This is a genomic window from Leptospira sp. GIMC2001 (genome assembly GCF_028462125.1).
GTDB lineage: Bacteria > Spirochaetota > Leptospiria > Leptospirales > Leptospiraceae.
In genome coordinates this window covers 1,589,125-1,646,795 of record NZ_CP115468.1, presented here as the reverse complement: position 1 = coordinate 1,646,795, position 57,671 = coordinate 1,589,125, and the positions used below count along the sequence as shown (strand labels likewise).

The window sequence follows — 57,671 nt, the reverse complement described above, 5'->3', positions numbered from 1 at the left end:
AAACTGCTAATGCATGGTCTACAAGTCTTATCGAATCTTTACAGTCCGGTATAAAATCTGCCGTTGGTGTTGGAGCTGTAATGCAGCAAGCAACCCATGCGCAAGAAAACGAAGCAAACGGGAATTATGTGGCAAGCAATTTTGCAAACGGAAATGGAAACCAAAATGGGAATGGCAACAATGGTATTTCTCAACAATCGATTCCTCAAGCAAATGCTCCCAAAAATAAGAATTTTTATTTAGGTAAAATCAGCCAATCCATCAACTTAACTGATGCAAAAAGCGGAAAAGAAATTCGCCATATTGAAATCCAATCTGAGACTGATATTGATTATCTTCCAGGAGATAGCGTTGGCATCATACCAAAGAATGATCTAGCCACTGTTAGCTCGATTTTAAAACTTTTAAAATTTTCTCCTGATCAAACAATCCAATGGAAAGGCAATAGTATCCAAGCATTGGATGCTTTTGAGAATAAAATCTCGATTCGATTTCTACCGAAACGTGTTCTCACTGCCTATGAAAATCTCACTCTAAGAAAACTGCCAGATGAGAGACTGGATCTAATTGATTTACTAGAGGAGTATCTTCCGCATGAGTCCATTGATAGACAGGCTGTAGTTGATTTACTGGAACCAATCACACCAAGATACTATTCAATTTCTTCTTCACCGGAAGCACATGGCAAGAACGAAGTTCATATAACCGTTGCGGATGTAGATATTAACGCATCCAAAAGAAATTATAAGGGACTCTGTACTGGATTTTTATTTCAATTTGTTGAAGGAAGCTCAGTTGAATTCAAAATTCAGAAAAATAATAATTTCCGAATTCCAGAATCCAATGCTGATATTATTATGATTGGTCCAGGAACGGGAATTGCTCCATTTCGATCCTTTCTTTTTGAAAGAGAAGCTTTGGGTCATACTGGCAAAAACTGGCTATTCTTCGGGAATCGTCATTTCTCTTTGGACTTTTTGTACCAAACTGAACTATTGGAATTTTTTGATAGTGGAGTGTTATCCAAATTCAATACTGCCTTTTCCAGAGACAGTGATAAGAAAGTTTATGTTCAAGATAAGATTAGAGAAAATGGTAAAGAATTATTTGAATGGATCGAATCTGGAGCAATTCTCTATATCTGTGGATCTAAAGATCCAATGAGTAAGGATGTCGATGATACTCTAATTGAGATTATTCATAGAGCGAGACAGCTAGGCAAAATTGATGCAAAAAAATATTTAGACAATTTGATTGAAACTGGAAGATACAAAAAGGACGTTTATTAGAATTCATGGCAGACGCTACCCCGAAAGAAACAGTCGCAGAAAAAGCAAAAAGACTTAGCAATGGTTTACGTGGAAGTCTAAGTGATAGCCTAAAAGATGAACATACAGGTTCGCTTCGTGATCTAGATCAATTGCTTATCAAATTTCACGGAATCTATCAACAAGATGATCGTGATAAACGTCTAGAACGAGAAGAAAAGAAGCTAGATAAACATTATACTTTTATGATTCGCATGAGGATTCCTGGTGGAATGATTGGTCCAACTCATTGGGAGAAAGCCCAATCGATCGCTGGTAAATATTCAACAGGTACAATCAAGATAACAACCAGACAAACGATTCAATTACATGGTATAATCAAATCTAACTTAAAACCGACGATCAAGGCTTTCAATGAAGTCTTTCTTGATTCCATTGCGGCTTGCGGTGATGTCAATCGAAACGTTACAACAACCGCTCATCCAGCAAGTTCAAAACATCATACAGAAATTAATAAGTTAGCAAATGAAATCAGTCGTCTACTGCTTCCTAAAACTCGTGCCTATTATGAGATCTGGCTTGACGAGAATAAATTAGCAGAAAAAACCGAAGACGACCCACTCTATCGAGATGTTTATCTTCCTCGAAAATTCAAAATTGGAATCGCGATTCCACCTTGGAACGATGTAGATATATATACCAATGATATTGGACTTGTAGCTATTGAAGAAAACGGAGCAATCATCGGATACAATGTGAACGCAGGTGGTGGACTTGGAACCACTCATGGCAATGTAAGTACCTATCCACGACTTGCATCTATCTTTGGTTATGTGCCAAAAGACAAAGTGCTCAAGGCAGTTTACGAAATTGTAACAACACAGAGAGATTTCGGTAATCGAGAAGACCGAAAATTATCAAGATTAAAATATACAATCGATCGAATGGGAATCGACAATTTCAAAAAAGAAGTTGAAAGTAGAACTGGTTTCAATTTTGAACCAGAAAGAAAATTTGAATTCAAAACTAGATCAGACTCATACGGTTGGGCGCAAGATCACCAAGGTCTCTGGCATTATACACTATTTGTAGAGAATGGATTGGTAGTTGATAAGAAGGATTTCCAAATCAAGACTGCCTTAAATGATATAGCTAAAACTAGAAGAGCATCATTTCGATTCACCTGCAATCAGAACGTAATTATTTCTGATGTGAAAGGACGTGACCTGTCACTCATATCTGACATTTTAGCTCAGTACAAACTAGACGGAATCAACGACGCAACTTCCCATATTCGAAAGAATTCTATGGCATGCGTTGCTCTGAGTACATGCCCCCTTGCCTTAGCAGAAGCACAGAGATATCTCCCACTTCTTATGACAAAAGTGGAAGGTCTTCTAACAGAAAACAATTTGATTGATCAACCTATCACAATTCGTATGACAGGTTGCCCGAATGGATGTGCTAGACCTTACAACGCAGAAATCGGTTTGATCGGAACCGCCTATGGAAAATACAATCTTCATTTAGGCGCTGACTTTTTAGGAACAAGGTTAAATAAAAAATTCAAAGAAAATCTTGATGAAGGTTCAATCTTAAAAGAATTGAATAGTATTTTCGCAATGTATGCAAAAGAAAAATTATCTGGTGAATACTTTGGAGATTTTTGCATTCGTAAAAACCTTGTTTCTATCTAATGATTTAGAGTCATTAGTCTGCAGGAATTCATAAGATTTGTCCAATTCTTCATAACAGAATTTTACCTAATCAGAGAATTGGACAAAAATTAAATTGGATTCGATAGACATTTGCGATTTTTAAATCAATTCTCAATATCTATTCCATTCTATTGGAGAACTATAATCTATGAGTAAGAAAATAAATATTCGAACTGAAGAATTTGCAGCAGAGATTGCATGGTTTTGTGATCTTTGCAATGGGGATTATGAATTCCTCGGGGAAATGGACGGCAAATACAGAAGTAGCTTTGAAAATTGTAAAAATATTTTACTCAAAGCTGACGAATTGGGATTTGGAAATATTTTATTACCCTCTTCTTACCAAGTGGGAATGGATGTTCTAAGTTTCGCATCTGCAGTTGCTCCCATGACAAAAAATATTTCGCTTCTTACAGCACTTCGATGCGGAGAAGTTCACCCTCCAATGCTTGCTCGAGCAATTTCCACTTTAGATCATATTCTACAAGGAAGACTTACTATCAATATTATCTCATCTGATCTTCCTGGAACCAAATCAGACAGTGAGACCAGATACAATAAATCTAGAGAAGTAATCGAAATTCTAAAACAAGGCTGGAATCAAGAAGAGATTCGATTCGAAGGCAAATATTATAATATTCATCTCCCATCAGATCCTGTAAAATCCTACCAACAAAATGGTGGACCCCTACTCTATTTCGGAGGAATATCAGAAGATGCAAGGAATCTATGTGCCGAACACTGTGACGTTTTCCTTATGTGGCCAGAAACCCTACAAAATATCGAAGCAACAATGGCTGACCTATCCAACCGAGCCAATCAGTTCAATAGAAATTTAGACTATGGACTTCGGATTCATATGATCGTAAGAGAAACCGAAAAAGAAGCAAGAGAATATGCGAATAGACTCATGTCAAAGTTAGATATGAATAAAGGTCAAGAAATCAAATCACGATCTCTAGATTCCAAATCACTTGGTGTGATCAGACAAGATGAACTAAGAAAGAATTCAGATTCTGATGGCTTCATCGAAGAAAATATTTGGTCAGGTATTGGACTAGTGCGATCAGGATGCGGAAGTGCTATAGTTGGCGATCCAGATCAAGTTCTTGCTAAAATAAAAAAATATATGGATTTAGGAATACGATCTTTTATATTTTCTGGATACCCATTGAACGGTGAAATTGACTATGTGAGTCAATATATTCTTCCCAAGATACAAAAAATAAAATTATCCGAAGTTCAGAAAAGAACTCCAAACCTCAATGAAATTCCTATCACACCCTTGACGAATGGAGTTAGAAAATAATGGAACAAATATTAATTCATCCACAAGGTCCAAAACTTTCGAGGATCGTGTATGGTGTTTGGAGAATCATAGATGCAAAACTAACCAAGCAGGAGATCCTACAAATAGTGGAAACTTGTCTGGAATTAGGTATCGATTGGTTTGATCATGCGGATATTTACGGAAACTATGAATGCGAACAAATATTTGGTGAAGCTATTTCAAATAACACTTCACTGAAGAAAAAAATTTCTATTGTAACTAAATCCGATATTTGTCTTATATCAGATAAATACCCGGAAAGAAAAGTAAAGTATTACGATACATCGGCAAAGCATCTCTCAACATCTGTAGAAAACTCACTAAAAAAAATTGGAGTTGAAAAGATTGATATTTTTCTCATCCATCGTCCAGATCCTCTTATGGATCCAGAAAAAACTGGAAAATGTCTCGATGACCTCATTCATTCCGGAAAAATCCAATTTGCAGGTGTATCCAATTTCACTCCCAGTCAATTTAAACTTTTACAATCCAATATGTCAAACCCACTTGTAACAAATCAAATTGAAATCAATCCAATGAGAATTGAACCATTCATCAACGGAGATTTGGACTTTCTTATGGAGAAGAAAATATCACCCATGGCTTGGTCGCCTATGGCTGGTGGTAATTTAGTTAGAGATTTAACCAATTCATCGAAACAAAACACTGATTCGGTGCAAAATAATTCACTAAATAAAAGTTCAGCCAATATACCTAATTTGAATGATATTCTGCATACCATTGCTCGGGAAACCGAACAAACTGTTCCACAAACGATAATTGCTTGGTTACTCAATCATCCTTCAAAAATTATTCCTGTCATTGGGACAACGAAGAAAGATCGAATATTGGAACTCGCTGAATCAATGAGTATTCAAATGAAACAGGAAAATTGGTTTCGAATATACGAATCGGCTCTCGGAACTGAGGTTCCTTGAAAATAAATTGACTGCATTCTAGTTTATCAATTAATAGTTACCTAAGCTATGTGGTTTAACTCTATTGATTATTTATTATTTTTTGTAGTTGTTTATTCTATCTACTGGTTTGCACCTCAAGCTTCGAAAAAATATATCCTCTTAATTGCATCTTTCTTTTTTTATGCCTATTGGAGCCTTGGATTTTTTGTTCACTTTCTAGCTGTCACAGCTATTAGCTATTTATGTGTAATTGGTATTCGGAAAACGAAGTCGAACCGATTTATGATAATCGGGATCATATTTAATATTTCGAATTTACTGTTTTTTAAATACAGTCAATCGATTATAAATGGATATATATCATATAATCCACAAGCCTTGAGTTTCTTTTCTGAATTTCCCAATATTATACTACCTCTCGCCATAAGCTTCTATTCTTTTCAAATAATTGCTTTTATAGTTGATACTTATAGGAACCAAACTGCTGATATCGGGTTTTTGGATTTTTTACTTTTTATCTTCTTTTTCCCTCAATTGATTGCAGGACCAATCATGCGCCATTCTGATTTTTTTCATCAATTGAAGAATATTAGACAAAATGAATCCGACACGATAGAAGCCTTGTATAGAATTCTATCAGGTGTTTTCAAAAAAGTCTTAATCGCCGATCAAATGGCAAGAATCATAAATCCAATCTGGGCCGATCCGTTAAGCTTTAGTGGAACCACAACTTTACTTGCAATTCTCGGTTTTTCGATTCAAATTTTCTGTGATTTCTCAGGTTATACAGATATCGCTCGCGGTTGTGCCCTACTACTAGGTTATAGAATTCCAGAAAATTTCCGAGCTCCTTACTTCAGTTTAAACTTTGCTGAACTCTGGTCAAGATGGCATATTACTCTATCTACTTGGCTTCGAGACTATTTATATATTCCGCTTGGAGGAAGTCGAGTATCAGCACTACGATTGAATTTTAATACAATCATTGTAATGTCATTGGGTGGGCTCTGGCACGGTAACACCTATGCTTACTTGATCTGGGGTTTTTTGCATGGCTCAATTCTTGTAATAGAAAGAAGACTTGGCAAAGCTACAGTAGAATCTCCAATTCCAAAAAAAATATTAGGATGGGCTATCGTCACCTTTTTCTGGTTAGTTGGAGCTTTCGCATTTAGATCAGGAAATTGGGATGTTCTTTCTAAAATGATTGCATCCTTTTCCAATCCTGGTAAAACAAAAATATTTTTGGAGCAATTCTTTGGGCTTGTAGTTCTTTGCTATTTGATTCAATTTTTTGAATGGAAAGATTTTTTCGCAAACCGAATTAAGTGGAATCACTATATAACAATTCCCGTACTTAGTTTAATTTTGTATTTTGCAATATCCAGAATTCCAGTAATACAAGAGCAGTTTATTTATTTTCAATTTTAATTATGAATATAAGAATTTTTATAATGCCATTTGGACTTTTACTTTTTCTATTTATAATAGACAAAGTATCTTTGATTCCGTCCTGCTACAAAACTGGAAGATTAGATAACACTCCCATTGAAAACATAAGCGACGCAATGCGCGGTATATATTTAGATAAGAAAAAAAACTTAGATTCGAAAAAAGAAATCATTATTCTTGGAACGTCTAGATCTGATATATTAAGTTTTCTAGATAATAAGAGTATAGAATCGAATCCTTTTATCGATACGGAATCGAAGAATATGCTCCTTAATTATGATTTCGAAACTCGCTCGATAGTAAAAGCTTCAGAATTCCTTTATCATCTTTACTTGTTTCAAACTATTGTTGAATCAGGATTTAAACCTGAATTAGTTATCATCGAAGTATCTCCTGAAAGTCTCAATACGAATAACCCATTCCATGCGGATTTTCAATTTAGAACCAATATTTTCCCTTATAGATTTCTATTAGAACTGCTTCCAGTAGCTGATAATACTTGGCGAAAAGACTTGTATCTCTATACTTTATTTCCGTCAGTGTATTATAAATTCATGCCAGAAAAATCACTCCAGAAATTCATAAAGGGCAAAGATTATTTATCAGAAAATAATGTAATTCCAGCTTATTCCTTTTTCCCGACAACAGGAACTTTGCCAGCCAATCATATAGACTTTGAAGAGTTCTCCTTTCCTGAGACTGAATACAAAAAGAGAATTCTTGAATACACAGAATATTTAGTATCACATAATATTCTAAAAGATTTCAAAATCTCCGAATCTGAAGTCGCAATATTAGATCTTCTATTAGCTAAAATTCAAAAGTCCAAAATTCCCGTAGTATTCTGGAGACCACGAGTTCATTCAATATACAAGCAAAAACAAGAAGAATCAGGAGCTATATCAGCAGATAAAATTATCCAAGATAAGATTGAAGCCTATGGTTATCCGTATATTAATCTTCAGAACGTAGATACAAAATGTAATTACTATACTGATTCAAGCCATATTTCTGCCAGGTGTTCCCCAGAGATCATGAAATTGGTAATCGAAGCATCAAAAATTCAATCTGTGTCAAAATTCTAAATTGATTTAGTCAGTGCTATAATGAAGAATTCATGAATTAAATTAATATTGCAAACAGTTAGAAATAAACATAAATAAATTATTTCAATTCTGAATAACGATCAAAAATATAATTCATCTGTTCAGTGAAGCATTGAATCGATTGGTGTGATGCATCATTAAATATATCACATGATGATTCAACATTAAAATCAATCGCTTGAGCTTTGTATTCGTTGGCGAGACTTTTTATTTTACCCCACCAATGCTTATCTAAACCCAATTCTCGATATGATTCGCGATAATCAATATAAACTCTAGGCCATACTAAAAAAACCTTAGTTCCTTTCTTCTCAGCCAAGGCTAGTAGTTTCTCAATAAATAGAAATTGTGTATCATCTACAACAAACCGATTTAAATAGATATTCTTAATTCTTATGGCATCTTTTTTTAACTTTGATTCGTTATTCGCAAATGTTGCATATCCTAAATATTCACCTTTCCCAAGATTGAGAATCATAACTTCCTCATTAAATTCCGGGTTGTAATCTGACATTCTATTGTATTTATAACGATCTAACAACATTTTGAAGTCGAGTTTGAGTCCATAAAAAGCAAATACTTTACCTAGTATATAATCATAACGAGCACTCCAAGGAATCAAATCCCAATAGTCTTTTTTAAATTTTTCATCCATACCGAGTCGCATAAAAGGATCATAGATAGCACCCTTCGAATCATCAAATGATTCCGGGCTTATAGCAACATAGAGGAGATCTGGAACAATCCCATCTTCAATAAGCCTTTCATAACGCATAAGCGAATACATGGGAACAGCTTGCGGACTTGAAAAATTATATATAATCCAATTGTCTTTTTCTTTCTCACTTAGTCCTGGCTCTGAGAAAGGATAGGCTCTGGAATCACCAAGAGCTACAGCGAGTTTTTTATTGCCTTTTTCTAAGCTGGGATCGTTCTTAATTCTCTCTTGCAATTGATTTCTCTGAAAGTAAAACATTGCATTTCCAGGTTGGATAAAATCTTTTCGAAAAAAATCTATCAAAAATATTTTATCAATTATAAATAATACTAGAAGAAAATATACAGGATATAATAAAAATTTCTTATCTTTCATGACTACTTTGCCTTATCGATTATTTTGTTTAAGTCGATCCATTTCCATTTACCTTCAGCAATATTGATTTTTTCTAGAGAAAAATTACCAACACGAACACGATACAAATCGGAAACTCTACCACCTAACTTAAGAAACATTCTTCTCAATTGACGTTTTTTCCCTTCTTCAAGAACTACCCTAAATGAATTTGTATCACCAGTAATTGGTGAAACTGATTTAGCTCGAAGGGTTTCGCCCTGGTCTCGAATTCCAACTCTAAAATCTACATCTACTTTTTGGGCATTGATTTTCTGAAATGTATGAACTATATATTCCTTTTCTGGACCTAGGCTCGGGTGACTCAATCTTTGAATCACATCTCCAGAATCCGACAAGATCAACACACCTCTAGATTCCAAATCCAGTCTCCCCGCAAAACGAAAATTTGCGTATTCTTGCGGAAGAAGATCAAAAATAGTTTTATCATGGAATCGATCCGAATGAGATGTTAGATAGCCTGCAGGTTTATTAAGAATGATAACTTTATCGATTGATACGGGCTTGTGTTCATTGAAAGGAACATTGTCCACAGTCACCAGATCAGACTCAGTATTGATCTGAGTACCAAGATCTACCACAAGGTTTCCATTGACTCGAACCCTTCCTTCGCGAATCCACTCTTCTGCCTTTCTTCGACTCGTGATTCCCGATCCCGCCAGGAAACGATTGATTCTCATAAATTCCATTTTACAAAATACTGCTATCAAGGAAAGTCTAAAGATTAAGGAAATGAATCCACTCAAAAAGAAAGCCAGAACCAAGTCCGTGACGCCGGTGCCTGATAAACCGAATTGGATGAAGGTTAATTTAAAATTTCCTACACCCAATGATGCAGTATCCCTTGTCCGGGAAAATGTTTCAAAAGGAAGTATTCATACCGTATGCGAATCAGCGTCTTGCCCCAATCTCAATCATTGTTGGTCAAGGAAAACTGCAACCTATATGATCGGAGGAGATATTTGTACGAGACGCTGCAAATACTGTGACGTTGCTTTTGGTAAACCACTCAAACTAGATGAGAATGAACCTGTCGATGTTGCCGAATCAGCTCTATCACTTGGATTAAGACATGTTGTTGTGACATCTGTCAATCGCGATGATTTAGGTGATGGAGGAGCTGAACATTTTGCACGCACAGTAGAAGAGATTCGTCTACGATTGCCTAACTGTAGAATTGAAATTTTGGTTCCTGATTTCAAAGCAAAGCGTGAATCCTTGGATAGAATCTATCAATCTAGACCAGATATATTTAACCACAATATCGAAACAGTCGAACGACTCTTTGCAGATATTACCCCAGCTAAGAATTATAATCGCTCAATGGAAGTATTGAAAGATGCTCATGAACATGGATTTCGAACAAAATCAGGAATTATATTAGGATTGGGTGAAGAAGAACATGAGGTTTATGAGGCCTTAAATGATTTAAGAAAAAATGGAGTGAGCATGATAACGATTGGACAATATCTCCAGCCAACAGAAACACACTTCCCGATTCAAAGGTATCTATCTCCCCAAGAGTTTAACAAATATGGAAAATATGCACGAGAAATTGGTTTTCTTTCGGTTGCATCTGGTCCGCTAATAAGAAGTTCCTACCATGCCGACGAACAAATTGAACAGCTCGCAGATTGAGAATTCGCTTCCTCCGCTTCCCAATGCTGAGCTAACACGTCTATTCTATCATGCGATCATGACTGAGCTATCAGCTTTAAAAGAGGAAATTGGTGACTATACTGCAAAAGAGATTGTATTCAATGCATTAGATAGAATTCCAGATGTCAAAGTTGAATGGGGCAATCCTCAAGTATATGGACGCAATCGGATATTGCTTGGATACTTAGATAAAGTTGCCGTTTTAGATATAACACCAATTATGCAGGCAATCAAGCTTGTTTGGAATACCTATTATGTAAGCCAGAATCATTGATTGATATAGAGACTTCAAAAATTCGATTCATTTTCACTTTCCTAACAAGAATCTTAAGCCCATCTATTTCAAATACATCTCCACCCTGAATTTTTTTTTGCAGCTTTGATCTTAACCAATCACTCATATTTAAATTATCTGGATATATAGAATCACTTTGCATTTTTATAGTTTTCAAAACTGTATTGAGGCTGACTCCACCTCCAACTATATAACTCTTCCCCAATTGGGTTAAATGTTTAGGTAGACGATCAAATTCATCTTGAATGTCTCCAACAACCTCTTCCAAAATATCTTCTAAGGTAATGATTCCCAAAATTTTTTGATTTTTATCTTTGACGAGGGATACGTGAACATGTTCTCTCATCATTTTTGCAAATGCATCTCCAATACTTGTATCCTCGTTCATAGAAATCAATGGTCTTAAAATTTCTCGCAAATTAGGATTATTCGGATGTGTTTTGGCAAGAAAAATCACCTCTTTAATATTCACATATCCAATAATAGAACTTGGATTGCCCTTCTCTTCAATTACAGGAAATCTTGTATAAGGATCTAGGTGTATGGTTACAAAATGTCCAGGTAAATCATCATCGACATAAAGAGAGACCACTTCATATACAGGTATAAAAATATCTGCACAGGTTACTTGAGAAAGATTGCTTGCACCGAGGATAATTTGTTCTTGGTGTAAATTTATGATTCGATTCGCTTTTAAGGCATTTGCTTGAGCCTTTAATTCAATGAGTCCTAGATCACCCTCCGAAAAAAAATCTCCAGATTTTGACTCAAACAATCTCACAATATTTTTAGTAGACCATTCAAAGAATAGAATGCTCGGATATACCATATAGCTCACTACTTGCATAAATGGGCTTAGCTTCAAGCAAACTATCTCGTTGTTTTTTATTGCGATCGTCTTTGGCACAAGTTCAGCAAATATTATAGTTACAGATGTTAAAGGGATTACAACAATCGCAATCGCGAGAAAATCCGCTACTGATTCTCGAATATCGATCCAATTTAGAATCGCGGGTGTGATCAATTCTTTAGCACTCACTCCGCTGGTTGCAGCGGCGATTGCTCCTGCAAGAGTAATTCCGATTTGGACTACAGCAAGGCTTGCCTCCATCCGAAGTTTCATATCCAAGGCAGATTTACTTCCCGGAACATTGGCTTCACTGAGAACTTTGAGTCGTCCTAAATTAACAGAAGCTAAGGCGATTTCATAGCCGGCAAATATTCCATTTAGAAGAATCATGAAGAAAATCAAACAAAATGTGATGATTAGATCAGAATGCATCAATTGATCTTTGAGCTCGGGGAGTGTTATGGAAACCAGACAATTGTTCTGGCATAAATTGTTTGTTGGATGTGAAAGCAAAGATATCTATCTGGCTCCACATATGTGAAGCCAGAAATAGATAGGTAGTTTTAGAATTTTGTTTTGGATTGATAATCGTAAATTACTTCTTCAACGTCATCAAGATTGATTTTCTTAATTCCGAGTTCAGTGTGAACGATCATTGTGTTGTTTTCTTGATTGATGATTGCACCAACCTCAAAACTTCCATTTGTAAGAACGATTTTTTCAATTCTTTCGTAATAAGAAACTATATCTTTCTTGTTAGTGAAAGTTTTAGGTTTCTCAGCTAAAGAATTTTCAAATTCTTTCTTAAGAACTTCTTGTTTACCAGCTAACTTCTCTTCGATTTCTTTTCTTTTCTTTTCAATCTCAGCGAGTTTAGTTGCATCTTCAGATGAAGCGCCTTTTTGGTTCAAGTCAACAAGTTCTTTTGCTGTTGCTTCATCTACTTTTACAATCGTTTTGAGTTCTTGTTCTTCCGATTTTGTAAGACTAGACTGAGTCATCTCAGGCTTTTCGTTAGCAACAACTAATGATACAGCTGATACATCTAACTTGTCGATGTCAGAAACCAATTTCTTATTGTCTGACTTAAGTGATGCTTGTTGCCCCTTTTCTAAAACAACTGAAGAAGATTCAATCGATGCTACTAATTTTTTGTAGTCTGCATTTGCTTCAATTTCTTCTGGTTTAAGATTTTCTAAAGCGGGAATTCTAGATGACATAGCAACTGCACCATCTACAACTTTTACTTTAGCTTTATTGGTCTTAGCATCGTTCTCAACAATAAAAGATGTTCCACGAACACCCGCAATCGCGGTCGGTGTAACGATAGAAAAGTTATCATCTTTCTTAGCTTTGTTCACATTGGCAAAAACTTTACCAGACACAAGTGCTAGTTGAGTTTCTGAAGATCCAGAAGCATTCATTGCTAATTTAGCAAAATCAAGAGTGGTTGATGGAGCAATACGAATAGAAGATCCATTGTCAAGTTGCAGATCCACTTTTCCTTTCTCCCCAGTTTTAATGGTATCACCAGTCTTGACTGATGCTCCTAACTGCGCTCTTTCTTCAGTGCCGTCTGCGTGAGATACTTTAGAATCTCCCACACTGAAAACAATCACTGCACTGATCGTGCTACCTTTGGAAGCTGAACTTTCTAGATCTGTATCTGGTTTTTTGCAAACCAAAGTAAGGATCGAAAGTGCAGACACAATGAGAACAACTTTTAATGGTACTTGTTTCATAACTGCTAACCTAACCTTCTATTTTCGCCCAATGGGGCTATTCTTAATAACAAATGAGAATAAACAATTTTCACAAAAAAGAAAAAAGTTCACATCGCTAATTGCTTACTTGCTAAAAATACTCAATACCAATCAGAAAATCAAGAAAAATCTTTTAATTTGTGGGTAAACTGCTTATTTTAAGGTTTTTTTTGCATTTTGAAGCTTGTAAACCTCACCTTTGGAAAAATCTGCCAAATAGAGTTCTCCAAAATTGTCCTCACCAAAAGTACTGATATTCATCTTGGTTTTGAGTAACATTTTGTCCGTCATTTTACCCTTTTGATAACTCAGACTCCAAATTGTTCCAGAAACAAAATCTCCGAACACATAATGACCCTGAAAAGAAGGAATCGTTGTCCCTCGATACACGTATCCGCCCGTAATGGACTGCCCAAGATCATGATTGTAGGTATGAATGGGCTGTATTGCACCTTTCAAATCCTTGCATTTTGAATTGCCTTTAAAGCATTCGTTTCCCTCAAAAATATTCCAACCATAATTCCCAGCTTTCCGAACAACGTTAACTTCCTCGATTCGATTTTGTCCGACATCTGCAAGGAATAGTTCATGAGTCTCTCGATCAAAACTAAATTTCCAAGGATTTCTGAAGCCATATGCATAAATTTCCGGATAGAATTCTTTGCTTTTGTAAAAAGGATTGTCTTTGGGAATTTGGTACTGCATTCCACCCTTACCAAGTTTTGGGTCAATTCTCAATAATTTACCTAGAAAAGTTTTGCTATTTTGTCCGTTACCATGTGGATCATTGCTTGAACCTCCATCACCCAAACCAATATAGAGAAAGCCGTCCTTACCCATCCGAATACATCCACCGTTGTGATTTGCATAAGGCTGAGCTATTTCCTTAAGAATATTATCAACTTCTAGAATAGGTTCTGTGGAACGAAATATATCTTGGTTGATCTCGGCAATGATGGTGCGATCTTCCGAATTTCTTTTCATGATAAAATTCAGATATATTTTACCGGATTTCGAGTAATCATTCGCAAAAGCAATTCCGAGCAGACCTTGCTCAGAGGAAGTGAGGACAATTTTGGAAAGATCAATCACTGTGCGAACAGAACCCGTTTGCAGATTCAGAAGTTTTGCTTTGCCTGTTTTTTCCAAAACGATCAGATCAGTATCATTGCCTGGAATGGAAGAAATTTCTGTGGGCTGATCAAATCCAGATCCCACACGAATAAGCTCTATGGATTGACTGAAAATTCGCTGAGTTGCAAAAATAGATAGAAAAAGAACAGTGATTAAATAGGGTCTCATAGAAAGTTAGACAGTATAGAAAGTCTAAAGTCTAGATAAGCAAAATGGCAACCATTCAAACTAATACAATCAGACAACCTTCCTCCTTAGAGCTTCTCGAAGAAATGGAACGAAAATATAAATCCATTCCGATCGAAGCAATCGTAAAACAAGATATCTTGAGACAAGGAATTCATTTTCTTCCAGAATCTTTTAAAATTGGTAAGGATTATAAATCTAAAGACTATTTTATTTTCTCATTCGATCATACTCCCCTCGCAGATTTAGTTGATGGTGCCGATACACAAGCTCCAGAAGAAATCCGAATCCAAGGTGGACATTTTGCACTGAAACCTACAGTGATATCGACTCGAAACAATGCTAATTCACCGTATAAGATGAAATTGGTAGATGGAATTCCAACTCTCTTTTTGTATGAAACCAATCTAGGTAACGCAGCTTATCCGCCAAAACCTGCATGGTATCGCCATAAAACAAAGTCTGGAAAATTTCCAGGCGAGATTGCACCGGTCATTGAATGGGGTTATCTTATCTATCTTACAGTTTTTCGAAACTGTCAATATTTTGGAAAAGAAGAAGAATGTGCATACTGTGACATCAATCATAACTACCGACAACAAAAGGGAGCTGGACGACCTTACACTGGAGTCAAGGATGTAGAAGACCTCATCGAAGTTTTGTCATGGATAGATGCTGAAGATGAAGTAGCAAAAGTATACACTATAACCGGCGGTTCAGTCCTAACCCAACTTAAGAAAAAAAATGAAGTAGATTTTTATTTGCAATATCCTCAGGCAATAGAAACTAAATTTCCAGGTCGTTGGATGGGTAAGTTGGTTGCTCAAGCTTTTGAGAAAGACGACTGCAAAAAATTCAAAGATTCAGGAATCCAAATCTATCATCCTAACTATGAAGTATGGGATCGTGAACTATTCAAAAAAATATGTCCTGGCAAAGAAGCATGGATTGGATATGATACATGGATCAGAAGAGTTGTTGATTCTGCAGAAGTATTCGGTGCAGAAAATGTAATTCCGAATTTTGTTGGAGGAGTGGAACTATCTCAACCATATGGTTTCAAAACTGTAGCAGAGGCTATACGATCCACTGGTGAAGGTTTGGATTTTTTTATGTCTAAGGGAATTGTTCCTAGATTTACCGCTTGGTGTCCTGAACCTTTTACTACTTTAGGGACGCAGGCAGGTCCCCCATTGGAATATTTTTGTGAACTTCTCACAGTGTGGAAAGAAACATTTGAGAAATACAATCTCCCGACGCCTCCTGGATATGGAGATCCGGGTCCTGGTAAGGCTGTATTTAGCGTCTCCGCTTTTATGGATGTGATTGGCTATGAGGGAAGAAATTAAAATTAGATTATTCTAATGAAGAAAATTGTTGTTATCGGGTCGGGTGCTGTCGGTGGGTTTTATGGTGGATTGCTTGCTTCAACTGGCAATCAAGTAACTTTTCTCTTACGTTCCGACTACGATTACTGTATGAGATATGGTTTAGAGATTCTGTCGCCATGGGGAGATATCAAACTCATCTCTACGGAACAATTTGTATCCGATATAAACAATAGAACAACCTATCCTGTTGATTTTGTTCAAGATCCAAAATTGTTACCCAGGAATATAGATCTAATAATCATTTGTATCAAGTCAACCGACAATTCATCGCTAGGCGATCTATTAATCAATTATTTATCTAAAAAAACCACTCTGGATCCAGAAACTAGTTCAGACAATCAATCCAAAACAAAAAATTCGAATTCCTCTGTGATCGAACCCGCAGTTCTTTTGATTCAAAATGGAATCGGAACAGAAGAACTCATCTATAAGATTTTGCCCAATTCAAGAATTTTCGCAGGTTTAGCATTTCTCTGTAGCGTTCGGAAATCTCAAGCTGTCATCCAACATATTGATTATGGGGATCTCACAATCGCTGAATACAAACCAGCAAATTCAATGGCGACCCATAATTCGATTGATAAAAAAAATATATCCTCTGTTAAAACAAATCAACCTCACAAGAGAAATGTTGATTCTGGAATGGATTTGGATACTTTAGAATCGATGTTGGTAAAAGCAAAAATTCCTGTAACTTGTGAATCCAACTTAACTCTCGCTAGACTTAAGAAATTGATTTGGAATGTTCCATTTAATGGACTCAGTGTAGTTTACAATTCTCAGACCGATGATATGATGAATGACCCGAAAATTTTGGACTTGGTTAAAAAATTGATGTCAGAAGTCCAACTGATCGCAAAAGCTATGAACCTCGAAATCACCGACTCCTTTATTGCGGACAGGCTTGAACGAACAAGAAAAATGAAACCCTATCCAACCAGCATGAAATTGGATTTCGAAAATCGTCGTCCTATGGAGATTGATGCAATCTACGGAAAATTAATAGAATACGGTTTTTTTTATAATTTGGAAATACCAAATATTACAAAGTTATATGAAAACCTTTGTAAATTAGAGTCTAAGTCCGTAAGCAATCAAGCAAACTGATTCAAAGATTTTGATTCAATAAAATTCAATCCAATAAGAGGTTTATCATGGCAGAAGCACCTATACCAGCTCAGAAATCACCCTATGTTCTTTCGATGGAAGAAGGTTCCAAAAAAATGTGGTGTAGTTGTGGCTACTCATCATCTCAACCATTTTGCGATGGGGCACATGCAAAAAATGAAACAGGCATGAAGCCTTTAAAATATGTTTGTGATTCTTCAGGTGAGGTTGCTTTTTGCGGATGCAAGCAAACCAAGAACCCACCCTTTTGCGATGGATCCCATAATTCTTTATAATATAAATTCTTTAACTGATCTAGAGAATTTTTCGTTTAGATATTTGACAAGCAACCCTGTAAGAAAATACTGACTTTGGAAGGGCCCTGTAGCTCAGTCGGTAGAGCAGAGGACTGAAAATCCTCGTGTCGGCAGTTCGACTCTGTCCGGGGCCATCCACTTTCTTGCATACCGCAGCAAGCAATCAAACCTCCCAGCAATCTCCAAAAGTCGCAGAAATAAACTTTCTATTATTTCGCTTTTCTCTCTTCTCCCATTGCCCATAAACCTAAGAACTCGTTTGCTTCTATCACTTTACACAATTCAGGTTTATACATTTTCTTAACAGGAGGCTTAGGGTAGATATGGATCTCATCCATATCAGGAATGGTCGTAAGCATTCGTAAAATTTTATCCTCGCCTTCAACTTCATAAAAAGTATAAGACATGCCTTTGGATGGGATGATCTGAGATGTTTCAAGATAACGCATACAACTAAAATCTAAGACTAAACCCTCAAGTCAACCGATTTAGATCAGAGACACTTCTTGCAAAAGCATCCAGAAAATAACTTAATGAAGTGAATTCTGATTCCAAATTGAGAGAAACTATTTTCTAATTTTATAACCGGTCTTGAATATTGCCCATACAATCACAAAGCAAATCATAAGAAAAATGCTTATCATAAATATACTTTGATCTACGCTAACGTCCGCTATCTCATAAAAACTCCAACGGAATCCACTCACTAGATAGAGAACTGGATTGAAACGGCTTATGGTTTGCCAAACAGGTGGAAGCATATCGATAGAATAGAAGCTACCTCCCAGAAATACCAAAGGAGTAATGATCAACATAGGAATCACTTGAAGCTTCTCAAAACTGTCCGCCCAAATTCCAATAATAAACCCAAATAAACTAAAGGAAACTGCAGTCAAAATAAGAAAAAACACCATCATAAATGGATGCTTGATCTGAAGAGGAACAAAAAGACTTGCTGTAGCGAGCATGATCAGTCCAAGCATTACAGATTTGGTTGCGGCTGCTCCGACATATCCAATCAAAATTTCTATCATAGAAACAGGAGCTGATAGAATCTCGAAAATCGTTCCTGTAAACTTAGGAAAATAGATTCCAAATGAAGCATTAGAAATACTCTCCGTGAGAATAGAGAGCATAATTAAACCCGGAACGATAAAGGCTCCGTATGAAACTTCCCCAACCTCTGGAATTCTCGATCCGATTGCCGATCCGAAAACCACGAAATACAATGACGTAGATATTACTGGAGATGCTATACTTTGAAATAGCGTTCTAAATGTTCGAGCCATTTCAAATATGTAAATTGATTTGATTGCATATAAATTCATTTTGGTTCCTTCACTAGTTCAACAAAAATTTCTTCTAAAGAACTTTGGATTGTATTGATATCTTTGAATGAAATATTTTCTTTACTAAGTCCATCAAGAAGACTCGTGATTCCATTCTGCCTACTTTGTGTATCATAAGTGTATACAAGTTGGCTTCCGTCATTGATAAGCTCTATTGAATATTTCGAAAGTGAATTCGGAATCTCTTTAAGATGAGTGTTAAGATCTAGAATCAATTGTTTGCGGCCAAGCTTACTCATTAGATCTTTCTTGTCTTCGACCAGTATCAACTCACCTTTATTCATAACACCAATTCGATCTGCTACTTCTTCAGCCTCTTCAATATAATGCGTTGTTAAAATGATCGTGACACCGGATGCTTTGAGGTCACGGACAATATTCCACATATCTTTTCTCAATTCCACATCAACGCCTGCAGTTGGCTCATCTAAAAACAAAATTCTCGGTTCGTGAGAAAGAGCCTTTGCAATTAACACTCGCCTTTTCATTCCACCAGATAGAGTAAGAATTTTCTGATCTTTCTTATCCCATAAAGAAAGTGATCGTAATACTTTTTCAAGATAAGCAGAATCAGGTGCCTTACCAAAAAGTCCCCGACTCAACTTGATCGTCGACCAAACAGTCTCAAAAGAATCTGTTGTTAATTCTTGCGGAACCAAACCAATCAATGTTCTTGTAATCCGAAAATCATCTACGATGTCTTTATTAGCTACTTTTATTGAACCTTTCGTCGATTTAACAATACCGCAGATTACAGAAATTAAAGTAGTTTTGCCTGCTCCATTTGGACCAAGGAGAGCAATGATTTCTCCCTCGAAGATGGATAGATTTATATTCTTAAGAGCGCTGAATCCAGATTCATAAGTCTTATATAAATTGCTGATTGTGATGATTTCTTCTGCTTGCTTCATGTTCTCTTGGCAAATTTGCATGCGAGCAAGAATTTACAATCATTTTGCTAAGGACGAATTGTTGAAAATCAGCAAATCACTTCAAATATTCTTTAAATTTTGCTTGGAATTTTCGTAGTCTAGGAATCGAAACACCTTTCACATAAGGATGCGAGGGATTCCTTTTTTCAAAATCCTGATGATATTCTTCAGCCTTCCAGAACTTTTTGTACGGTAAAACTTCAGTAGCAATAGGTAGATCATATTCTTGAGATTTATTTAGCTTGGAGATATAGTCCTCTATCATCTTTTTTTCTTGAGGTGATTGATAGAAAATTATAGAACGATACTGGCTTCCAAAATCAGGATGTTGACCGTTCACAGTGGTCGGATTCTGAGATGCATAGTATGCGCGGATCAAAATTTCAAAACTTACAATCTTCGGATCATAAATTACTTCTACTGCCTCAGCGTGGCTCGTGATTCCCATCGAAACTTGGTTGTATCCTGGATTTTTTTCCTCTCCTCCGGAATAACCTGAGATGACCTCTTCTACACCTCGTATCGATTCATAAATTGCTTCAACGCACCAGAAGCATCCACTTGCGAAGTAAGCAGTTTTGAGGCTTCCAGATTGAAGTCGCTTGCTCAATGATTCTAATTTTTCTTTCTTCATTGAATCGTTAACATCAGCTGAATCATTGCTTGAAGTAAATAAACAAGAAATCAATAGACATATAAACAACGGTGATAGAAGTTTTCTTTTCATTTTATGAATGGTATCCTAATGTATTATATATTAGATTCGTTGCTTAAATCAAAAAGTTACGTATTTTAATATCTAGTGAAGAATATTAAATTAAAAATAGATTTGTAGCTAATTTACAGTTCTACAAAAAGTCTAACAGAAATAAAACATTCTGATCGCTACTTGAGGTAATTATGAAATTCAATTTAATGATCTGCGCATTTATGGGAATATTTGTTTCAAACCTTGTCGCGAATGAAGGCGGATATCTTGGAACACCCGGAAGTGGAACAGGAACTCCCGGTACGAATTATGGAAATGCTAGAGGTGGATTGGGTAAACCTGGAGGTGGCTATGGCAATCCAGGTTCCGGTACGGGAAATCCTGGAACCAATTACGGTAACTCAAGCAGTGGTTACGGAAATCCTGGTGGCGGTTATGGCAATCCTGGTTCTGGCACTGGAAATCCTGGCACCAATTATGGAAACCCAGGCGGTGGATTCGGGAATCCTGGTGGCGGCTATGGCAACCCAGGTTCTGGTGCAGGAAATCCTGGAGGACGAAGAGGTAGATAAATTTTCGAACTAAATTTTGTGTGCGCTCTTATCTTTGTTAGCTGATATATTCAGTTCAAAAGCTCGTTTATTTCGGATTTCTGAATAATCTTTTTTGCATTCTAAGTTCGGATATAACTTCCAAGTTTGTAGCGGCAATTCGTCGTTAGATGCAAGATTTCGCATAAGTAACATTTCATCGTTGTCGGTTCTTGTAAAGTAGAAAGGATTGCGAAAACTATGATCTTCGATTTGACCATACTCTTCGCTATTCTTCTCAATGAGAACTTCCATTTCTTTTCCTCGATTGTTTATATAACTGAGAAATTCGATTCCAAATGGATCTGCTTTAGATGATTCTCGATTTTCTAAATTCATCCATTTAAACCAATCAAATCCATATAAGAAATCATGATAGTATTGAAATCGAATTGAAGACTTACAACCAAACCTCTCATTGATTGAAAGAATCAATTCTAATCTTTGATCGAATTCTGACTTCCAGTCCTCAATCGATTGCTTTTCGCTCATTAAACTTTTACAAAAATAGTCAAAATCCCAAAATATACTTTTTGGAAAATTGATTAGAATAGAATCAATAATCGTAGCAAATTTTTCTGCAAAAATTATAAGCAAGTCGAGATCGGTTTTATCCTGTATCAAATTATCAAAAATACAATAAAATGAATTTGCTGTAATCATATCGGGATTCAAAGAGAATCGATTTTTTACTTTTGAGTCAAAAGTTTCATCAATTGATCCTGCGATCTTTAAAATCTCTGCAGAAGTAGGATTCATAAAATAGCTCGGCTGATCATAATCATGATGGAGAAGACTCCAAACGAAATCCAAATTGATAGATGTAGGTGGTTTTTGAATATATTCAAATTCTTGAATTCGTTTGTATTTGCCAAATTTTCCAAACGAATCGTTTTCCATAAACGATAGATCATATGAACTTGAATTAGGAGCACAATCCACCAAAGATTTTGAAGATAAAAATAGAGAGGGAATAAAAAACCTATTCCAAGTATCTGCAATATCCGAATCAAAATCTTGCTTTTTCTATTTCCGAAATATGTAACGACCGTATTCTTGCCACCAGCTATATCTGATTGTTCATCGCTGAGTCCACTTGCTATAGCACTTGATCCACTAAACATCAAAAAACTTACTATCGCAACAATTGAGATCTCAGAAATTTTATAATAAGATTGAATAGCCATTTGAAAGAGAGGAAGGAAAGCACCTACTCCAAACATTTCTAATAGCTCACCCCCTCCCCTATAATTTAGCTCAATTGGCGGAAAAGAATATATAAAAAAAATACTCAAGCAAAGATATCCGAGAATTGGGATCCAAAAATTATGATTTATGTAGAAGCATATTAGAGATAGACTTAAAACAATTATTCCAGCAACAACTCCAACGTTTAAAACATGACTTGGCTTCAAAATTTTATCTGGAATGGTTTTTAGAGAATTGTATTCTGGAAACATGGATCGCTTAATTCCATCAACACGCATATCTGCATAATCATTCAGAAGAACGATGTAGATAGTTAGAAAGATTGTAATTCCTAGACCTATTATAAAAAATTTCCAATAGTTCTCATTTGATTCGTAAGCTAAAGCTTGTCCGAGTAAGAATGGAATCAATAACTTAGGCCAACTATTTAATTTAAATGCAAAAATCCAGTTTCGATAATCAATCATTTTAATCTTGAATCTTGTTTATTAAAGCAATAAACTTCTTTCATTATTCAATATGGATTTAGATTCTTATTTCATATAGTATAATTTTGGCTCTAAGGTTAAATTTTACCTATAGAAAAAACGAATGAAATCTCCTATCCTAGAAGTTGAATCCCTTTGCAAACAGTATCATTCTACAATTGCACTAAATAATATATCATTTAGTTTAGAAAAAGGAGAGATTTTAAGTCTTATCGGTCCTAATGGTGCGGGAAAAACCAGCCTAATCAAAATAATTGCCGGAATTTCTAAACCCAATTCAGGATCAGTAAGAACATCTGCGAATGATCAGGCAAAATCTATATGGCAAATAATTGGATATTGCCCTCAACAAAATGTCTTTTGGCCAAATCTCAATTGCTTAGAACAAGTAATGATTATGGCTAAAATGTATTCAGTTCAAGTGACAGACATAGAAGCTCATTGTAAATCAATTCTGTCAGATCTGGGTCTTGGAAATAAATTAATGTCAAAAGCCATCACACTTTCCCATGGAATGCAAAAAAGATTGAGCATAGCTCTATCCATAGTTCATTCACCCAGTATATTGATTTTGGACGAGCCTTCGGCTGGACTCGATCCATATAGTCGCAGATTTCTAAGAGATTTTCTGAACAAGTTGCACACCGAAAAAATGGTAACTATCATTGTCTCAACTCATGAATTAACAGAAGCAGACGTTTTCTCAACAAAAGTAGCTATTATGAATCAGGGCAAATTATTAAAATTCGGTAAAGCCAATGAACTAAAAGCAAGTTTAGGTGGACGATTTGTTCTTGAAATTCCAAACTTACCCGAACTAAATCATCTATCGGATGCATTTTCTAAATATAAAAATCAATCAAGCAGTTCATACAATGATAAGCATGTATTTTATTATGAGGATCTAGATTCTCTGATTCATTCTGATATATTCAAATTGGAAAACATTTCAAATGGAGAGATTCCTTACACGGTAAGGCCCGTATCTCTTGAGGATGTTTTTTATTCTTTTGTCAAAGAAGATCAAGCGGATTATTGAGTCGGGATAATAATGAAACAATTCAATTCAATACTTTACCTTTTTTTTAGGCAAGCTAGTTCAGATAAAATGAATCTTGCGCTAACTTTACTCACTACTCCTTTTTTTATTCTATTCTATTGGCTTATCTTTACATCCGAATCAAGCGATGCCAATACTGTAAATAACAGCAGCTTTGAGAATTTCATTCCTGGACTTTTGGTTTTCTCAATGATTATGATCGTTTTCTCTTCCGCAATAGCAATTACTTCCGAAAAAGTTAACGGAACACTTCTGCGAATTCAAATGACAGGAATCTCCGAGTCCCAAATTGCTTTTGGATTTGGTTTAGTTCAATTTTCAATTGCCTGGATTGCTTTTTTACTTAGTTTACTTGTAGCATATATGGTTGGCTTTGATAAAATCTGGCAGGATAATTCTTTTTTAATATTCGCAAGCTTGAATATGATTTGCATGATCGCAATTGGGATCATCCTCGGAGCCATTTCGAACTCAATAAACCGAGCATTTCTTATTGCAAGTATGGTGATGTTTTTGCTATTACTTTTTTCTGGAATCGTTTTTCCAAAACCGAACATCATTTTCAAAGTTTCAATTTTGCCGAATCAAGAATTCTATGCTTTTGATATACTTCCAACATCTCTAACGATATCTTCCTTTAGAAAAATTCTAAATGCAAATAATACTTTCATTGATCTCAAATATGACCTTGGATTTCTATTTTTGCAATCGATTTTCTACTCGACTTGCAGTTACATAGTATTTAGATTCAAATCAAGATCAGAATCTTGACGTTTTAAAATTATATTTAGTGTAAGTTATAAATTATTTATTTCATGAGCAATTTCTTAAAAACTATTTCCATTTGGATCAAAGCATCCAGACTTCCATCCCAATCATATATATTTTTTCCTATTTTTCTGGGACAGTCCTTAGCATATTCACTGTCAGGTAATTGGAATCAAGAAATTTTTATTCTTATGACGATGTATGGGATATTCATTCAATTATTTATTGTGTATGGCAATGATTGTGCAGATTATGAGACCGATAAACTAAATCAAGACTATACGATTTTTTCTGGTGGATCAAGAGTTCTTGTTGATGGCAATTTAACAAGACCAGTCTTAATGAAAGCAACGGCGATAATGGTTGCGCTTTGTTTTGCAATAGGGATTCTATTACATTCTTTTTTTCATTTAAAATATTCGTATATTTTCATTTTTTCATCTGTTTTGCTTTTGTTTCTATATTCTTATCCACCTGGTAAATTTTCTTATAGAGGTGGGGGTGAGTTTTTGCAAACTCTGGGTGTCAGCACAATCCTACCAGTTTTCGGGTTCTATTCTCAATCTCAGAACCTATTCAATTTTCCGTATTTGATTTTGCTCATTTTGGTTCCTACGCATTTGGCTTGTGCGATTGCAACCTCACTTCCCGATAGAAATTCCGATTTCATATCCCATAAAAAAACTATAGCTGTTATTTATGGATTGAAAAATGCAAAGTTTATCATTATTTTATTGAATTTGTTAACCATCAGTTTTTGGATTTTCTGTTACCTTTATTTGCCTAATTGGAATTTGAATCTTCTTTGGATAATCATTCCAATAATTGCGATTCTCACATCTTTATTTTTTATTCAATCAGAACCGGGCAATATTGAGTTGAGCATTTTTGTATTTTTGAATCTGCTTTGCACTATTGGTATCACGGCGGGACTCGCATTCCATTTTCGTTTTATGATATGAGTTACAATTTCCTCACTCTATCTATCATTTTATTAATTCCAGGATTGGTGATTTTCTATTTCCGAAAAGATCTTAGAAAACCAATTTATAGGATGTCCTTCATCTCCACTCCTTTCGCTCTAACAGAAAGATATTTCTATCCAAGTTATTGGGAACCGGAATTTCTTTTCGATCTCATTCATAAGATCGGTTTCGGAATAGAAGATATAATTTTTGTAATTGGACTCGCAGCTTGTACTTCAACTGCTTACCCTTTCGCATTCAATATGACTTATACCAAGAACCATCAGGCTAGCAATAGATCCATTCGTTCATTGGGTCTATTGAGATTTAGTATTTTGGGAACTTCAATTTTGATTGCAGTTTATTTTTCAGTCTTTTTTGAAATTCCGATAATTTACTCGACTCTTGCAATCATGGCAGTAATAAGCATTTGGATCATTACTATTCGAAAAGATCTACTGCTTCCGGCAATTCATGGTTTATGGATAACAACTACAATATATTCATCTATCTGCATACTCATCGATATGATTTATCCAAAGATTTTTGTTTTGGTATGGCATACAGAAAAATTCATGAATATTTTCCTTCTAGGAATCCCATTAGAAGAAATTCTCTATGCTGGTCTTTCTGGATTGACAGCTACGATTTTTTATCCGTTTTTGTTTTCACTAAAATTCAAAAAACTTTAGACATTATTTATTTTTTTCCAAAAAAATCTTGTACTTTATTGGTACTTAAATTATTGTCCTCTTAATGGCTTTAGGAAATCCAAATATACTTTTGCTCGGAATTACGGGTGGAGTCGGAACAGGTAAGACTACTGTATCCAAAGCATTTGAAAAACTCGGAGCCAAACGAATCAGCTCTGACGATATTGCTCGCAAATACACAAGCATCGGTTCACCAGTTCGCGAATCTATCATAGATATATTTGGAGAAGAAAGTTTTCCAGAAGGTAGTGATGCTAACCGTTCATTGATTGCAAAATTGACATTCAATGATCCATCAAGAAAAACCAGATTAGAAAAACTTCTTCACCCACTCATACGACGGGACTTCAATTTGGAACTGAATGCAATGCCAGATCATTCTATCGTTGCGTGGGAAGTTCCTTTACTATTTGAAACCGATGCACACACAATCTGCGACGCAAGCCTTTGTGTTTACCTAAGCAAAGAGGAAGCATGGAAAAGAGTAGAAGGACGCGGCGGAATGCCAATGTCAGATTTTGAATTGAGATGGAAATCTCAGATGGATATCGAGAAAAAAAAGTCTCTATCGGATTTCGTAATAATCAACGATAATACCTATGAGGGAATAGAAAAAGCTGTTCTAGACATATACAAAGGATTAGAAAAGAGAGTACACAAGAAATGAGAGAGAAAATATTTTACGTAATCAACTTAGACAATAAACGAATTAGTATGCTGTCGGTCTTTCTACTAGGCCTACTCTTCTCATTCTTTTTTCTCGGCGTATCCGTTGGAAAAGGAAATGCTATGACTCAATCTAATTCCAACAAAGAATTGAAAGCCGAACAAGTTGTATCTTCTGAAGCGAATTCAATAGAAACAGAAAAAAATCAAGAATCCAAAGAATCTTCTGTATCTCAGGACACAACTCAAGAACCTATCCAATTGGCCAATAGAGGAAATTCACCAGACCCAATGGTTGCGAGTGAGATGAATCCGGAAAAAGCTGAAGTGATTGACCTTCAAAAAAATATTCCAGCTGAAAATGTTGAGCGCCAAGAAATTCTTCACAAAAATTCCAGAACAGTTGTCCCGCATTCCAAGACTTCTAAAATTGTGAGCTCAAAAACTGATACCAAATCTGGGAAGTATACAATTCAACTTGCAGCATTCTCACAAAAATCTATGGCAGATAATTATAAAGTTAAGGTTGCCGCAGACAATAAGAAATTGGGTCAGAAAGCCTTTGTAACTAAAAAGAAAAACCTTTATCTAGTTCGAATTGGACAATCTTCCAACATGGATGAACTGAAAAATTTGATCAGTAAATTAAATGTTTCTTCCGCTATCAAAAAGCAAGCTATCGTAGTTCTGAATATTTAAAATTACCTCTCTTAGATTTTCTTCCAGGCAAGGCACTAAATTGCATTGACGATTTAGGAGCCTTGCTTTTTTTATTTTAGACACAATATGAAAGAAAAATTAATGAAGCTATGGACGAACATTTGGGAGAAAGATCCAAATAATTCCAAAAAATCCTTAGGAAAAAGTATTATTAGACTTTTTTTTTCAGCTACTGATCGTTTCACAAAAGATGAAGATCTCATTCGTGCAGCATCTATAAGCTATGCAATTATTGTAAGTTTTATTCCAACCTTAATCGTTGGACTATTAATCGCTGCAAATTTTATAAATATAAAAGATTATGAAGAGCTAGCCAAAGAATACATAAGAAAGAATGGCATCCCTATGGATGTTAGCACATATTTTAATGTAATATATGAATTATTGAATAATACTGCAGCTCTTACCGGTATTGGTTTTCTTTTTGTTTTATTCTCTACCACATCAGTTCTTAGAAATCTAGAAGATGCCATGAATAAAATCTGGCATGTAAAAAAGAAAAGACCATTTATTCAAAAAGTAGCAGAATTCGTAATGGTTGTAGTTTTTGGACCCTTGCTTTTGGCGATCGGATTGTCTACAGGTCAATCTCTGCTTAGTGAATTTTCTGCGCCTACTCTATTAAATCTAAGAATGGATTCTGAAAAAGAATTTATTGTTGGTGAGAAACATGTTTATCTCAAAAAAGATAAAAACAACAATTGGGTATATTCGAATATTCTGGATAAAATAGATTATGACTTTCAAAAACCACCCATCGTTTTTGATATAGACCAAAATACTGTTTTGAATGAGAACCAACTTCAGAACATTCTTCACAAAATTACGAAAGCATCTAAGCAAGATCTACGTACTAGTTCATTTACCGACATGTCGATCGTTGATAAAAATCTATATATCATCACAGATAACGGAACAATGATCTATTCTCGTGACAATGGAAAATTCTGGATGGCGAGAAAGTTCCAACGAAAGCAATTGAATTTGGTGCTAAAAGCTAGTTTTAAAAGAATCAAAATGTTCAATGATAAAGATGGAGTGATTATTGGGAAAAATGGATTAATTCTTCAGACTAGTGATGCTGGAGAAAATTGGAGTCCTAGACTCATGAAAGATCTCAAAGAAGATTTAAACGATATTGCTGAAATCAAACCAGGTGAATATTTAGTGGTAGGAGAAAACTTCACATCACTTATAACTAAAGACTTCGGCAAAACCTGGAAACTATACGAACCTCTAACAAAAATAAACACATTCGAAAAAGAAAGTTTGAATGATATCGACATCATTGGAGATTCGATTTTTATTTGTGGAGATGCCGGTGCAATTCTCACATCTAAAGATCTGGGACGAACTTGGTTTAAGAAAAATATTGGATTCAAAAAAATTGATTTCTTTGGTATTCATTTCAAGGACGAAAAAAATGGAATCATGGTGGGAGATACAGGTAATATACGTTATACTTTTGATGGTGGAGTTATCTGGAAAAAGGCTGTCTCACCAACCAAACAAGATTTATTCTCTGTTAAATATCTAGAAAAAGAAGATAGATTCTTAGTGTTGGGGGAAAACTATCACCTACTTGCAAATACTCCGACAGATCTTGCAGATTTTTCCATAATGATGAAATCACCCTTTTGGCGAATAGGTGTAACTGCACTCGGGAAATTCATCTTACCATTTTTTGTTTTATGGTTAATTTTCTTTTTTGTTTATAGAATTATGCCTTATACTTTTGTAAAATTCAAAGCTGCAATGGTGGGTGCATTTTGTACATCACTTGCTCTTGTAATATTTATCATTGGATTTCAATTCTATGTTTCATTTTTCTCAGAAGGAAAATTTGCGATTTATGGAACTCTTGCTGCAATTCCTCTAACTCTGCTTTTAATATACGTTTCAACAATTATCATTCTATACGGATGCGAAGTCGCATATCTTGTGCAGCATCCGGATCTAATGTATCTTGCTTATAATAAGCGATCCACAGAAGAACTAGAAAAACGTCAAATCTGGTATGGAATTCAAATCATCCATCTTATCTATCAAAATTTTCATGATGGCAATTCTCCGCTTCAGGACAAAGATATCATGGAAAAATGCAGATTGGAAGAAAATGAATACCAACGCATAATGGAAATTTATCAGAACAATGAAATCATCATACAATCAGAAGACGGATTATGGGCTCCTGCCATTTCAACTGATAACTTAAACCTAGACAAAATAGTAAATCTTCTCTGTCCTGACGGCTATGATATCTTGGACTATGATTCATCCAACAAGTTAGCCAAGAACATGAAAGAAATTTTTGATTTGTATAAAGCGACAAAAAAGGATATTTTTGAAAAAAGAAATCTATCTGAATTTATTACAAAAAAATCTGAATAAATGTTCATGACCCGCTAGATGCACAATTTTGTTTGAGTACCTAGCGAGGATTATCTAAATCAAAATCAATTAAAGATCAATCAAACCGACTTCCTGTAGATCACAAGTTAAGGCAGCTGTCAAAAAATTATCTAGTGTTAAGCTAAAAAGATACAATTGAGTCTTGCAATCTTCAACACTTTCCACTGTGTAGTATTTCGAATCATCGATATTAATCGTAGCATTCAATAATTCACCACTGATCAGTTGGAAGAAGAAAACTGTTCCACCACCTGTTCCGCTTAATGCTCCAGAAGCGCTAAGATAAATCAAATCAGCATTAGCTCCTGCTTCTAAAATTTCTTCACGAGCATCCTCTCCATAAATACCATTTGAATTTAGATCACCAAATCCTGGCAAATTGCAATTTACAGCAAATCCAACTAACAATATCAACATCCAAATCTTTACTTTTACGTTCATTTTTTACCTCAGAATAAAAATTAAATAAATAAACAATCTTGTCAATGTTATTCTACATTTTAACATGCATTTTTCAAAATAAATGCATGTCCATAATACAATTTTTAGTGTGAATTTTGGATAATTGATTTCATTTTCTGTGTAAAATCAACTTTTTAAGAACAAAAAATGATATATCTTAAATTGAGACCATTTAAGATATAATTACCAGCTTCTATTTAATCTGTGATTCAAGCATAAAATTACAAATCTTTTATATAACAGGTAAAAGCAGCTGATAAAAAATTGGACAGAGTAAAATTAAATCCGAGGAATCCTCAGCATCCCAAATTTCATCCGTAGCTTTATCACCAGTTATCGCATTTGGATTCAAAAATCCATTCCCGACTGACTTCAGTTTACAATTATAGGTATACAAAAAGAACAATGGCAATCTTATTTTTTTACAAATGTCTCCCGGATAACAATTTATCCACGATTAGTTATTGTCAATTCCATTTATTAGAATATAGACAATTTCATATGGATTCATAAACCGCTTTACAAAGAGCCAATGTTTTAAGGGGACGATTACGATAGTCCATTTTATTGCAAACATATCCAATGGAAATTTTAGCTTTTGTATCCACAAATCCTAAACTACCCCCCATTCCTGGATGACCGAAGGATTCTGGATTAGGCGAAAACACACCCGTTTCTTCTTTCATGAAACCTAAGCTCCAGGCTAAATTTTTATGAATCACTTCATCATACTTCAAAACTCTTGGAGATGTTAGCTCATCCAGTATCTTCTTAGTTGCAATCTTGATTTTCAAATTCTTACCATTCGTAACAAAAATATTGTATAAGTAAGCGAGACTTCTTGCATCCGCCATTCCATTCGCCCATAATAATTCAGACGTTTGCAAATCCGGATCGTTGAATGCATGAAGTCCTCTAAATCCAATCCAAGGATTCAGATAGGCTCGGGTAGTATTCGTATCTCCCGTTAATATTGCCCGTACAGTTCGTCCTTCAGAATCATTTCTATTGAAAAAATGCGGAATCAAGGACCTGATTCGATCTATCGATGAAACTGGATAAACAGTCGCAACTCTACTTTGATATACCGACGGTAGACCCAAAAATACATTCAATTTCAATTTCTTTGATATTTCACGATTGAAGAAATTACCAGCAGTCTCTCCTGTTATCTGCTTAAATAATTCAGCTGCATATGCCCCCCAAACCTGTGCACCATAAGCTTGTCTATCTGTTTGAATCCATTTGGGTTTCTGACTGATCAAGGCGTTGTACACTTTGTCCGGATTATTCCAAAAATCTTCTATTAACAAATTGCAATCTAATACATGAAGACCAGCTCGATGTTCGAGCAATTCTCTTATCGTAATATTTTCCTTACCTTTGCTTGCAAACTCAGGCCAATATAAAGCGACCTTTTCGTCATAGTTGATTTTCTTTTGGGTAGCAAGGATTAAGAAACAAAGCGAAGTCAAACCTTTAGTCACAGAGAAAACGGGAACTATCGTATCTTCTTCCCATAGAGAAAAAGTATTTTTATCTTTATATCCAGCCCAAAGATCAACTACTTTAGTGCCTTTATGATACACTGTAATTGCAGCCCCGATTTCATCGTGATCTTGAAAATTCTTTTCAAAAGCAGATTGAACTTTCATAAACTGCTTTTTACATTTCCCATTAATATTGATCACGATAGTTCACCTCTAATAACCTTGCATTCGGAAATGACTACAATCTTTGAGATATGATTATTCCATTGCAAGTTATTTGTTCTTTTACAAAAAAGATTTGAATAAAAATCTCAATTAATATTTATTAGTTACTATTCATTATATGTTACCTGCAAATCCGATTAAAAGAACTTTGTATAGAGCGATCACAAGCTTAATCTCATCGTTTGCTGCAATTTTATTAAGTATCTATCAATCTACTTTGGAGTTTATCATAGAAGGTGAAGATCATCTTCGGATCTTACGGACATTACGAAAAAATCATATCGTTGCAATTTGGCATACCTTCGTAGATGGTGCTGTATTTTGTCTCCATCATAGAAATCTCTGTATCTATTCGGACCATCCTAGAACCAAAGAGTATGAACAAAGTGTCACACATTTTGTTCGTGAAATTGGACTCAAGACTCTACGCGCATTAGGTTTCGATGTCTTAGATGCATCACTTGGCAAACAATCTGCGGGAATCATGAACTTTATAAAAAAGATACAGACGGGAACTCCTGCACTCATAGCTCCAGACGGACCGAGCGGGCCAATTTATGAAGCTAAACCCGGTGTTATTTATATGGCAGCAAAAGCTAACAGCTGCATCGTTCCTATTGGTGTAGGTTTCTCAAGAAGGATTGTAAGTTCGAATTGGGATGATTTGAGTTTTCCTCTTCCGTTTTCTAGAGTAGCCTTTGTTGTTGGAGAACCAATAATTCCAACAAGTGATCTGTCCGAAGATTCACTTGCAAAACAGGCAAAAGAACTCGAAGACACCCTAGATCGATTGTGCTTTAGAGCAAACGAAATTCTTTATGGCAAAAAAATCTAAATCTACGAAAATTTAATTATTCTATCAATCATTATATCATAAATTAGATTATTATAAAGGCTTAACAAGCAATAAAGTCATCATAATAAGTGATCCCAAAAACACAGTCATTACAATTGGAACAAAAAGAAGCCAAATAAAATTATTGCTCATAGCAATTGCGAAAAGTAGAAAAATCTGTAGAATGCAAATGAGGATCGTCGCAATCAGTTGAATTTTCTTAAAGGGACGGTTGAGGCGACCTCGATTGAATAATCCCCTCTTTCCCTGCCTTGCAACAGTTCTTCTGTTCGAAACTTTATCGTCTGAGGTAGCAATGCTCGCGTTCTCTGGTTGCAAGAAATCAAAATTGATATTGCCTTTACGAAGAGTTTTTTCTATACTTGCCGGAAGTTCTTCCTCATTTAGTTGCATTGTTTTTCTCCAATGCTTGAGCTAATAAATTTTGGTAATGCTCCACTTCACCTCGAAGAGTCTCAAATCTAAGTGATAAATATCCCGTATATATTCCAACAAGCCAAAAACCACCTAACTTCAAAAATTCGTTCTGAACTCCAGTAATTGCAAAATCCGGATAATGCTCCAAACAAATAACGCCAATATAAAAAATATTCATTACAATTGTTCCAAGAATTGCGATTCTCAATCCGTATCTAAGCCCATTAGATACAATGACTACATAATTTATTACAAAAAACATGCTATCACTTCCCCCTGTCGGAATCATCACAAGGGCAACTGCAAAAAAATCAGCAATCATAGTAAAATATTTTAAAGCAGGACTTAAGCTTGATTTTTTGGAACCTCGCATGAGCAAGATTGTTACACTGATATTAACAATAGCAACAAACAAAGCGACGGAGATAATATAATACCAATTGAAAATGTTTTCTCGTCCAATCTCTATCGAACGTCCTGTTATGAGTAGATAGGATAAATATGGAACAATTATAAAAAAAAGTAACCATCTGACTGAGGACTTGTTCTTCTCATTTCGAATCTCCCAAGCGATTTTTTCAAAATTTTGCATATATTATTGTGCATCCATAATTCGTGATCGAAGACAAAACATGATTGGTCATTTTACCAGATTCTCAAATAGACTGCAAGAAATTTTAAAATGAATCCAGATTCATGAAATCTAAAATCCTTGTGAGAGCTTACAGGGTAAGCCATAAATTCTTAAGCCGTTTCTTTTTGAATTGCAATCTTCAGTTTTGAATTAAATTTTGTATTAAGAAGTTATGGTTGCTCATAAACAAAAAAAAATAAACCGAAAACCATTGAATAAAAGTCGGATACTATCAGCTTCCATTTTAATCGCCGATCGAGATGGAATTGATGCCCTTTCCATGCGAAATGTAGCGAGCCTACTTGGAGTCAAAGCAATGTCTCTTTATAAGCATATTGCGAATAAAGATGAATTGCTTGATGGATTGATCGATATAGTGATATCAGAGATTGAATTGCCCGACTCCGGCTTGAGCTGTAACGAATTCATGAAAAAAAGAGCAATCTCTGCTAGAAAAGTTTTTTTAAAACATAGTTGGGCGCCTGCAGTTCTGGAATCGCGTCTACAATTTAGCAGTATTCGATTAAACTATGCAAATGAGATTATAGGAAAATTAAGGGAAAGTGGTTATACGATTAGTAAAGCCGCACATATATTTATGGTCTTAGATAGTTATATCTATGGTTTTATAATCCAAGAAAAGAATTGGAACCTAGAAGCTAAAAATGAAATGAAGGATTTTGTAACGGAAGAGATGCAATTGGAGATGCAAAAATATCCCTATATCATTGAAATGATGTCGCTTATTCATGGAAAAAAAAATAAAGGGAAAAAGAAAATGATGGATTTAGATTCTGAATTTGAATCAGGGCTTGATGCAATATTAGATGCTTATGAAAGAATGAAGTGAATAAATTCGAAATTTTTTTTAATCATTATAATTTTGGAATTGTAAAATAAAATTTGCTGCCTTGATTCACAATCGACTCAAGCCAAACTCTACCTCCCCAAGATTCAATATTTTTTTTAACGATAGACAATCCAATTCCTGTTCCTCCGTAACTCTCTCGATTGTGCAACCTCTGAAATAAAATGAATATTTTATCGAAATACTCTTCCTCAATTCCGATCCCATTATCCTCAATAGATAATTCCCATTCCGAATTTTTATCCAGAATTCTAATTTGAATGAATGGTGGAGTATCCTCATGAGAATATTTGATAGCATTGTCTAAAAAGCAATGAAGAGTCTGAGTTATAGGAACTGCATAACCTAAAATACTTGGTAAATTATCATATTCTATTATTGCAGATTTTTCCAAAATTATTTTTCTTCTTAAAATACAAAATTCATTCAATATATCATTTAGATTCACTTGTCGAATTGGATCTATAAATTTACCTGCTCGCGAGTATTCAAGAAGATCTAATAGAATCTGCCGCATTCGTTTGGAGCCATCTATAGCATAAAAAATATATTGTTGAGCTTTATCATCTAGTTTATCTTCATATTTGCGCTTCAACTGTTCTAGGAAACTTGAAATCATACGCAGAGGTTCTTGCATATCATGTGAAGCTATAAAGGCAAATTCTTCTAGTTCGACGTTCTTTTTTTTAACATCTTCAATGGATATTTTCAATTGATGATTTTTATGAATCAAACTATCTTGAAGACGAATCTGTTCCTGAACCGTGAGCTCTATTTTTGAAAAAAGAAAAGGCAGCAACATCGAAAATAATGCAGAAAGAAATAGCACATTGGAAGAAATCGCAACCCATTCCATTACAGGGACTTCCATAGATTGATGAACTGGAAATATCTTTAATTGAAGACAGATACCGTAGATAAAACTAAAAATGAGTGTTAGAATAAATGGAAGTTTCGTATTTTTACCTGGAAAAAAAATTAAAATAAAAATCGTAGATGCGAGTAAAAAAACCAATCCAGGTCCATAATTTCCCAATTCTATTAAAAATACAAATGCCAAACAATAAAATAGAAATATAAATATATATTTTCTAATCTGAACTGTTACTCCCGGTAGAAAACCTACCAATAACAAAATCATAAAACAAAAAATATCAAAAATTAAAATAAAGTATAATTCTTTTTGAAGGCATACAATGATTGCGGGAACCATAGCTATAATGCTCAAAGGAATTAATGCAAAAATGCATTTAGCAAATAGATAATCGCTCCAATATTCAAGAGATTCTTGATTTATATTCTTCTTAACGCAATTGCTAAATACTATATCCTGAATTCTATCTTTGATTTGCATATTTATTGGCTAATCTAGATCAGCATAAGCACCTGTCGGATTAGAATTACCGAAATCACTAGAATATACAAAGAGTCTATTATTAAGATATACCATTGTTCCGCTTCTTATGCCAAAAACATTCTGATCATTATAAACCACAGGTTTGCATTGCCAGGTTCTACCAGCGTCTAAACTTCTTGCAAAAGTACTGGTTGTTAATAATGAGTAATCAAAGCTATTTATCGTCGCAAATGCAAAAAGATTTCCAGAAAAATCTCGAACACAAGGTCGCGATCGATCCTCCCCGAAATTCCCATTGTCAACCCTTGTCCAATTCGTTGTGATTGAAGAGCTCACGAAAATATCTGAAAGAGCAGCCGTATCAGAGACGGTATATCCACCGACCATAAAAAATAAATTGCTACCTGACCCACAATATGACAGAAATCGACTAGGAAAAATATTAGTGAAAATCTCATCGAAAAAATTATTTCCTAGGTCCGCTGAACGATGCATCCGTGTTTCAAAAAATGCATAGAGGTCTCCATTGAATCCAATAAAGCAATTAAAGGTTTCGCCGAAAGAACCAACATAGTTCGGATTACTTTGTGTCCAATTTACTCCTTCATCAGTAGATGTATAAATTCTATCTTTACTAGAAGATAAAAATACATAGAATGTATTGTTAGTATAAATCAGGCGATCTAATGCACTACCGAATCCAAATGTATTTCCAATTTCGTTAAAATTGATTCCATCAAAAGATCTAAAGATTTGGTATACAGGATTGCCAACCGAACCGAGATTTACCAATCCATAGATTCGTTTGTCAACCTTGACAACAGATCGAAGCGAATAGTTCATGGGAAATGTATTTAGCAAGATATAATCAGAATCATTTCCGATTCTTGTTACGCCCGAAACAGCAGCAACTATTCCGAGTATTCCCTCAATTTTATTTGGATCTAATGGATTGCCTTCTGGCTTTTCATTTGCTATACAGTTAATAAAAGAGATGGAGAGGAGAATTGCATAGATTATAATATTCTTTCTCATGATCTAAAATCTCCAACTATATTCTAATTGATATATAGTATTATTTTCTACTAATCCATTCTTCCCAAGCATCATCGCTTGATTTCGGGTCGTAAATTCAAAACCTTCTTGTGATTTGAATTCGTTGAGTGATGAACTAGCTGCTAATGAATTCCCTCCAATAAAAAAAGCATCCAAAAGATTTATCAAATATACACCTAATACTATATAGGCTGCTTGATTGGAAGCCCTGGCTGCTTCTTGATAACGATCACCTTTCTCATATATTTGTGGAGTGAGTAAATAAGCACTTCGGCCGGTGGTTGTTGCGATAAATTCTACATTATAATTCTTATATTCCTTGTCGGCGCTACGAAAAGCATTCCATTTCTGATTATAATTTATTAAGGAAGCAACAAATAAAGATGAATACAAACCACCCATCCAATTTCTATCCGAATAGATCTGACCGTAACCTGGGAAAAGCGCTGATCTCAGGATTACATCCCATCTAAAATTCGAATCCAATTCTTCTTTTTTTTCCTTAGGTTTATGGAAAGCTTCCAATGCTTGAATCTTAGAATTTTGATCTTCAACCTTTTTGCCCAATGAATCAATTTTTTCGTTCATTTTCAGCAATTCATTATTTTGAATCTTCAGACTCTCCAAAATTTCCTTCGCGATTTCTGACTCGTTTGCAGCTTCCTTTTTGGGATCAGCAACTTTGATTGTATTCTCTTTTAGCAAATCTAATTCTGATTTTTTTTCAATTTCAGTATTTTGGGATTCTAAACTCGAATCATTTTTATTCTCAGAGTTTGAATCTGATTCAAGACTGGTTTTTTGCTCATCCATTGCTAAATTCTCGGAATCCAAGTTCTCATCAGAAAAAACCCGATTACAGATAATAAAAATCAAAAAAATAAAAATGAAAATTTTCAATTAAAATGCTCCCGCTAAAAGTAACATGAAATAAACCTATTATTTAATTATTTCTAAATTTTAGTCCAGTATTTCTTTATAATGGAAATCTGTATATTTAATTGAATGTTTGTCTATGATAATTCATGTTTCTCGCTAGTTATTAGGCGAATCCTTTAACAAAATATGTTTCAACCAATCCCTTGCCTTTGACATTCACTACCAGAATGAATTCCTATTCGTAATTCCAACTGAATCTTCTGCAAAAATGGATCATTCTTGATGAATTGGTTCATTTCTAACGCAGATTTCACACAGGCAATTGCATGCTCTGAATGAATTTCAGGTATACCTGCAGCTGCCATATAGGCGTCACCAATTGTTTTTATCTTTTCTAAACCGTTTCTTTCCGTTATAGAATCAAATTCTATAAAAATTCTATTCAAAATTTCTACCAAATTCTCTGGCGTAAGTGTTTCGGAAATTTTTGTAAAGCCTACAATATCAGCAAACAAAATTGAGACATTGTCTAAATTTTTAGACAAAATAAAATAGACCAATATGATTAGAAAAGAAATACTTAAGACGAAAGGTTGATAGGCTTGTGGATAAAAATCGAAATACGATTCAACAAAAAAAATCAAAAGACCAATTAAGACTCCCGCAGTTGCCATCGGGATATACAATCTTTTTTTCCTCATAGTTTCATTGTCATCCCCTTTTGCTACACCTAGATTTAAGAATACATCGAAATATTTTTTAATAGTATCAATCATATGGTATTAAACTCAAATTGCATTCGATATTTACCGTTCATAGCAATTTAAGATATGAATTATAAAATATCAAGTCCAAATTTAGTAAATTTTTTTTCTAAATGACAACTCGAAAAGAAATCTGAAATTAGATTCAAAATCATGTGATTAGCTAATTTAGAATAAACTATTTTTTTAAATATAAAATTTTTTATTGTAAAAATGAAATAATCCTTTAAAATAGAGTCAAATTAATTCGCGGGTCACAATAAAGTTTATCTGGATTATTGGATCAAGCTGGTAAGTTGTTTATTGTTTGCTAAAACACCTTTTATGAATAGAAGCAGTCGGATAATTCCCTATTTACTCATTTTATTATTGACCAACATAAAATGTCTTTATTTTCGAGAATCAGACTTAGATCCAAACAGCATTTTTTCTCAAATTCAATTCTTTTCCAGATTATCAACAGTAAGCTCTGAAAGTCAGACTGAATCTTCTCCAGAAATTGAACCTATTCTTACGCGCAGCCTTTCAGGTTATGCTAACGGGACAAAAGCTTTTTTTCAGTGGCATCCTGTACCAAACGCTTCGTCGTATAAATTGTATTATTCTAAGTCATCAACAGTCAATTTAATTGACACCCCACATGCAGAAACAACTGCGCCCTGGATCATCATAGATGGACTTGATACATCTAGCCTCTATCATTTTCAATTGGTAACAATTCTATCTGACAATGCAAAAGTTACTCATAGTCAAAGCTATCCAGCTTACACGAACTCTATTCCATTTGGAACATCTGGTATAGCATCAGCTATAGATATCTCCGCAAGTCAAGGAATTGATTCGGGATTGTATGGAGTTTTGAATATCAATCCTTATACTAACAAAATATATGTTACGTCTCAATTTGGCAATTCACCTGGTGCTAGAATCCCATCACTTTTTACGTGCAATTCTGATGGAACCAACTGTACCTATCGAAATCTTACATTTGGTAATTCTGGATCAGGCGATGTTGTGCGACCACATTCAGCAATTGATTTTCAAAATAATAAAATAATTTATGTTGGTGGAAATAGCGGGGATATTTTTCAACCCGTTATGTTTATTTGTGGACTTGATTCAGATAACTGCAGTTACCAAGATATCTCAGCCGGACAAGGCAACCAATCAGGTCAAATTCCTTTCGTTACAATAAACCCTTTAAATGGCGAACTTTTAACTCTAACTAGAAATCAAAGTGTAACCTTGGGTTCATTGAGTTTATTTAAATGTCTCGAAACTGGCTCCGAATGTATTCATACAGAATTATCAACAGGAGATGCCTATCTATCAACTTTCGAACGCGGTTCTGCATTAGTGAGTCCTTTCAATGATAAATTGTATACAGTTATTTCTGGTTACGGTTCTACCCGTTCTACGATGTATATTTCAGATACTAACGGATTAAATTCTACCTTAATTGATATCGGAAATAATGCACCATCGCCACCGAATTCAAGTGAATCTCCAAGCCTACTCATTGATTATATTAATTCCAAACTAGTCATTGTTACCAAAGGATTCAATAATCGAATAGGAATTATGAATTGCGATCTTGATGGTTCAAATTGTACGTATATAGATATCGGAATAAATTCTCAAGGATTTCAACCGAGCGCTATAATTGACATGATAAATGAGAAAATTCTAATATTCTCAACAGATAGTTCAGCAAGCAATGTTTTAACTTTTTTCAGATGCGAGTTGAATGGAACAGGTTGTACCAGCAGTTTTAACATTTCAGCTAGTGCTGGATTGGGAATAGAATCTGGCTATCGACCGTCCGCTCTGATCGATCCCGTTTCTGGCAAAATTTTAATATCTACTCAGAATTTTGGTAATACGCCAGCGAGCATTCCTTACTTGTTTATTTTCTGACCGGTTTAAAAACCTTACGAATTATAATTTTCTAATAATTGAAAATTCAAACTTAGTATAATTTTTGAGAATTTTGCACGAAATTTCCAGATCAATTTATCTATTTTTTTAAATTCATAAATTGCGCATGATATCTAAAACTCGTGCGAAGGGATGGCCTCCGCAGCGACTTTGGCATTCCATGCTGGCCACTGGGCGCGAGGAGGTAATCGTGGAGCTTGCCGTTCAAGTCCAGTTAGCTGTATACAGCCTACTTTTAGGTGTTTGGAGATTATTGTTATGAGTGAAGTGTATGGGCGCGGGGCTTGTCCTCTCCGTTGCAATGCCTTCCTTGCATTGCTAACTTCGAGTCACGCTCGCCTCGACCTCAGGCTTTTTGAAAGGTAAAGCTTTGATCAAAATATAATTTGAATAAATGATAAAGGATTCCTTAATCTCGTGCGAAGGGATTGCCTCCGCAGCGACTTTGGCATTCCATGCTGGCCACTGGGCGCGAGGAGGTAATCGTGGAGCTTGCCGTTCAAGTCCAGTTAGCTGTAAACAGCCTACTTTTTGGTGTTTGGAGATTATTGTTACGAGTGGGGTTTATGCGGGCGGAGGGACTTGTCCTCTCCGTTGCAATGCCTTCCTTGCATTGCTAACTTCGAGTCACGCTCGCCTCGACCTCAGGCTTCCTGCCTTCGTTACCTTATTCTCTCTCCCTATGGGTCGATCAAATAAGGCTCGGCTTGCCGTTCAAGTCCAGTTAGCTGTAAACAGCCTACTTTTTGGTGTTTGGAGGATTATTGTTATGAGTGAAGTGTATGCGGGCGGAGGGACTTGAACCCCCACGCCTCACGGCGCCAGAACCTAAATCTGGTGCGTCTGCCAATTTCGCCACGCCCGCATGTTTGTCCAGTTTTTGGTAGGATGCCTTAAGGGCAAGAAAAAAACCTATTGACGGCTATTTACTAAACAACTAGGTTAAGTGGAAATGAGAATCCTGAGAATTACACCAATTCCAATCTTGCTAATAGCTTTTATATTTCTAGTCTTGCCTTTTTTGAGCTATTTGGTAACCGCAGATTTCTACCTTCTGAAGGTTTCGGATTTTATAGGAGTTGTTCGCAAAATGACTTTGCTGCAGATTCTCCTAGTTCTCGTTTCTGTTATAGTAAGTTACGGACTGCTTGCTCGCAAAAAATTTGGCTATTACACTTTTCTTTTGTTCGCACTGATATTGGTACTGTACAATATCTGGCTGGTTTATAGTCTATTCTCAGGAACTTTCTTTCATATAAGTGGATTTCCACTATCAAGACAAGATATTCTTACCAATTTCGCGCTTACTCTATTTCTACTTGGAGCAATTTATTATTTCCTGAATCAAGAAGTTTCAGCTCCTTATTTCAGTCCAGAGTCTCGTGGTTGGAGGCGAAATCCAAGAGAAACAATTCCCATTCCATTTCTAGCTAAAATGGGAGAACGATCCTGGTCAGGGAATTCGATCAATGTATCAGATACAGGCGCGTTGATTCCATCTGGAGAATTCGATGATTTATCTGAAGGTGACGAAGGAATTTTGACTTTGCGATTTGAAGATAAAGAAGGTAGAGATTTCTTGGGATCTTTTCCATTCATAATAGTTAAGATCAATGCGTTGTCTTTTTTTCCTGGCAAAACTCAGATCGGGATTCGTTTTCTATCAGGAGATCAAGCAGCTGAATCCAGAAAGACTTTATCCGAATTCTTACGAGAAAGATATACTCCTAGATTTGCAGTCAATTTAGAAGCAACAATTGGCAGAGAAACTAACAATGATTATAAAGCAATTATTGGAAATGTTTCTTCAGAAGGTCTCTATATAATTTCAACAGAATATTTCCAGAACAAAGAATCTATATTAGTACAAATCCCTACAATTTCAGGCAATATAGATATTTTTGGTATTATATCTTGGACCAATCCTAAAGGTGAATTCGGAAAACAACAGGGTTTTGGAGTGAGAATCTTACGTGTAAAGAACCCAATTCGATTTCGATTTTGGTTACTGAAAATCCGAACCCAAAGATTGCAGACGAGATAGCATCGAATCGGCAACTTCTAAGTCAGTAGGATAGGTAATTTTTATATTTTCCACTGTGCATTTGACAATACCGGTTTTTTTATCATTTAACAAACACCATGTGCATAGATCCGTTGGATGAGGTGGCGACAGCGATTCTTGAACTAGTTCTATATAAAGATCATAAGATAGAATCTGCGGTGTTTTTATTTGCCATACACCTTCTCGATCTATTGTTTTCTCAGCATATTTATTACCAAAGATAAGGGTATCGGATGCAGGCATTGCAAGCGTTGCCGATCCATATTCTTGTGCAACCTTAAGCAATTCATCTAATTCTGAATGAAGAAAGAATGGTCTAGCTACATCATGAATGAAGATATAATCTCCCGCGCTCGCTTGCGAATGTTCAATCCCGGCAATGCAAGATTCATGTCGAGTGACGCCGCCTTCTGTAATAGAATCACCATATTCTAATAAATCACCGATCTCAGTTTCGGTCTCTATTAGATAATCTTTGTTGCCCACAACTACAATCGACTTAAGAAAACCCCAAGAGCGGAATCTTCGCACGGATCGCTGCAGTAGAGACTCTGTACCTAACTTTAAAAATTGCTTAGGTTTATCAGCTCCGAGTCTTTTGCCTTCGCCACCCGCGAGAAGAATAGCATAAATATTGCCCAATTAGAAATTCCTAATAATCTAAATTCACAACTTCAGATGATGATTTCATTGGCAAAAATCTGATCTAGAGTTTGCTTTTTTCGAATCAAATGAACTTTATTGGCAAGATCAATAAGAACTTCCGGAGTCTCAGGAAAAGAATTGTAATTCTTAGTTGACATAGATGAACAATAGGCACCCGCACCTTCCATCACAACATAGTCACCGACTTCCGCTTCTCGCATAGTCCGTGTTATAGGCTCTCCACCTTCTTTTTGTGTGAAAACATCCCCTGATTCGCAGCAGTGTCCGACCACAACATAATCTTTTGTTGCACCTTCTAATTCGCCCGATTTAGGAACAACAACCATTGGATGCTTTGCTGCATAAAGACTAGGTCTTGTGTTGGAGTCCATTCCAGTATCCAATTTCAAGAAAGTAAAACCTTTACTACCCGTATCAACAATATCATCGATTCGAGTGAGTATTGCCCCGACTGTCGCTACAAAATAAGTTCCTGGTTCAATTTCCAGTTTCAGTTTACGAGAAAACTTTTTATTGAATTCTTCAAATAACTCAAGTACTGGTTTTCCAATTTCTTGGAGGTTAGTACTTTTCTCATCTGCCATACGCCCAACTTTATATCCGCCACCTAAACTCACGATCGTGCAAGTTGGGAAAATCTCAGCATATTCCAATGTGTAATGGGCAACAGCCTTCCAAACTTCCGGATCTGAACCAGATCCAATATGAGTGTGAACTTTATCTACGATCAATTTGTATCTATCAACAATGGTTTTGATCTCAGAAATTTTTTCATGCCAGATTCCAAAGGAGGAAGTGACTCCACCAACACCGGTCTTTTTTGTGTGACCTGATCCGAGACCAGGATTGAATCGAACAGATATCTTTGTGCCTGGAAATAACTTTCCATAGTTCTCTAGTTGTTTTAGAGAACATGCATTAAAGAGAACTCCCGATTCGATAATTGATTTGAGATCCTTTGCTTCTTCTTGTGATGTAAGCATAATTTCATGCGGAAGAAATCCAGCCTTTAGAGCTCGGAACACTTCGTATTCTGAAGAGGCATCAATTCCAATTCCTTTTTTTCGCATGATCTTAAGAATGTTTGCATTGGGATTGGCTTTCATCGCGTATCGAACACTCAGTCCATAGGCATTGGGAAATGCGAGTGCTTCGTCACATCTCTTCTCAAGTTCCTTTTGAGAGTAGATAAAAATGGGAGTGCCAAAAGTTTCGCCGATACTTCGAACTTGTTCTGGGTTAAGAAATTTTAGTTTTTCTATTGCTTGCATAGTCGTTACTAAAACTAATAGAGTATTCAGTCTAAATTTTGAAAGGGATTTTCTCATAGATGGCAGAAAAAATAACTCATATTGAGTCACTAAGCCAAGTAATCAAACATCTAGAACATGGAAGCACAGTTCAGAGAAGGATTGCATCTCTCCTCAAGCGAGAAGATGTGAGAAACTATGCAAATTTAGGATCAGTTGCCCCAGATATTTTTTATTTCTACCATGTCTTATCTCCCAAGAGAACAAGAAAAGCAAGTGTATGGGGTGATAGATCCCATCATAGTAAAGTTGCAGAACTGGTTTTTTCTTTTTTGGATCGAGTGTCCGACACAGAGGAATCACTGTTTCGTGATCGTTTTCTTGCCTTTACATTAGGCTATATCTGCCATTGTGTTGTTGATGTTATTACTCATCCCTATATTTTTTATATCTCAGGTGACTACTATAACAAAGATCCTAAGGTAGCCTACGATGCCCAACTCAATCATATGAGAGTAGAATACGGACTAGATTCTTTTCTCATCCATCATCGTTGGGGACTCACTCCAAGGGAATATGATTTCCCGCATTATATTGATATTCGCCACAAGCTCTCAACCAAAGGCAAAAAAATGGATACAATGTTATGGAAATTCTGGATTGATTCACTAAGAGAAACCTATCCTAGAGAATTCAGTCGCGAATACATTGGATCGTACAATAAAATCATTGCGGGTGATATACTCAATGAATCCTACTTGGGTTTTTATACGATGAGTAAAGTTGTGGATAGTAGAAGTAGCTTTGTTCGTGGATTTTTGAAATTTGTGGATGCAGTTTCTTTTCATAAAGTGAAATCTTCCGTGCTTTTATTGCCACTCAAAGAAAATATTGATCCAAGAATCATGAACCATGAGAAAAATACTTGGACCTACCCTTCTCTTCCAGATAAAAAATCAGACGACTCATTTATAGAATTGTTGAACCAAGCTGTATTACTTTCGAAAGATATATTGACTGTAGCTTATGAATATGCAGAGTCACCATCAGAGAAAGAACGAGAGAATCTTTTGGCCAAATATTCTGGATACAATCTCGATACTGGCCTTCAAGATGATATTAGTAATATGAAGGAATTTTCACCTTTAGTATAATATGAAGAAAGAACCAATCGGACTATTCAGTAAATATTTCATCGTTAAATTTCGGGATGCCTTTGCAGGAATTTTGCAAAATGGCACCAATATAAATAGATTGTTTCTAGTTTTAGGAATTTTGATCTCACTCAATATTTTATTTATAATCGCAAATGTGCGCGACTTTTTTCGACTAGACGATGCTATAAAATTCGAAGAGCCCTCTTCTCTTTATGGCGTTAACACCAAAGGCGAATACGAAAAGATTGCAGAATTCTATAAGTTCTCTCGCGTGTTGGTCGATCTAGATGAATTGCCCGCAGAAGATCCGCCACTTTCGAAAGACACAAGAAATCGAGTCATTCAATGCTTTGTATCATCTGAAGACAATGATTTCTACTCTCATATTGGAGTTGATCCAAGAGGAATTTTTCGTGCATTCTTTGTAAACTTGCTTGCGGGCAGAATCAAAGAAGGTGCATCCACAATCACCCAACAGGTTGCAAGACTTAAATTTTTATCACAAGAAAGAACGATTTCTAGAAAAGCAAGAGAGGCTTGGCTTGCCATTCTACTCGAAACCCATCTTTCCAAAGAAAAAATCATGGAAAGTTATCTCAACGAGATTCCACTCGGACATGGAACCATAGGCGTCGGTGCAGCAGCACGTTTTTACTTTCGTAAGGAATTAAAAGAACTTACATGGGGTGAGGCGGCAATGCTTTCGAGTCTCACGACTCGCCCTTCTCAATTCAGTCCATTGGTGAATCCGCATGAGTCTTTAGCGAAAGTACGAATTGTATTTAGGCGACTTGTAGAAAATGGCAGAATGGATGTGGCAACTGCCGAGAAAGAATATGAAGATTTTCTAGAATTCTATCAGAATCTCAACCGATCGCCTAACGATAGTGCTTTTTCGGATAGACTCAATCGTTTTCCTTATCCAACAGAATATATTAGAAAGAAATTAATCAACAGTCTTGGTTCGAAGAAATTGTATAGCGGTGGACTCAAAATTTATTCCACTATCAATATCCAGCACCAAATAGAAGCAGAAAAAGCACTCAAAGCAACTTTAAAGACTCAGACCATAGAATCCAACCAGAAAGCTTTTCGAAAAGTTGATGTATTCGATGATGAATTCGGTGCAGCCTATGAGCTTATATCTCTTCTCTCCGATACAAATGACTTTCGATTCAAAATATCGAGATCCGAGAGAACATTTCGTTCGTTCTTCCAAGAAGAACTCCGGGATGAACTATCCACTCTGAATTTCCTTGCTGGTGCCGAAAATGTATCTGATATAATCGAAAGAAACTATGTGAATCAATCCACAGAAGATCATCTATTGCCAGTGGAAGGATCCCTCATTTCGATGAGACCAGAGACAGGTCATATAACAGCCATAGTTGGTGGATCAGGATTCAGGTCCGACAACCAACAGATTCGTTCCTTCCAAGCATATAGGCAACCTGGTTCTTCTTTTAAGCCCATACTATTTAGTTCTGTGATCGATTATTTTGGTAAGAATCCAGATCCCGAAAAAAACATTACAGCTGCTTCTCAATTCCTGGATTCTCCCTTGCAATATCTTATGGAAGATGGAGATGAATGGTCACCCGAAAACTACAGTTCCGAATATTCAGGATTTATATTATTGCGTGAAGCCTTAGAACTATCTAAGAACAGTGTTGCCGTTCGAGTCTTGGAACAGATTGGTCTAAGCAAGATCCTTCCCTCGATTCAAGAATTGGTTCAAGTCAATCGTGATCTACCAGGCAACTACAGTATATCGCTTGGAAGTTTTGAGTTAACACCTTTTGAGCTAACAACAATATATGCAACATTTGCTTCAAAAGGTAAAACTGTAAATCCTATCTCTGTTCTATTTGTTGAAGATGGAAGCGGTAAAATTATAAAAGATTTTAGAAAAGATTTTACTGAATCCGATCGCAAGCAAGTTATATCACAAGAGACTGCTTTCATAATAACGAGTATGATGGAAGGTGTAATCAAAAAGGGTACTGGTAAAGGTGCTTTAAGTTACGGACTTGACAGACCAGCTGTTGGCAAAACGGGAACTACAAATAACTTTCGAGATGCCTGGTTTGTTGGTTATACTCCAGAACTGGTTGCAAGTGTATGGGTTGGATATGATACGGGAACCATATCCCTTGGACGAGGTGTCACTGGTGGCACTATCGCTGCTCCAACTTGGGGACGGTTTATGAAAAATGCTCTTCTCTATGAACCCAAAAAGAATTTTGAATGGGATGATAGTCTCAAAGTCGTTCGCGCAACAATTTGCACAAGCTGCGGCAAGCTTCCAGGGCCAGACTGTCGCGAAACTCGTGAAGAATATTTCCTTCCTAAAACTGTTCCAACCGAAGCCTGCCAAGAACCAAGAGGATTGAACTACAGCAATACTACTTCTGTTCCTGTGGCACCGATAAAAACTCAGAAACCTACTACAAATAAACAAAAACGCAAGAACCTTTTCCAAGGTGATGATGATATTTCCTTCTAAATGAACGGATTATCTTAAGTTTTTGTGCAACATATTAAAATTTAGTTGTCAATATCCCTTTACTTTTCCCTACTTAGATTAGAAACTCAATCGAGGAATATCAGTTCATTCTATGGCACAGGGAAAAGATTCAATCAACAGCGTAATCGGACAAGGTTCGATTTTTGAAGGTAAATTTTATATCGCAGGGTCTCTTAAGATCGATGGCAAATTCGAAGGTGATATCAAAACCGACGAAGCACTCTACATCGGTGAGACAGGAAAGGTGAAGACCAATATCGCTGCAAAAGAAGTAACAGTCTCTGGCACGCTGATCGGTAACATCCGAGCAGAAAACGAGGTTCGACTCGAAGAAACAGGAAGAATGCTTGGAGATATCCAGACACCTTACCTTGATCTAGCTAAAGGTGTAGTTGCGAAAGGCAATATCACAATCACTGGCGGACAGAAAAAAGATGTTAAGAAAATCGTAGAGGAATCTTTCGGCGGTCCTAGACCACTTGAGGGCAAGGAATAGTTTAGCTATTCCACCTCTGATCCGAAGATAGAATCAGAGCTTGCAATATGTTGATTACGAAACGAGATACAACTAGTCTTGGCCGGGAAATTTTCAAAACTCGTAATTTTCGTATTATTCGAACAAGTTCTCTTGACTTTCACTATTTTTTCGCGAACCAAAAGAAGATCGTCCAAGGACATATCGATCTCCGTAAGAAAAAATACAGACTCATTCCCCTTTTTATCACATCCTTTACAATTACATTTTTTCTAGGCTTTGGATTGGAACAATCCAGTGCGAGAATGGAACCGAGTCAACTTAAGAATTCGGCAAGTTCAATCGTCAGTGAAGAGAATGATGAGATTGATAAGGACGCCAAACGTGGTGATGAACGTTTTCTCCAAGATTCTGAAGAGAAGAAATGGGCTGTTCTCAGGGCAAGTGAGATCGAATCTGATCAGAAAGAAAAAGCACGCAAACTGAAAGTAACTGCTTACCGAGTTCTTAAAAACGAAACACTTTCTGAGATCGCAAACAAATTCAAAGTAAGCATTGATTCAATTGCAGGCTCATCGGGAATCAATCCGGATGATACAATCTTTCATGGTCAAATCCTACAAATCCCCAACAAACAAGGATTATTGTATAAATTCAAAAAAGGGGATTCACTTGCAAAGGTTGCAGATTTTTATAAAGTAAAAATTGAAGACGTTACAATAGAAAATGGCAATCAAGACTATGACTTTGTAAAAGTGGGACAGAAATTATTTCTTCCAGGTGCAGTAATTCCGGAACCCAAGCCAAAATGGGTTGTCCCTGTTGCCTCTCGCATTATTACCTCAGGATATGGATATCGAACTTTTCCTAGAAAGAAATTTCATGAAGCACTCGACTTAAAGGCTAACTACGAAACTGTTACAGCTGCAAGAAAAGGTAAAGTCATCTATGCTGGATGGATGGGTGGTTACGGCAATACTGTAGTTATAGAACATGATAGTGATTACAAAACTCTCTATGCTCACAATTCGAAAATATATGTAAAATCTGGTGACTATGTGCAAGGTGGTCACAAAATTTCTAGATCGGGTTGTACAGGTTTTTGTTTCGGTCCACATGTGCATTTTGAACTCATTCACAAAGGCAAAAACATCAATCCAACCAAAGTACTAAAAGGTCTTTCTTACAAAAAGTAAGATTTGGATTGAATTATTCCCACTCTCTTAGCTTTATGGAGCTATGAAATTTTCTTCTAACTATTTACCTACTCTAATCATTATTTTCTTTTCTTCTATTCTCATCCACTGTCCAAAAGAACCAGAACTCTCTACTCTCTTGAATCAAAGATTGGTAAATAGCTACGACACATCCGCTGCCATAGATATTTATTTTACAACACTGAGAAAAGAAAGGGTTCTGTCTTCGAAAGGATGTTCCAATTCTTATTATTCATCAAGTGCAGGTGCTGAACTTCGCTATGGATCCTGCAAAGTGAATGTTCCAGCTGAACACAATATTGGCAGCTTAGATCAATCTGTTCTCGGTTCTAAAGATAAATTTTTCCAAATGATGTCTCTCCAAGAAATGGATGCAAGTAGTTATAGTGCAGCCGTAAATCTTCTTCCATCCAAAGAAATCATTGTCTTTGTTCATGGATTCAATGTACCATTTGAAGAAGCAATATACAGAGCAGCACAAATCAAATACGATATAAAATTTCCTGGTTCTATGTTTGTATACTCATGGGCCGCTGGTGAAGACAGTGACTCATTCATTGGTCAATTATTTATCAAAGGAATCTATGAAACCAATTTTCAGAATGCAATCAATTCACGTGCTTCTTTTCGAGCATTCTTGGATAGTCTTGATGCCTCTGGTAAAACCATCCATTTAATCGTGCATTCTATGGGTCACCAAATCGTCCTTCCTGTACTTGCAGAGAAATCAAAAGGTACATCGTCGCCTTTTATCAAAGAATTGATTCTGAACGCTCCCGACTATGACTACCAAGAATTCAATGATCTATCACAAGCGATTAAGAAATCAAGTAATCGTGTAACACTCTATTGTTCCAAAGGGGATAACGCACTAATCGCAAGCCAAAAAGTAAATGGTAAACCACGTGCTGGAATGTGCGGAAGGTTTCCGGGAATGGATGTAATCAATGTAAATGAAGTTGATGATCCAGTTTTTGGATTTGGTGGACTCGGACATGGATACTATTCCTCTCGCCCTATTTTAACGGATATCTATCAAGTTCTATTGGGGATCGATGTAGAGAAGCGTCTGTTCATTCGTAAGTCAGGATCAGGGAATTCAGAAAATTTTGTAATTCGAAAGTAGATTGAAATAGAATTTACTATCTACAATACCGATTCGCAGAATGCTTTGTTCCAAATTCTCATACCGAAATCATTTCTTTTGATATAGACTTGGATTATAAATATTTATAATATTATAGAAATCGTTATTTGTAATACAGTCTGTCGATCTAGAGACGATTGTTTTTTTCTACTAAATGACGAATCTTTTTCGTAAGAGCGTCATCAGAAATCAGATCTTCTACAAAAAAATTGAATCGATAATTCCAATTTTTATGTTCAGCAGTTCCTGGAGTATTGATCTTATGCAAGAAAAAATCTTCAAAAATCATTTTATCACCACAGACCAAAAGATCTTGCATCATTTGAATTGAGAATTGGCTATTCGTAGAAAAAGCAAAATCAACCAACCTTTCCAAAATAAAAGAAGGATCTTCCAGATAGTCTTTCTCGTGGTGGAGACCTGGCTTTCTCTCAGAATCTAGAAAGAAATTATGGGCATAAGCCTTTTCCCCATCCTTAAGCTCTTTAGTCCACCACTCCATAACCAAGCTTGTATCGTGAGTGGATAGAGTAGAAATTGCATTCTTTCGATATCCTTTGGCTGGAATATAAGATCCATCTTCAAAAGATCTAGTCCATCGTATAACATCGATTCCAAACATCTTTCTCTCATTTAGGCAATCACGCACAAATCCAGGAACAGATCCTAGGTCTTCGGCGCAAGGCATCATAGATGTGAAGGAATCAAAATAGTCGAATACAAGATTTCCTTTGAGTTTCCAATTTTCTTCGTCGGTCTGCAAATTCTGAAAAGAAAGACGAAATAATTTATCTTTGGTCTCTTCATCCAGTTCTTGAAAACCAGGTTCATGATGGAAGTCCCAATAGAAATAATACCGCCCATCATCGATCAGACCAATAAATCCAAGTTTTCGAATCTCTTCTGGATCCAAACTCTCGTCTTGGAAATCTTCTACAAGAACTCCGCGCTGAGGAAAAAAGAAACCATACTTAGCATTTTTTGCATCTAAAGGAATCGACCATAAACGAAACATTCCGATGACATGATCAATTCGATAGAGATGGAAAAAGTTCTCCTGATATTGAAGTCGCCTCTTCCAAACTTCATATTTATCTTTTTCTAACTCTTCCCAATTGAGAACAGGAAATCCCCAATTTTGTCCAATATCCGAAAAGGCATCCGGGGGAGCTCCTGCATGCAGATCCAATCGAAAGTAATGTGGATTCTCCCATACATCGGCACTATTTCCTGAGGTTAATATGGGCATATCTCCCTTTAGAAATAAATTATTATCAGAGAACAATCTCTTGGTCTCTTTGAGTTGCTCATAAGCAATCATTTGCAACCAAGCATAGAAGAAAACGTCGCGTTCGTTCTCAGTAATGCATTCATCTAGATATTTGGGATCATAAACTTTATGATTCTCCCATTTGCTCCAATGTTCACCTTTGTTTTTATTGTAATTGTATTTGAAGATTAAATATGGCGTGAGCCAATCATTCTTTCGAATGAATTCACTAGCATGGATTTTATTCTGTGTATAATCGGAATCAAAATGCGAACCTAAAAATTCCAATTTCCAATCAGTTATTCTCTGTTTGTTGATCTTATTCGTGCTAATAACTTTCTTACGGCTATTGAGCTCTATTCCTGCGAGCTTGAGTGAGATGTAAAAAGGATCAATTGCAAATGATGATATTGAACTGTAAGGTGAGGATCCCATTCCGCAATCATTGAGTGGAAGAATCTGGAGGATGGTAAGCCCAGTTTCTTGCATCCAAGGAATCATTTTCTGTAATGTATGAATATCCCCAGACTCAAATGAATCTTCTGAGAGAAGTGACCAGAGCGGAAGACAGACTCCCGCTCTACGCTTGCCACTTATTATCTCGTGTCGATTTAATTCCGACATTTCGATAATTAATTTAAGCTACTGTAACGTCTTTAGAAAGATAGATATCTTGGATTGCATTCAATAGTTTTACACCTTCATCAAAAGGTTTTTGGAATGCTTTTCTTCCAGAAATCAATCCTTGTCCACCAGCTCTTTTGTTGATGATCGCAGTTGTTACAGCTTCAGCCAAATCACTAGCTCCTTTAGATTCTCCGCCAGAGTTGATTAGACCAGCTCGTCCCATATAGCAATTGGCTACTTGATAACGAGTTAAATCAATTGGATGATCACTCGACAGATCAGAATAAACTTTCGGATGAGTCTTACCATGTTTTGTTGCAAGATAGCCACCGTTATTGGTTGGAAGCTTTTGTTTAATTATATCAGCTTGAATTGTTACTCCAAGATGGTTGGCCTGTCCTGTAAGGTCAGCAGAAGTGTGGTAGTCTTTACCGTCCACTTTGAACGCATTATTTCTTGTATAACACCAAAGTATGGTAGCCATTCCTAATTCATGTGCTTTCTCGAAAGCCATAGAAACTTCTTGAATCTGTCTTGCTGATTCGTCAGATCCGAAATAAATTGTTGCACCAACTGCAACTGCTCCCATGTTCCATGCCTCTTCAATTGTTCCGAACATGATCTGGTCAAATTTATTTGGATAGGAAAGAAATTCGTTGTGATTGATTTTTACAATAAATGGAATCTTATGTGCATACTTTCGTGCAACAGAACCAAGAACTCCATAGGTGGAGGCAACAGCGTTACATCCTGCATCAATCGCAAGTTTAACAATATTTTCCGGATCAAAGAACATTGGGTTCGGTGCGAATGACGCTCCAGCTGAATGTTCAATTCCTTGATCTACAGGAAGGATAGAAACATAACCAGTGTCGGCAAGTCTACCTGATCCAAGGATTTGTTGAATGCTTCGAAGAGTTGGAAGTGAACGATTTGTTTGAGAAAAAATTCTATCTACCCAATCGGCTCCTGGAACATGGATCTGTGACTTGGAAATTTTTGGATTGGAAAACTGCAAAAGGCTCTCACCTTCTTTGCCTAAAAGACTTACGATATCGCTGGTTTTCAAAATAGATTATACCCCTTTTCTAACTTTTATGATTAACCTTGTTGGCAAGAAAGCACAAGGTTTTAGACTATTGAATAGCAATGGATCGAAAAATCAACCGGATTTATCTTTCAGTTTTCTGGCTCATCCTGAGTTTTTCTTTGGGAGCTTGGTGGTTCAATCTTGCACTAAGGCAAATCGATCTGATCTCAGAATTAACTTCTGCGTTGGGCGAACCATACAAAAGTCTCGGTGCAAACTTAATTTCTAAACAATCTAGAATGATCTGGATGGAAGGAACTTTTTTCTTGGGTTTATTGACGATCGGAGGATCATTTCTTGTATGGCTCTCCTATCGAGACTTGGAAAGAAATAAAATGATTAACGATTTCTTCTCAACTGTAACTCACGAAATGAATACGCCACTTGCTGGACTTCGACTGCAGGTGGAAGGATTGCTAGCCGACTTGGGAAGTAAATCCAAACATTCGCAAGTACTCATTAGAGCACTCAAGGAATCTGACCGAATCGAAAGTCAAATGGAAAAGGCTTTCTATCTCGCAAGCCTTATGCGATCTGAATCACTATTTATTGAACCAACTAAAGCATCAGATATTAAAGAATTTCTATCGGAAAACTACCCTTCTGTTTCTTGGAACATTTTGTCCGATGAACCCATTCGAACTGATAAACGAGCGATCGAATCAATCCTAAAAAACCTAATTGAAAATTCCTACAAACATGGAAAAGCAACATCTGTTGAGATTAAATTTACGAACTCAGAAAAAAACCAGATAAAAATTGAAATCCAAGACAATGGTTCAGGCTTCGAAGGATCCTGGCAAAATCTCGGAAAACCATTCATTCGCCATTCAAATACTAGTGGAAGCGGCGTCGGAATATACATAATTAAGCAACTATTGGACAAAATGAACGGTAGAATCCAATTCTTTTCCAATGAAAATGGCTTCAAAGCATCTATTCTGCTTCCTAAGTGCGTAAACAAAAATGAAAACTAAAAAAGAAAAAATCTTAATTGTTGAAGATGATATCACACTTGGAGAGTCTCTATCTGAAAGACTCACAAAAGAAAATTACCAAATTCACTGGGTAACAACATTGAATGATGCGAGAAATTCTGTTCGAAATTTTGAACCTGATTTGGTCATCTTAGATCTCAGGCTTCCAGATGGATCTGGTTTTCGATTGGCTGAAGAAATGAATCGCATGATTGTATCTCCTGCTTTCTTATTTTTAACTGCTCAAGCTGGTGCTCCAGAAAGATTAAAAGGTTTTGAGTTAGGTGCCGAAGAATTTATTCCCAAACCATTTCATCTAAAAGAACTTTTGATTAGAATGAAAAGAGTTCTCGAAAAAAAGAAAGAGTCCAATCGCAAGAAAATATACTATAAAGGAATCGAAATACGTTTTGATGCATTTTCTCTTCTTAAGAAAAGCGGTGAAGTAATTGAACTAAGTCGGCGTGATTGCCTACTTCTTGATTTACTGATCACAAATAAAGATCGAACCATTTCAAGGGACGAGATTTTGGATCAACTATGGGGTGAAGACAAATTCCCTACAAACCGTACGGTTGATAACTCGATTGTTCGATTGAGACAGAGTTTAGACGATCAAGATTCGGAAGCAATTCGATCGGTAAGAGGAGTTGGTTACCAATGGATCGGCGACTTAGAATCTTTTTGACACTAGTCTCTGTATCCGTTTTCCTGGTACCTTAAGTTACAATGATTTTCAATTCAATAGATTTCATTTTATTTTTTCCAGTAGTTTTGATTCTCTATTGGATCAGCGGTCATAAATTACAAAACCGTCTATTACTTGTTGCAAGTTTATTTTTCTATGGCTTCTGGGATTGGAGATTTCTTGGGCTACTAGTTCTATCCTCACTTGTAGATTTTGTTGCGGGACTTGGAATTGAAAAATTTGCAGACAACCCTAAGAAGAAAAAAGCATTTCTAATATTTTCCTTAATAAGCAACCTTTCTGTTCTCGGTTTCTTTAAGTATTTCAATTTTTTTATAGAAAATGCAGTTCAATTTCTTTCAGCACTTGGACTCAATCCAGATATTCATACTTTACAAATTATTTTGCCGCTCGGAATTTCTTTTTATACATTCCAAACTTTATCTTACACGATAGATGTCTATCGAGGCGAGTTAAAGCCAGTTCGCGATATTTTTGATTTCGCTTTATATGTTTCCTTCTTTCCACAGTTGGTTGCGGGTCCAATTGAGCGAGCAACAAGACTATTGCCTCAGATCCAATTGCCAAGACAATGGAATCCTGTTCAATTTCGAGAAGGTGCATTTCTCATTCTACTTGGGTATTTCAAGAAAGTATTTGTTGCAGATAATATTGGTGATTTAGTAAATTCTGTTTTTGGAATGGATGATCCGTCTGGTGGTAAAATTACCATAGCACTGCTTGCATTCTTTTTCCAAATTTACTGTGATTTCTCTGGTTACTCGGACATTGCTCGAGGCTTATCCAAGTGGCTTGGTTTTGAACTGATGCGCAATTTCAATCTGCCGATTTTTGCCGTGAACATCATTGATTTATACAAACGTTGGCATATCAGTTTAATGTCGTGGCTACGTGATTATATCTATCTCCCACTCGGTGGCAATAGAGTTAGTGCAACAAGGCAACATATCAATAACTTATTTATTTTTTTTATATCTGGATTATGGCATGGAGCATCTTGGAATTTTATCATATGGGGATTGTATAATGGAATCTTAACTTCTATGTATAGAATTCTCAGTCCATACTTTCCGAAATTTGGTTATGATCATATTCCAGCTATTTACTGGACGAAGTATGCGTTCAAAGCAACTCTCACTTTTTGCGCTTTTGCTTTTTCTGGAATCTGGTTTCGCTCCGAGTCTTTCGAGCAGTCGAAATTGATATTCCATAATTTGTTTTTTGAATTCGGCGCCTGGGACAATTCTTTGTTTCAAAAGTTGATTCGATTGACGGCACTTCTCATTTTAGTTGAGATAAGCCAATTCAAATCAAATGATGAATTTTCGATTTTTAAATG

Annotated in this window: 55 protein-coding genes and 2 tRNA genes (2 of these 57 only partly in view); 33 read left to right on the top strand and 24 right to left on the bottom strand. The window is 35.9% G+C overall.

Translation table 11 applies throughout. The features are described from left to right. The 6 genes from O4O04_RS08980 to O4O04_RS08955 all read left to right on the top strand — a co-directional run. On the top strand, window positions 1–1,289 hold the 3' portion of the coding sequence (locus O4O04_RS08980) for a diflavin oxidoreductase (protein WP_272535536.1). 703 nt of this gene lie to the left of the window's left edge; only the last 1,289 of its 1,992 coding nucleotides appear in the window; the start codon falls outside the window, past its left edge; it ends in the stop codon at window positions 1,287–1,289. 5 nt (window positions 1,290–1,294) lie between these two features. Next, the gene (locus O4O04_RS08975; RefSeq protein WP_272535535.1) at window positions 1,295–2,965 is read left to right on the top strand and encodes an NADPH-dependent assimilatory sulfite reductase hemoprotein subunit; all 1,671 of its coding nucleotides are present in this window, start codon (window positions 1,295–1,297) and stop codon (window positions 2,963–2,965) included. Window positions 2,966–3,134: 169 nt separating this feature from the next. After that, window positions 3,135–4,295 (top strand): LLM class flavin-dependent oxidoreductase, encoded by a 1,161-nt coding sequence (locus tag O4O04_RS08970; RefSeq protein ID WP_272535533.1) that lies wholly within the window; start codon window positions 3,135–3,137, stop codon window positions 4,293–4,295. Next, window positions 4,295–5,254 (top strand): aldo/keto reductase, encoded by a 960-nt coding sequence (locus tag O4O04_RS08965; RefSeq protein WP_272535532.1) that lies wholly within the window; start codon window positions 4,295–4,297, stop codon window positions 5,252–5,254. Before O4O04_RS08970 ends, O4O04_RS08965 begins: the two co-directional genes overlap by 1 nt. Before the next feature lie 48 nt (window positions 5,255–5,302). After that, window positions 5,303–6,667 carry an MBOAT family O-acyltransferase gene (locus O4O04_RS08960; protein WP_272535531.1) on the top strand — a complete coding sequence of 455 codons (1,365 nt, stop codon included), beginning with the start codon at window positions 5,303–5,305 and terminating at the stop codon, window positions 6,665–6,667. A 23-nt stretch (window positions 6,668–6,690) separates the two neighbouring features. Beyond that, on the top strand, window positions 6,691–7,773 hold the full coding sequence (locus tag O4O04_RS08955) for a DUF1574 family protein (protein WP_272535530.1): 1,083 nt from the start codon (window positions 6,691–6,693) through the stop codon (window positions 7,771–7,773). A gap of 79 nt (window positions 7,774–7,852) precedes the next feature. On the opposite strand, the gene O4O04_RS08950 is transcribed toward O4O04_RS08955, so the two are convergent. Both O4O04_RS08950 and O4O04_RS08945 read right to left on the bottom strand, forming a co-directional pair. Then, window positions 7,853–8,887: a DUF1574 domain-containing protein gene (locus O4O04_RS08950; protein ID WP_272535529.1), complete on the bottom strand. Its 1,035-nt coding sequence runs from the start codon at window positions 8,885–8,887 to the stop codon at window positions 7,853–7,855. 2 nt (window positions 8,888–8,889) lie between these two features. Beyond that, window positions 8,890–9,606 (bottom strand): pseudouridine synthase, encoded by a 717-nt coding sequence (locus O4O04_RS08945; RefSeq protein ID WP_442915937.1) that lies wholly within the window; start codon window positions 9,604–9,606, stop codon window positions 8,890–8,892. Window positions 9,607–9,658: 52 nt separating this feature from the next. Here O4O04_RS08945 and lipA point away from each other — a divergent pair, with 52 nt between their 5' ends. Both lipA and O4O04_RS08935 read left to right on the top strand, forming a co-directional pair. Next, on the top strand, window positions 9,659–10,564 hold the full coding sequence (lipA, locus tag O4O04_RS08940) for a lipoyl synthase (protein ID WP_272535527.1): 906 nt from the start codon (window positions 9,659–9,661) through the stop codon (window positions 10,562–10,564). Next, on the top strand, window positions 10,530–10,859 hold the full coding sequence (locus O4O04_RS08935) for a hypothetical protein (protein ID WP_272535526.1): 330 nt from the start codon (window positions 10,530–10,532) through the stop codon (window positions 10,857–10,859). The genes lipA and O4O04_RS08935 overlap by 35 nt, the downstream gene beginning before the upstream one ends. On the opposite strand, the gene O4O04_RS08930 is transcribed toward O4O04_RS08935, so the two are convergent. The 3 genes from O4O04_RS08930 to O4O04_RS08920 form a co-directional block, all read right to left on the bottom strand. Beyond that, a complete protein-coding gene (locus O4O04_RS08930) occupies window positions 10,816–12,243 on the bottom strand; it encodes a hemolysin family protein (RefSeq protein ID WP_272535525.1) in 1,428 nt (475 codons plus the stop codon). The genes O4O04_RS08935 and O4O04_RS08930 overlap by 44 nt on opposite strands. Before the next feature lie 50 nt (window positions 12,244–12,293). Further along, window positions 12,294–13,472 (bottom strand): lipoprotein LipL45, encoded by a 1,179-nt coding sequence (locus O4O04_RS08925; protein WP_272535524.1) that lies wholly within the window; start codon window positions 13,470–13,472, stop codon window positions 12,294–12,296. Between the two features lie 174 nt (window positions 13,473–13,646). Then, window positions 13,647–14,795, bottom strand: a complete 1,149-nt coding sequence (locus O4O04_RS08920) for a PQQ-dependent sugar dehydrogenase (protein ID WP_272535523.1) — start codon at window positions 14,793–14,795, stop codon at window positions 13,647–13,649. Between the two features lie 44 nt (window positions 14,796–14,839). On the opposite strand from O4O04_RS08920, the gene O4O04_RS08915 reads away from it, so the two are divergent. The 4 genes from O4O04_RS08915 (at window position 14,840) to O4O04_RS08900 (ending at window position 17,762) form a co-directional block, all read left to right on the top strand. Continuing rightward, window positions 14,840–16,162: a radical SAM protein gene (locus O4O04_RS08915; RefSeq protein ID WP_272535521.1), complete on the top strand. Its 1,323-nt coding sequence runs from the start codon at window positions 14,840–14,842 to the stop codon at window positions 16,160–16,162. A gap of 15 nt (window positions 16,163–16,177) precedes the next feature. Then, the gene (locus O4O04_RS08910) at window positions 16,178–17,311 is read left to right on the top strand and encodes a 2-dehydropantoate 2-reductase (RefSeq protein ID WP_272535519.1); all 1,134 of its coding nucleotides are present in this window, start codon (window positions 16,178–16,180) and stop codon (window positions 17,309–17,311) included. A gap of 47 nt (window positions 17,312–17,358) precedes the next feature. Further along, the gene (locus tag O4O04_RS08905) at window positions 17,359–17,607 is read left to right on the top strand and encodes a CDGSH iron-sulfur domain-containing protein (RefSeq protein ID WP_272535517.1); all 249 of its coding nucleotides are present in this window, start codon (window positions 17,359–17,361) and stop codon (window positions 17,605–17,607) included. An 82-nt stretch (window positions 17,608–17,689) separates the two neighbouring features. Beyond that, window positions 17,690–17,762: transfer RNA gene (locus tag O4O04_RS08900), tRNA-Phe, on the top strand. Window positions 17,763–17,837: 75 nt separating this feature from the next. Here the strand turns inward: O4O04_RS08900 and O4O04_RS08895 are convergent. The 4 genes from O4O04_RS08895 to msrA all read right to left on the bottom strand — a co-directional run bounded on the left by O4O04_RS08895 (window position 17,838) and on the right by msrA (window position 20,636). Beyond that, window positions 17,838–18,077, bottom strand: coding sequence for a hypothetical protein (locus O4O04_RS08895; protein WP_272535516.1), 240 nt, complete (start codon window positions 18,075–18,077; stop codon window positions 17,838–17,840). 117 nt (window positions 18,078–18,194) lie between these two features. Next, window positions 18,195–18,956: an ABC transporter permease gene (locus tag O4O04_RS08890; protein ID WP_272535515.1), complete on the bottom strand. Its 762-nt coding sequence runs from the start codon at window positions 18,954–18,956 to the stop codon at window positions 18,195–18,197. Next, window positions 18,953–19,888 carry an ABC transporter ATP-binding protein gene (locus O4O04_RS08885; protein ID WP_272535514.1) on the bottom strand — a complete coding sequence of 312 codons (936 nt, stop codon included), beginning with the start codon at window positions 19,886–19,888 and terminating at the stop codon, window positions 18,953–18,955. Before O4O04_RS08885 ends, O4O04_RS08890 begins: the two co-directional genes overlap by 4 nt. A gap of 76 nt (window positions 19,889–19,964) precedes the next feature. Continuing rightward, the gene (gene msrA / locus O4O04_RS08880) at window positions 19,965–20,636 is read right to left on the bottom strand and encodes a peptide-methionine (S)-S-oxide reductase MsrA (RefSeq protein WP_272535513.1); all 672 of its coding nucleotides are present in this window, start codon (window positions 20,634–20,636) and stop codon (window positions 19,965–19,967) included. Between the two features lie 173 nt (window positions 20,637–20,809). On the opposite strand from msrA, the gene O4O04_RS08875 reads away from it, so the two are divergent. Then, window positions 20,810–21,190 (top strand): hypothetical protein, encoded by a 381-nt coding sequence (locus O4O04_RS08875; RefSeq protein WP_272535512.1) that lies wholly within the window; start codon window positions 20,810–20,812, stop codon window positions 21,188–21,190. 9 nt (window positions 21,191–21,199) lie between these two features. Here the strand turns inward: O4O04_RS08875 and O4O04_RS08870 are convergent, their stop codons facing one another. Beyond that, the gene (locus tag O4O04_RS08870; RefSeq protein ID WP_272535511.1) at window positions 21,200–21,967 is read right to left on the bottom strand and encodes a hypothetical protein; all 768 of its coding nucleotides are present in this window, start codon (window positions 21,965–21,967) and stop codon (window positions 21,200–21,202) included. Continuing rightward, the gene (locus O4O04_RS08865; RefSeq protein WP_272535510.1) at window positions 21,964–22,884 is read right to left on the bottom strand and encodes a prenyltransferase; all 921 of its coding nucleotides are present in this window, start codon (window positions 22,882–22,884) and stop codon (window positions 21,964–21,966) included. The genes O4O04_RS08870 and O4O04_RS08865 overlap by 4 nt, the downstream gene beginning before the upstream one ends. 124 nt (window positions 22,885–23,008) lie before the next feature. Between O4O04_RS08865 and O4O04_RS08860 the strand changes: the two genes are divergently transcribed. The 7 genes from O4O04_RS08860 (at window position 23,009) to O4O04_RS08830 (ending at window position 30,188) form a co-directional block, all read left to right on the top strand. Continuing rightward, a complete protein-coding gene (locus O4O04_RS08860; RefSeq protein WP_272535509.1) occupies window positions 23,009–23,944 on the top strand; it encodes an ABC transporter ATP-binding protein in 936 nt (311 codons plus the stop codon). Between the two features lie 12 nt (window positions 23,945–23,956). After that, complete coding sequence (locus O4O04_RS08855) at window positions 23,957–24,736, top strand: ABC transporter permease (RefSeq protein WP_272535508.1); 780 nt, start codon at window positions 23,957–23,959, stop codon at window positions 24,734–24,736. 44 nt (window positions 24,737–24,780) lie between these two features. Further along, window positions 24,781–25,695, top strand: coding sequence for a prenyltransferase (locus O4O04_RS08850; protein WP_272535506.1), 915 nt, complete (start codon window positions 24,781–24,783; stop codon window positions 25,693–25,695). Further along, on the top strand, window positions 25,692–26,390 hold the full coding sequence (locus O4O04_RS08845) for a lycopene cyclase domain-containing protein (RefSeq protein WP_272535505.1): 699 nt from the start codon (window positions 25,692–25,694) through the stop codon (window positions 26,388–26,390). Before O4O04_RS08850 ends, O4O04_RS08845 begins: the two co-directional genes overlap by 4 nt. Before the next feature lie 91 nt (window positions 26,391–26,481). Beyond that, window positions 26,482–27,078, top strand: coding sequence for a dephospho-CoA kinase (gene coaE / locus O4O04_RS08840; protein ID WP_272535504.1), 597 nt, complete (start codon window positions 26,482–26,484; stop codon window positions 27,076–27,078). Window positions 27,079–27,200: 122 nt separating this feature from the next. Further along, the gene (locus O4O04_RS08835) at window positions 27,201–27,776 is read left to right on the top strand and encodes an SPOR domain-containing protein (RefSeq protein ID WP_272535502.1); all 576 of its coding nucleotides are present in this window, start codon (window positions 27,201–27,203) and stop codon (window positions 27,774–27,776) included. Window positions 27,777–27,863: 87 nt separating this feature from the next. Beyond that, window positions 27,864–30,188, top strand: coding sequence for a YhjD/YihY/BrkB family envelope integrity protein (locus O4O04_RS08830; protein WP_272535501.1), 2,325 nt, complete (start codon window positions 27,864–27,866; stop codon window positions 30,186–30,188). A gap of 69 nt (window positions 30,189–30,257) precedes the next feature. On the opposite strand, the gene O4O04_RS08825 is transcribed toward O4O04_RS08830, so the two are convergent. Further along, window positions 30,258–30,650: a TIGR04452 family lipoprotein gene (locus O4O04_RS08825; protein ID WP_272535500.1), complete on the bottom strand. Its 393-nt coding sequence runs from the start codon at window positions 30,648–30,650 to the stop codon at window positions 30,258–30,260. Between the two features lie 518 nt (window positions 30,651–31,168). Then, on the bottom strand, window positions 31,169–32,326 hold the full coding sequence (locus O4O04_RS08820) for a serine hydrolase domain-containing protein (protein ID WP_272535499.1): 1,158 nt from the start codon (window positions 32,324–32,326) through the stop codon (window positions 31,169–31,171). Between the two features lie 178 nt (window positions 32,327–32,504). Here O4O04_RS08820 and O4O04_RS08815 point away from each other — a divergent pair, with 178 nt between their 5' ends. Further along, the gene (locus O4O04_RS08815) at window positions 32,505–33,221 is read left to right on the top strand and encodes a lysophospholipid acyltransferase family protein (RefSeq protein WP_272535497.1); all 717 of its coding nucleotides are present in this window, start codon (window positions 32,505–32,507) and stop codon (window positions 33,219–33,221) included. A 51-nt stretch (window positions 33,222–33,272) separates the two neighbouring features. On the opposite strand, the gene O4O04_RS08810 is transcribed toward O4O04_RS08815, so the two are convergent. After that, the gene (locus O4O04_RS08810; protein WP_272535496.1) at window positions 33,273–33,635 is read right to left on the bottom strand and encodes a hypothetical protein; all 363 of its coding nucleotides are present in this window, start codon (window positions 33,633–33,635) and stop codon (window positions 33,273–33,275) included. Beyond that, complete coding sequence (locus O4O04_RS08805; protein WP_272535495.1) at window positions 33,622–34,251, bottom strand: hypothetical protein; 630 nt, start codon at window positions 34,249–34,251, stop codon at window positions 33,622–33,624. Before O4O04_RS08805 ends, O4O04_RS08810 begins: the two co-directional genes overlap by 14 nt. A gap of 214 nt (window positions 34,252–34,465) precedes the next feature. Between O4O04_RS08805 and O4O04_RS08800 the strand changes: the two genes are divergently transcribed. Beyond that, the gene (locus tag O4O04_RS08800; protein WP_272535494.1) at window positions 34,466–35,143 is read left to right on the top strand and encodes a TetR/AcrR family transcriptional regulator; all 678 of its coding nucleotides are present in this window, start codon (window positions 34,466–34,468) and stop codon (window positions 35,141–35,143) included. Between the two features lie 25 nt (window positions 35,144–35,168). On the opposite strand, the gene O4O04_RS08795 is transcribed toward O4O04_RS08800, so the two are convergent. The 4 genes from O4O04_RS08795 to O4O04_RS08780 form a co-directional block, all read right to left on the bottom strand. Further along, window positions 35,169–36,515, bottom strand: coding sequence for a sensor histidine kinase (locus O4O04_RS08795; RefSeq protein ID WP_272535493.1), 1,347 nt, complete (start codon window positions 36,513–36,515; stop codon window positions 35,169–35,171). Between the two features lie 9 nt (window positions 36,516–36,524). Beyond that, window positions 36,525–37,553: a DUF6242 domain-containing protein gene (locus O4O04_RS08790; RefSeq protein ID WP_272535492.1), complete on the bottom strand. Its 1,029-nt coding sequence runs from the start codon at window positions 37,551–37,553 to the stop codon at window positions 36,525–36,527. A gap of 3 nt (window positions 37,554–37,556) precedes the next feature. Continuing rightward, on the bottom strand, window positions 37,557–38,474 hold the full coding sequence (locus tag O4O04_RS08785; protein WP_272535490.1) for a DUF5683 domain-containing protein: 918 nt from the start codon (window positions 38,472–38,474) through the stop codon (window positions 37,557–37,559). Window positions 38,475–38,644: 170 nt separating this feature from the next. Continuing rightward, window positions 38,645–39,229: an adenylate/guanylate cyclase domain-containing protein gene (locus O4O04_RS08780; RefSeq protein WP_272535489.1), complete on the bottom strand. Its 585-nt coding sequence runs from the start codon at window positions 39,227–39,229 to the stop codon at window positions 38,645–38,647. A 312-nt stretch (window positions 39,230–39,541) separates the two neighbouring features. Here O4O04_RS08780 and O4O04_RS08775 point away from each other — a divergent pair, with 312 nt between their 5' ends. Beyond that, window positions 39,542–41,134: a hypothetical protein gene (locus O4O04_RS08775; RefSeq protein ID WP_272535488.1), complete on the top strand. Its 1,593-nt coding sequence runs from the start codon at window positions 39,542–39,544 to the stop codon at window positions 41,132–41,134. A 415-nt stretch (window positions 41,135–41,549) separates the two neighbouring features. Then, on the top strand, window positions 41,550–41,957 hold the full coding sequence (locus O4O04_RS08770; RefSeq protein WP_272535487.1) for a hypothetical protein: 408 nt from the start codon (window positions 41,550–41,552) through the stop codon (window positions 41,955–41,957). Here O4O04_RS08770 and O4O04_RS08765 read toward each other — a convergent pair. Further along, a tRNA-Leu gene (locus O4O04_RS08765) sits at window positions 41,939–42,020 on the bottom strand. The two genes, O4O04_RS08770 and O4O04_RS08765, sit on opposite strands and share 19 nt — an antisense overlap. A 225-nt stretch (window positions 42,021–42,245) precedes the next feature. On the opposite strand from O4O04_RS08765, the gene O4O04_RS08760 reads away from it, so the two are divergent. Beyond that, window positions 42,246–43,199, top strand: a complete 954-nt coding sequence (locus O4O04_RS08760; RefSeq protein WP_272535486.1) for a PilZ domain-containing protein — start codon at window positions 42,246–42,248, stop codon at window positions 43,197–43,199. On the opposite strand, the gene O4O04_RS08755 is transcribed toward O4O04_RS08760, so the two are convergent. Both O4O04_RS08755 and O4O04_RS08750 read right to left on the bottom strand, forming a co-directional pair. Next, window positions 43,161–43,862, bottom strand: a complete 702-nt coding sequence (locus O4O04_RS08755; RefSeq protein ID WP_272535485.1) for an IspD/TarI family cytidylyltransferase — start codon at window positions 43,860–43,862, stop codon at window positions 43,161–43,163. The two genes, O4O04_RS08760 and O4O04_RS08755, sit on opposite strands and share 39 nt — an antisense overlap. 32 nt (window positions 43,863–43,894) lie before the next feature. Then, window positions 43,895–45,157 (bottom strand): diaminopimelate decarboxylase, encoded by a 1,263-nt coding sequence (locus O4O04_RS08750; protein WP_272535484.1) that lies wholly within the window; start codon window positions 45,155–45,157, stop codon window positions 43,895–43,897. 59 nt (window positions 45,158–45,216) lie between these two features. Between O4O04_RS08750 and O4O04_RS08745 the strand changes: the two genes are divergently transcribed. The 5 genes from O4O04_RS08745 (at window position 45,217) to O4O04_RS08725 (ending at window position 51,638) form a co-directional block, all read left to right on the top strand. Next, window positions 45,217–46,290 carry a zinc dependent phospholipase C family protein gene (locus tag O4O04_RS08745; protein WP_272535483.1) on the top strand — a complete coding sequence of 358 codons (1,074 nt, stop codon included), beginning with the start codon at window positions 45,217–45,219 and terminating at the stop codon, window positions 46,288–46,290. Between the two features lies 1 nt (window position 46,291). Beyond that, window positions 46,292–48,799, top strand: a complete 2,508-nt coding sequence (locus O4O04_RS08740; RefSeq protein WP_272535482.1) for a penicillin-binding protein 1A — start codon at window positions 46,292–46,294, stop codon at window positions 48,797–48,799. 112 nt (window positions 48,800–48,911) lie between these two features. Next, window positions 48,912–49,316 (top strand): bactofilin family protein, encoded by a 405-nt coding sequence (locus O4O04_RS08735; RefSeq protein ID WP_272535480.1) that lies wholly within the window; start codon window positions 48,912–48,914, stop codon window positions 49,314–49,316. A 47-nt stretch (window positions 49,317–49,363) separates the two neighbouring features. Continuing rightward, entirely contained in the window at window positions 49,364–50,491 is a 1,128-nt protein-coding gene (locus O4O04_RS08730) for a LysM peptidoglycan-binding domain-containing M23 family metallopeptidase (protein WP_272535478.1), read from the top strand. 43 nt (window positions 50,492–50,534) lie between these two features. Next, window positions 50,535–51,638, top strand: a complete 1,104-nt coding sequence (locus O4O04_RS08725) for an alpha/beta hydrolase (protein WP_272535477.1) — start codon at window positions 50,535–50,537, stop codon at window positions 51,636–51,638. 148 nt (window positions 51,639–51,786) lie between these two features. On the opposite strand, the gene O4O04_RS08720 is transcribed toward O4O04_RS08725, so the two are convergent. Then, a complete protein-coding gene (locus O4O04_RS08720) occupies window positions 51,787–53,553 on the bottom strand; it encodes a 4-alpha-glucanotransferase (protein ID WP_272535476.1) in 1,767 nt (588 codons plus the stop codon). Window positions 53,554–53,566: 13 nt separating this feature from the next. Further along, entirely contained in the window at window positions 53,567–54,625 is a 1,059-nt protein-coding gene (locus O4O04_RS08715) for a class I fructose-bisphosphate aldolase (RefSeq protein WP_272535475.1), read from the bottom strand. 80 nt (window positions 54,626–54,705) lie between these two features. On the opposite strand from O4O04_RS08715, the gene O4O04_RS08710 reads away from it, so the two are divergent. The 3 genes in view from O4O04_RS08710 to O4O04_RS08700 are tightly spaced (at most 41 nt apart) and all read left to right on the top strand, a layout consistent with a single transcriptional unit that may run on beyond the window. Next, a complete protein-coding gene (locus O4O04_RS08710) occupies window positions 54,706–55,623 on the top strand; it encodes a sensor histidine kinase (RefSeq protein WP_272535474.1) in 918 nt (305 codons plus the stop codon). After that, complete coding sequence (locus tag O4O04_RS08705; RefSeq protein ID WP_272535473.1) at window positions 55,613–56,311, top strand: response regulator transcription factor; 699 nt, start codon at window positions 55,613–55,615, stop codon at window positions 56,309–56,311. Before O4O04_RS08710 ends, O4O04_RS08705 begins: the two co-directional genes overlap by 11 nt. A gap of 41 nt (window positions 56,312–56,352) precedes the next feature. Beyond that, window positions 56,353–57,671, top strand: the 5' portion of a protein-coding gene (locus O4O04_RS08700; protein ID WP_272535472.1) for an MBOAT family O-acyltransferase. 100 nt of this gene lie beyond the right edge of the window; the window shows 1,319 of its 1,419 coding nt (coding positions 1–1,319); its start codon is at window positions 56,353–56,355; the stop codon falls past the right edge of the window.

Bases quoted from the DNA above. Each gene is read 5' to 3' on its own strand.
- O4O04_RS08720 (WP_272535476.1), bottom strand. From the start codon at position 53,553: ATGTCGGAATTAAATCGACACGAGATAATAAGTGGCAAGCGTAGAGCG.
- msrA (WP_272535513.1), bottom strand. From the start codon at position 20,636: ATGAAAAGAAAACTTCTATCACCGTTGTTTATATGTCTATTGATTTCT.
- O4O04_RS08710 (WP_272535474.1), top strand. From the start codon at position 54,706: ATGGATCGAAAAATCAACCGGATTTATCTTTCAGTTTTCTGGCTCATC.
- O4O04_RS08915 (WP_272535521.1), top strand. From the start codon at position 14,840: ATGGCAACCATTCAAACTAATACAATCAGACAACCTTCCTCCTTAGAG.
- O4O04_RS08745 (WP_272535483.1), top strand. From the start codon at position 45,217: ATGGCAGAAAAAATAACTCATATTGAGTCACTAAGCCAAGTAATCAAA.
- O4O04_RS08795 (WP_272535493.1), bottom strand. From the start codon at position 36,515: ATGCAAATCAAAGATAGAATTCAGGATATAGTATTTAGCAATTGCGTT.
- O4O04_RS08865 (WP_272535510.1), bottom strand. From the start codon at position 22,884: ATGATTGATTATCGAAACTGGATTTTTGCATTTAAATTAAATAGTTGG.
- O4O04_RS08970 (WP_272535533.1), top strand. From the start codon at position 3,135: ATGAGTAAGAAAATAAATATTCGAACTGAAGAATTTGCAGCAGAGATT.
- O4O04_RS08960 (WP_272535531.1), top strand. From the start codon at position 5,303: ATGTGGTTTAACTCTATTGATTATTTATTATTTTTTGTAGTTGTTTAT.
- O4O04_RS08810 (WP_272535496.1), bottom strand. From the start codon at position 33,635: ATGCAACTAAATGAGGAAGAACTTCCGGCAAGTATAGAAAAAACTCTT.
- O4O04_RS08875 (WP_272535512.1), top strand. From the start codon at position 20,810: ATGAAATTCAATTTAATGATCTGCGCATTTATGGGAATATTTGTTTCA.
- O4O04_RS08835 (WP_272535502.1), top strand. From the start codon at position 27,201: ATGACTCAATCTAATTCCAACAAAGAATTGAAAGCCGAACAAGTTGTA.
- O4O04_RS08910 (WP_272535519.1), top strand. From the start codon at position 16,178: ATGAAGAAAATTGTTGTTATCGGGTCGGGTGCTGTCGGTGGGTTTTAT.
- O4O04_RS08925 (WP_272535524.1), bottom strand. From the start codon at position 13,472: ATGAAACAAGTACCATTAAAAGTTGTTCTCATTGTGTCTGCACTTTCG.
- O4O04_RS08855 (WP_272535508.1), top strand. From the start codon at position 23,957: ATGAAACAATTCAATTCAATACTTTACCTTTTTTTTAGGCAAGCTAGT.
- O4O04_RS08920 (WP_272535523.1), bottom strand. From the start codon at position 14,795: ATGAGACCCTATTTAATCACTGTTCTTTTTCTATCTATTTTTGCAACT.
- O4O04_RS08975 (WP_272535535.1), top strand. From the start codon at position 1,295: ATGGCAGACGCTACCCCGAAAGAAACAGTCGCAGAAAAAGCAAAAAGA.
- O4O04_RS08965 (WP_272535532.1), top strand. From the start codon at position 4,295: ATGGAACAAATATTAATTCATCCACAAGGTCCAAAACTTTCGAGGATC.
- O4O04_RS08780 (WP_272535489.1), bottom strand. From the start codon at position 39,229: ATGATTGATACTATTAAAAAATATTTCGATGTATTCTTAAATCTAGGT.
- O4O04_RS08750 (WP_272535484.1), bottom strand. From the start codon at position 45,157: ATGCAAGCAATAGAAAAACTAAAATTTCTTAACCCAGAACAAGTTCGA.
- O4O04_RS08815 (WP_272535497.1), top strand. From the start codon at position 32,505: ATGTTACCTGCAAATCCGATTAAAAGAACTTTGTATAGAGCGATCACA.
- O4O04_RS08725 (WP_272535477.1), top strand. From the start codon at position 50,535: ATGAAATTTTCTTCTAACTATTTACCTACTCTAATCATTATTTTCTTT.
- O4O04_RS08955 (WP_272535530.1), top strand. From the start codon at position 6,691: ATGCCATTTGGACTTTTACTTTTTCTATTTATAATAGACAAAGTATCT.
- O4O04_RS08860 (WP_272535509.1), top strand. From the start codon at position 23,009: ATGAAATCTCCTATCCTAGAAGTTGAATCCCTTTGCAAACAGTATCAT.
- O4O04_RS08770 (WP_272535487.1), top strand. From the start codon at position 41,550: ATGATAAAGGATTCCTTAATCTCGTGCGAAGGGATTGCCTCCGCAGCG.
- lipA (WP_272535527.1), top strand. From the start codon at position 9,659: ATGAATCCACTCAAAAAGAAAGCCAGAACCAAGTCCGTGACGCCGGTG.
- O4O04_RS08845 (WP_272535505.1), top strand. From the start codon at position 25,692: ATGAGTTACAATTTCCTCACTCTATCTATCATTTTATTAATTCCAGGA.
- O4O04_RS08775 (WP_272535488.1), top strand. From the start codon at position 39,542: ATGAATAGAAGCAGTCGGATAATTCCCTATTTACTCATTTTATTATTG.
- O4O04_RS08905 (WP_272535517.1), top strand. From the start codon at position 17,359: ATGGCAGAAGCACCTATACCAGCTCAGAAATCACCCTATGTTCTTTCG.
- O4O04_RS08850 (WP_272535506.1), top strand. From the start codon at position 24,781: ATGAGCAATTTCTTAAAAACTATTTCCATTTGGATCAAAGCATCCAGA.
- O4O04_RS08820 (WP_272535499.1), bottom strand. From the start codon at position 32,326: ATGAAAGTTCAATCTGCTTTTGAAAAGAATTTTCAAGATCACGATGAA.
- O4O04_RS08705 (WP_272535473.1), top strand. From the start codon at position 55,613: ATGAAAACTAAAAAAGAAAAAATCTTAATTGTTGAAGATGATATCACA.
- O4O04_RS08945 (WP_442915937.1), bottom strand. From the start codon at position 9,606: ATGAGAATCAATCGTTTCCTGGCGGGATCGGGAATCACGAGTCGAAGA.
- O4O04_RS08950 (WP_272535529.1), bottom strand. From the start codon at position 8,887: ATGAAAGATAAGAAATTTTTATTATATCCTGTATATTTTCTTCTAGTA.
- O4O04_RS08830 (WP_272535501.1), top strand. From the start codon at position 27,864: ATGAAAGAAAAATTAATGAAGCTATGGACGAACATTTGGGAGAAAGAT.
- O4O04_RS08825 (WP_272535500.1), bottom strand. From the start codon at position 30,650: ATGAACGTAAAAGTAAAGATTTGGATGTTGATATTGTTAGTTGGATTT.
- O4O04_RS08890 (WP_272535515.1), bottom strand. From the start codon at position 18,956: ATGAATTTATATGCAATCAAATCAATTTACATATTTGAAATGGCTCGA.
- O4O04_RS08870 (WP_272535511.1), bottom strand. From the start codon at position 21,967: ATGAATCCTACTTCTGCAGAGATTTTAAAGATCGCAGGATCAATTGAT.
- O4O04_RS08735 (WP_272535480.1), top strand. From the start codon at position 48,912: ATGGCACAGGGAAAAGATTCAATCAACAGCGTAATCGGACAAGGTTCG.
- O4O04_RS08885 (WP_272535514.1), bottom strand. From the start codon at position 19,888: ATGAAGCAAGCAGAAGAAATCATCACAATCAGCAATTTATATAAGACT.
- O4O04_RS08800 (WP_272535494.1), top strand. From the start codon at position 34,466: ATGGTTGCTCATAAACAAAAAAAAATAAACCGAAAACCATTGAATAAA.
- O4O04_RS08935 (WP_272535526.1), top strand. From the start codon at position 10,530: ATGCCGACGAACAAATTGAACAGCTCGCAGATTGAGAATTCGCTTCCT.
- O4O04_RS08805 (WP_272535495.1), bottom strand. From the start codon at position 34,251: ATGCAAAATTTTGAAAAAATCGCTTGGGAGATTCGAAATGAGAAGAAC.
- O4O04_RS08760 (WP_272535486.1), top strand. From the start codon at position 42,246: ATGACTTTGCTGCAGATTCTCCTAGTTCTCGTTTCTGTTATAGTAAGT.
- O4O04_RS08790 (WP_272535492.1), bottom strand. From the start codon at position 37,553: ATGAGAAAGAATATTATAATCTATGCAATTCTCCTCTCCATCTCTTTT.
- O4O04_RS08740 (WP_272535482.1), top strand. From the start codon at position 46,292: ATGAAGAAAGAACCAATCGGACTATTCAGTAAATATTTCATCGTTAAA.
- O4O04_RS08895 (WP_272535516.1), bottom strand. From the start codon at position 18,077: ATGCGTTATCTTGAAACATCTCAGATCATCCCATCCAAAGGCATGTCT.
- O4O04_RS08730 (WP_272535478.1), top strand. From the start codon at position 49,364: ATGTTGATTACGAAACGAGATACAACTAGTCTTGGCCGGGAAATTTTC.